The following is a 56,614-nucleotide window of genomic DNA, read 5'->3' on the forward strand; positions in this document are numbered from 1 at the left end:
TCGGCCCAAGAAATCCGGTTGCCGTATTTCTGCTTGATCGGCCACAGCAGGCGGCGCGCCTTATCGAGGTTGCCATTGTCCGGCCAGCTGTTCAGCGGCGCAAAGCGCTGGTTTCCGGTCGAGGCACCGCCGCGGCCATCCGCAGTCCGGTACGTCCCGGCGCTGTGCCACGCCATACGAATGAACAGGCCACCATAGTGACCGTAGTCGGCGGGCCACCAGTCCTGCGAGTCCGTCATCAGCGCATAGAGATCTTCTTTCAGCGCTTTATAGTCCAGCTTCTGGAACTCTTCTGCATAGTCAAAACCCGCATCCATCGGGTTCGACGCCGGCGCATGCTGGTGCAGAATCGACAGGTTCAACTGGTTTGGCCACCAGTCGCGGTTCGACCGCGTTCCGGCACCATGCATTACAGGGCAACCGCCCGTTTTGGGGTTATCACTTCCGTCCATGTCGATCTCCATTCCTGGCAAAATTCCGGCGTGGGTACGCCGCTGAAAACTCGGTCGATCAAGAACACATATAGATGACACTTTTACCCGACCAAGATGCGCCGTGTTTCAAGCACATCGCATGGGCGGATATCGGCGACTCTTCTGTCTTGTCACTGCAAGAAGTAGCAAATCACATTCATGCAAAAAAGTTTTGTTTAATGATGATTGTGATAGGTTAAAGTTATGATATTTTTAAACTCTGCCACGAACTCAGCCCCTCAGTGGTCACAACACCCAATAACCTTGGGTCACATCCAAGTTGCTCCGATTGTCTTTTACCGCTCCTCAGTCACAGTCTGTCACAGGGAGATGATGCGAGCCGCCCCATGCTCGCGTCCATGCGGGGAGAATCAGAATGGAATTCGACTATGTCATTGTCGGTGGCGGGTCTGCGGGCTCGGTCCTGGCCAATCGCCTGAGCGAAGATCCTGACACACACGTCTGCCTGCTTGAGGCAGGAGGGTGGGGCGACGGCATTCTGGTCCGCATGCCTTCTGCCGTGGTGGCCGCGCTGCCTGGGCGGCCAAAGATCAACAACTGGGCTCTTGAGACGGTGCCGCAACAGGGGTTGAACGGGCGCAAAGGCTATCAGCCGCGCGGCAAAGCGCTGGGTGGGTCCAGCGCCATAAACGCGATGCTCTACATACGCGGGCAGCGCCAAGACTACGACGGCTGGGCCGATCTGGGGTGCGAGGGTTGGGATTGGGACAGTGTTCTGCCCTATTTCAAGAAGTCCGAGAATAATGAAATGGGCGCAGACGACGACCACGGCGCCAGCGGTCCGTTGCAGGTATCCCACCAGAAAGAACCGCGCCCGATTACCCACGCCTTCGTCGAAGCGGCCGAACAGATGCAGCACCGCCGCACCGACAACTTCAATCGCGGCGACAATGAAGGCGTCGGCCTCTATCAGGTGACACAGTTCCACGACCCCGCCCGCAATGGCGAAAGATGCTCGGCCGCGGCGGCCTATGTATATCCTGTGATAGACCGCCCGAATCTGACGGTCATCACCCATGCCCACGCCAAAGAGCTGACCTTTGACGGCAAACGCGCGACGGGCGTCATATACAAGAGAAAAGCCAAAGGCCCCGACATCATGGTCAAAGCCCGGCGCGAGGTGCTGATCTGCGCCGGGGCCTTCATGTCCCCGCAACTGTTGCAAGTGTCTGGGATTGGTGACGGCGAGGATCTGAAGAAACACGGCATCAATGTGCGCCACAACCTACCGGGCGTGGGAAAGAACCTGCAAGACCATCTGGATTTCATTCTGTCCTACAAAACCAAGGACACCGACAATTTCGGGATCGGAGCCGCCGCAGGGGCCAATCTGATGCGTCACCTCTGGCGCTGGCGCAAAAACGGCGTGTCGATGGCCGCTACACCGTTCGCCGAAGGGGCGGCATTTCTGAAAACCTCTCCGGCACTGGATCGCCCGGACATACAGCTGCACTTTGTGATCTCACTGGTCGATGACCACGCCCGCAAGCTGCATTACGGCCACGGGTTCAGTTGCCACGTCTGCAAACTGCGTCCCGAAAGCCGCGGCACCGTCGGGCTGGCCAGCGCCGATCCCTTTGCCGCGCCCGCCATTGATCCGGCCTTTCTGTCCGACGACCGTGATCTTGAGACGCTGATCAAAGGCGCGCGCATGATGCGCGATATCCTTCAGGCTCCGGCGCTTGAGCCATACCGGCACAAAGAGATGTTCGGAACCGACACCGCCCAAACAGATGCAGATTGGGAGCGTCACATTCGCGCCCGCGCCGACACGATCTATCACCCGGTTGGCACCTGCAAGATGGGTGTAGATGAGATGGCGGTGGTCGACCCCCAACTGCGGGTCCATGGGGTCGAGGGGCTGCGGGTCATTGATGCGTCGGTCATGCCGACCCTGGTGTCAGGCAACACCAACGCGCCGACCATCATGATCGCTGAGAAAGCTGCCGATATGATCAAAGCCGCCGGATGAACCTCAGGCGTCTTTCATCAGGGCCTCCAGCCCGGCGCGATAGTCTGGGTACAAGAGCCGCACGCCCAGCTCATCCTTGATGCGATCATTCCTGACCCGCTTATTCTCGTTATAGAAACTGCGGGCCATTGGGGTCAGGTCAGCCTCGTCGAACGGAACCGCGGGGGGCAGAGGCAGGCCCTGCAACTCAGCGGCATAGGCGATCACGTCCTGAGGCGGCACCGGTTCGTCATCGCAGACATTGTAGATAGCACCGGGATTCGGGGCCGCCATTGAGGCCGCCAAAACCTGTGCGATATCAGCGACGTGAATGCGTGAAAACACCTGACCCGGCTTGATGATCCGGCGCATCCCCACGCGTTTGAGCTTGGAGAACGGGCCACGTCCGGGACCGTAAATACCTGCAAGCCGGAAAATGTGGATCGGCAGCCCGGGGACGCTCTGCCATTGCTGCTCGGCCTGCACGCGCCATTTGCCACGTTCAGCCGTCGGAGTCGCCGGGGTGGATTCGTCCACCCATTCACCCCGATGATCGCCATAGACTGCGGTTGTCGACAGATATCCGACCCATTCAAACTGTCCGGCCCGCGCGGCGATTTCATCCCTCAATCCCGCCAGCACCGGATCGCCATCAGCCTTAGGCGCCGTCGAGATCAGCAGATGCGTCACGCCCTCCAGATCGGGTGCCTGCCCCGGCCAGATCAAAGGCTCAGCGCCCGAGGCGCGAACAGTGGCGGATTGGGCCGGATCACGAGTGGTGCCGCGAATGCTCCAGCCCTGAGGTGTCAGCAGTCGGGACAAAGCCTGCGCCGAATACCCGTGACCAAATGAAAAGAGAGTACCTGTCATGCCGCCTTTGATGATCCGCAACGCAGCAGGATGCAAGCGCACAACCGGGAATACTTGATTCGAATCCCCCAATGCGCCTTTCTTTTAGGCATGAGTGAAAAGACACCCAATCTGCACGCCGCCTATGCGCTGGACTCTCCCGAGGATCACAAACGGCTTTATGCCGAATGGGCCGGAGATTACGACGACAGCTTTGCCGCGCTGGAAGATTATCAGCTGCATATCCACACCGCGCGCGCCTTTGTCGGCGCAGGCGGGCAAGGCCCGGTTCTGGATGTGGGCGCTGGCACCGGGTTGTGCGGTGCGGTTCTGGCCGGGCTGGGCGTCGGCCCAATCGACGCCACCGATATCAGCCCCGAGATGCTCGATGAGGCGATGCGCAAGGACATTTACCGGGACGCTATCGAAGCCGACCTGAACCAAGGCATTCCTGTACCGCGCGACAGTTATGCCGGGATTGTGTCCTCAGGCACTTTCACACACGGCCATCTTGGCCCCGAAGCCCTGCCCGCCCTGCTACGCATCGCCCGCCCCGGCGCGCAGTTCGCCCTGTCGATCAACGCGAAACACTATGAAAAACTGGGCTTTGCCGAGACCCTGCACAAACTGGCTCAAGGCCAAATTCAGAACCTGACCCTGCCCGAGGTGCGTATCTATGGCGATCTCGCCGCCGGTCCCAACAAGGACGACACGGCACTAATCGCGTTGTTCGAGCGGACCTGACCTTTACGTATACATCTGCTTCTTGAACGCGCGGGTCCGTGTGGTCGCCTCGGCTGATCCGTCGTGATAGGTGCCGAACCACTTGTCGAAAGGGATTTCCGAGGTGCCATAGTTGCACTCGAAATACCTGTGATGCAGCTGGTGGAAGAAGTCCCCAGCGCGGGCGGCATCCGTCTCACCGGCGCGCAGTTTCTCGAAACCAGAATGCGACAAAACCGGGCTGATTTGCTGGAAATAGGTGTGGAACAGCAGATGCAGCGGGTGCGACGGCACGATCAGGTGGATGAAGTAAGTGGTGAAATACATCAGGTTCTCATACCAATGGTTCGAAATTCCCGACCACGGCCCGATATTGACGTTGCGGTGATGCACGGCGTGGACGTGTTTATAGAGCTTCGGGTGATGCTCCAGCCGATGCACCCAATAGAAATGCAGGCCCGACCACATCGGGATGAAGGCCATCCACACAACACACCAGACCGGCGCGTTGGCCCAGGTGACGGTGGGGACGTAGCCATTCGCCATCGCCCAGTAGATGATCCACTGATACACCGTCGCGACCGTCATCGCGCTGCCCAGCGTCCACCAGATATTGTCCCAGACCTGATTGCGGAAGGTGAAGTTGCCGTTGTTCCGCGTTAGATCGCGGCGGTCGAACTTCTTGTACATGCCTTGCCCTTTGCGCATGTAGAGCCACCAGTGCAGCCCGCCCGCGACAAGGATCTGAGGTACCATGTTCAGCAACCAGATACGGAACATCCAGCCCGGCGCAAAGCTCTGCATCGTCTCTAACGCAGGGAAAAAGAAGGCATAGGCTGCCACCGCCAGTACCATGCACAATGTCAGCGCAGTGATTTGCAACCACGCGCCGCTATACCACTTCAGCACCGCTGCGGGGCGCGGCGGCCAGTTGAACAGCGGGTTCAAACTCACCGGCCCTTCGGGGTGATAGTGCCAGCGGGCGGATTCGGGGTCCTGAGTGGCGTCAGTCATGGCGGTACCCTTTATGTGGCATAGTCCGAGCCTTCGGCATCCAGCAGAGCTTTGATCTCACGCAGATGGGCCGCGGCCTGATCGGGATAGTCGTCGAGCTCTTGTGCAGTCTTTTCGGCAATCTCATCGGACAACACACGCAAAGGCTGGCCGGTTTGCAGAGCGCGGATATAGGTCTCAGCCGCGCGTTCGAAATAGTACAGTCGATTGAAGGTATCAGCCGGGTCGCTTCCGGTGACCAGCACGCCATGGTTGCCCATGATCATGACCTTCTTTTTCGGGTCCGACAGCATACCGGCACAGCGTTCGCCCTCACTCTCAAAAGCCAACCCGCCAAATTCGTTGTCAACGACATAGCGGTTGTAGAAGGTGGCCGTATTCTGGTCGATCGGCGGTAGAGTGCTATCCGCCAGAGACGCCAGAACGGTGGCAAAAATCGAATGCACATGCATCACGCAACGCGCATGAGGGCAGTGACGGTGAATCGAGCCATGCAGACCCCAAGCCGTCGGGTCAGGCGCACCGGGCTGAGACATGACCTCCGGGTCGTTGGCATCCAACAGCAACAGGTTTGACGCTTTGATCCGGGCAAAATGCATCTGGTTCGCGTTCATCAGAAACTGTGTGCCATCCTCATTCACGGCCAGGCTGAAGTGATTGGCAACGGCTTCATGCATATTCAGCCGCTCAGTCCAGCGGAAGGTGGCAGCAAGGTCGACGCGGTCCTCCCAGTGGTCGATATTGGGGCGCAGGTTTGTGACGGTCATGGCAAGCTCTCGGTTTGAGGGGCTGAGGTTTTTGAAAATCGTGCCTGTGCGGCAAATGTTTGACCAACGAAAAAAACGGACCTATTCCATTAGAAGAACTAATGGCAGAGTTATGCACATGCAGAAACCGCTTCCTCCGCTGGGCTGGCTGCGCACGTTCGAAGCCGCCGCCCGCCATCTGTCGTTTACCGGGGCGGCCCGCGATCTGAACATGACCCAAAGCGCGGTGAGCCAGCAGATCAAGTCGCTTGAGGGCTATCTGGGCCAACCCCTGTTCCTGCGCCGCCCGCGCGCTCTGGAGCTGACTGAGGCAGGCATCACCTATCTGCCCGTCGTGCGCGAGGCGTTTCGGACATTGGTGCGCGGCACGCAGGCGGTCACGGGGGCGCAGCAAAACGCGGTACAGGTGCAAAGCAACATCACATTTGCGGTCAACTGGCTGGCTCCGCGCCTGCCGCAGTTCCGGGCAGAGCATCCCAAAGTACAGTTGAATATCTTCACCGAGTTGTGGGAGCCGCGCGAAATGGCCGAGGGAGCCGCGGTTGAAATCCGCTATTCTCTACGGCCATCGGACACGGTGCGAACGGAATTGCTGCGAACCGATCATTACTACCCGGTCTGCGCTCCGGGATACGCAGTGACCTTGGACAATTTGCAACAACAGCCGCTTTTTGATTGCTCAAACCTTCTGTCGAATTGGGCAAATTGGGCGGAAGATCAGGCTCTAAATTGGGAAAATCCGCCGATCACCTATTCCACCACCTATTTGGTCAGTCTGTCCGTTGCGATGGCGGGAGGTGGCTTGTGCCTGACCCATGACACAATCGCGCGCGGGCTGATCGAGCAAGGACGGCTGGTTGCCCCGTTCGCCCATCGCGCCTCGATGCCCGAAGCTTATTACCTGTTGCTGTCCCCTCAGGCCGAAGAAACCCCTGGCGCGCTGGCATTTGCCTACTGGTTGCGCCGCGAGATGGAGGCTGATCGGCTGCGCTAATCCGGTGTTCTCCCGCCCATCGTCAATGCCGCTGACGCGGCATCTCCTCTGGTTGGGCCGGGCAGCGCTGGCGCGCTGCGTGACGGTTTGATGATAGCTGCTCGGCAGGGGTTGAACCTTTCCCCGCATTCGGGAAAGTTGAGCCATGGAATACACACCTTTCCCAAGCTGGCCCGATGTCGCCCCCCGTTTGATTGCTGTAGCCGCGGGACGGGAGGCCGCGGATATGGTCATCCGGGGTGGTATCTGGGTGAACGTCCACAGCCGTGAGACCTTGCCCGACCACGACATTGCCATCGCCTCTGGTCGTATTGCGTTTGTGGGGCAGGATGCATCGCATTGCATTGGCCCCGACACCCAAATCATCGAGGCGAAGGGCCGTTTTATGCTGCCCGGCCTGTGCGATGGGCATATGCACATCGAATCGGGAATGCTGACGCCGGCGGAATTTGCCCGGGCGGTGATCCCGCATGGTACCACCACAATGTTCACTGACCCGCATGAGATCGCCAATGTGCTTGGGCTGGACGGTGTGCGCATGATGCATGACGAGGCGCTGATGCAGCCGGTGAATATCTTCACCCAGATGCCGTCCTGCGCCCCATCCGCACCGGAGTTGGAGACTACGGGATATGAGATCACCCCGGAGGATGTAGCCGAAGCGATGAGTTGGCCCGGAATTATCGGGCTGGGTGAGATGATGAATTTCCCCGGCGTGATACATGGTGATCCGAAGATGCTGGCTGAGATTGCAGCGACGCAGCAGGCCGGGAAAACAGTTGGCGGGCATTACGCTTCACCTGATTTAGGGCCTGATTTCGCGGCTTATGTGGCCGGAGGCCCCGCAGATGACCACGAAGGCACCTGCGAGGCGGACGCCATAGCCCGCGTGCGGCAAGGGATGCGGTCGATGATGCGGCTGGGGTCGGCCTGGTATGATGTGGAAAGCCAGATCACGGCCATCACCGAAAAGGCTTTGGATTCGCGCAACTTCATCCTGTGTACGGATGATTGCCACTCGGGCACGCTGGTCAATGACGGGCATATGAACCGGGTGGTGCGGCATGCGATTGCCTGCGGGTGTGATCCGCTGGTCGCGCTACAAATGGCTACGATCAACACAGCGACGCATTTCGGGCTGGAACGTGAGATTGGGTCAATCACTCCGGGGCGGCGGGCGGATGTTATCCTGAGTTCGGACCTGAAGGAGCTGCCCATTGAGACGGTTATAGCGCGTGGTCAGATCGTGGCTGAGAACGGCGGAATTGCCGTGGATTGCCCGCATTTGAACTGGCCCGACACCGCCCGCAACACAGTGCATCTGGGCCATGCGTTAACCAGCACTGATTTTGAGGTCAAAGCCCCCGCCGGTGCGAACCGTGTGCAGGCAAACGTCATCGGCGTAGTCGAAAACCAAGCCCCGACAAAAGCGCTGAAATCTGAGCTGCCGATCATCGGCGGACTGGTCGAGGGCGAAGGCGAAGTCTGTCAGATCGCTCTGGTCGAACGTCACCGCGCGACCGGAGGGGTGACGAACGCCTTTGTCTCGGGCTTTGGCTATCAGGGCAGAATGGCGATGGCCTCGACCGTGGCCCATGACAGCCACCATATGATCGTTGTGGGGACCGACCGCGATCAGATGGCGCTGGCCGCGAACCGGCTGGCCGAAGTGGGCGGCGGTATCACCATCTTCCGCGACGGGCAGGAGCTGGCGCTGGTCGAGCTGCCGATTGCGGGACTTATGTCCGACAGCCCTGCAACCGATGTGGCCGCCAAGGCGGACCAAATGGTCGCCGCAATGCAGGCCTGCGGCTGCCGGCTGAACAACGCGTATATGCAGCACTCGCTTTTGGCCCTTGTGGTGATCCCGGAACTGCGGATCTCGGATCTTGGGTTGGTGGACGTGCGCACATTTGAAAAGATCGACCTTCTGGAGCCCCTTGCATGACGATTATCAGAACACCCGACGCTCCGACGCCCGAGAAGTTCACCGACCCTGCTGCAGCCGTTGCGCGCCTCGAATTGCTTTACCAACAGGCGACCGAATTCCTGTGCGACAGCTTTTCCAAAGCGATGCAGGGGGAGACTCCGACTGAACGATTCAGAGCCTATTACCCGGAAATTCGCATCAAAACCTCGTCCTATGCGCAGGTCGACAGCCGCCTGAGCTTTGGCCACGTGTCCGAACCCGGCACCCATGTTACCACTGTCACCCGGCCCGATCTGTTCCGTTCGTACCTGACCCAGCAGATCGCGCTGCTGATCAAGAACCACGATCAGCCGGTGACGATCGGTGCATCGAACACCCCGATCCCGGTGCATTTCGCGGTGGCCAACAACCCCGACCTGGTGGTGCCGCATCAGGGCGCCGCCGGGTTCACCCTGCGCGATGTGTTCGACGTGCCGGACCTGACCACCACCAATGATGACATCGTCAATGGCGTCCATGATACCGAAGATGAGGTCGGACCGCTGGCCCTGTTTACGGCACAGCGAGTAGATTACTCGCTGGCGCGGCTGTCACATTACACGGCGACCGACCCCAGCCATTTCCAGAACCACGTGTTGTTTACCAACTACCAGTTCTATGTCTCTGAGTTCGAGAATTACGCGCGCGAGCAACTGGCGGATCCTGACAGCGGCTATACCAGCTTTGTCTCCACCGGGAATGTCCAGATCACCACTCCGGACGGCGCGTTGGAGCAGCCCCTGAAGCTGCCGCAGATGCCGACCTATCACCTGAAGCGCGCGGACGGGTCCGGGATCACGCTGGTGAACATCGGTGTGGGGCCGTCAAACGCCAAAACCGCGACCGACCATATTGCGGTGTTGCGTCCTCATGCCTGGCTGATGGTGGGTCATTGCGCCGGACTGCGGAACACGCAGGCGCTGGGGGATTTCGTGCTGGCTCATGCCTATCTGCGTGAGGACAAGGTGCTGGACGATGACCTTCCAGTCTGGGTGCCGATCCCACCGCTGGCCGAGATTCAGGTGGCGCTCGAACGCGCCGTGGCTGAGGTCACCGAATTGGAAGGCTATGAGCTGAAACGGATCATGCGGACCGGCACTGTCGCCTCTGTCGACAACCGCAACTGGGAACTGCGGGATCAGTCCGGCCCGGTCCAGCGCCTCAGCCAATCCCGCGCGATTGCACTGGATATGGAAAGTGCCACCATAGCCGCAAATGGGTATCGGTTCAGGGTTCCGTACGGCACTTTGCTGTGTGTTTCGGATAAGCCGTTGCACGGCGAATTAAAGCTTCCTGGTATGGCTTCGGCGTTCTATACCACTCAGGTCAGCCGCCATCTGGCGATCGGAATACGCGCTATGGAACACCTGCGCGGCATGCCGTTAGAGCGTCTGCACAGCCGGAAATTGCGTTCGTTTGACGAAACGGCCTTCCTCTGAAGCAAAAAAGCAACGAAATCCCCCTATTTTTAGGGTTTTCCGCGCTACTATTCGTTGTGTTCGTCCACAATATCCCGTTACAGTTACGCGGTGAGGCCCTATTTATCGGGCACGTTAAGGAGACCAAGAAATGGCAAAGCCTATGACAAAGACTCAGCTGGTTGCTGCTCTCGCTGAGGAAATGGGAACTGACAAGAAAGCCGCAAACGCCGCGCTGGAGGCCGTGACCGGCCTGATCACCCGCGAAGTTTCCGCTGGCGGCGCTGTCACCCTGCCCGGCGTTGGCAAAATCTACTGCCGCGAGCGCCCCGAGCGCATGGTGCGCAACCCCGCCACCGGCGAGCAGTTCAAGAAAGAAGCCGACAAAGTGGTCAAGATGACCATCGCGAAGGCGCTGAAGGACAGCGTGAACGGCTAATCTCAGCTGTCACTGCGAAACGATTGAGGGCCGCCGGTTGGGGGCCCTTTTTCTTTGAGCCCATAGCGGCCGATGCTGCGGGTTGCACCAATGTCTGCAACGCAAAAAGATGCCTTTTCTAAGGCGTCGTGAAGGACACAGCGGCATGTCGTCATCTCATCTTAGTCGCTAACCCTGTCGTGCAGTTTTCCATGCGATCACCGCGGAACAGCCCTCAGTAGTGTTGGTGCGAAGCGGTAGGAAAGTCGCGCGCCGTGAAGCGTTGGTCGGGTTCTTCGCCAATGCGGGTGCGCTTGGAAGCGCGTCCATCACCGCAGGATACAGCAGGTTGTCTGCTTTTGGCGTATAATGCTTAGCCAAACAGACCGAATTGGGAGCGGAGTAACGATGGACGAAATCTACATCTTAAGGAAAGAGGACATTGAGGCGGTACAGGGTATGTCAAAAACCCACTTTCTCAACCCAAATGCCAAGCGCATCAACAAAAGCCTGGGAGATTTGACGGGCCTAACCGGGTTTGGCTTTCACCTTATCGAAGTAGAACCCGGATGTGACACGACAGAGCATCATCTTCACCATCATGAGGATGAGTGTGTTTTTGTGCTGGAAGGCGAGGCAACAGCCATGCTCGGAGACGAAGAGCACACCATCGGCCCTGGCGATTTCATCGGATATCGAAAAGGGGGGCTGGCTCACTCCATTCGAAATACCGGAAAACACACGCTAAGATGCATTGTTGTTGGAAACCGCAGCGCGCATGACGTCTGTGACTACCCTCAACTTGGCAAACGCATGTTCAGAAATGAGGGTATGCCTTGGGATATTGCTGATCTCGACGCTCTTGAAAATCCAAAAGAGGCCGGGAAGAAATAGGTTCCAGCTTCGTTAAAGCGGACCTCGGCACAGCCGCAGCAAAAGCTCACTTCGTCCCGCATTGCAGACACTGCCATGAATAGAAGCCATTAAAAAAGGGCGCCGAAGCGCCCCTATGTGTTTCTTTACCATGGTTGATCAGTGAACCGTCTCAACCTTGTGGAAGTCCAGATCGCGGTCTTCCGGCATCGAGTCGATGCTCAGCACCTCTTTGCGCTTGGTGATCAGGATGTAGACCACGCAGGCCAGATAGAGGCCGACGACCACGGCACCGATCCACTGGATCTGCAACCACTGGCTCTGGAACAGCAGGGTCAGGACAAACAGCAGTGCCACGTTGCCACCCACATAAATCGCCTTGCCGAAGCGTTCGACCGTCATGTTGAGGTTGTCGGTATAGAGCCTAATCAGCGAGTCCAGCGAGTTGATCACAAAGGTTACGCCTACGATCACCATCGCGATGTTGGTGATGCCTGCGGTGCTGATGTCGTTCAGGTGGTAGTAGTAGAGAACGGTAAACCAGATCGCCAGCGGGATCGACGGGAAGATCAGCAGTGCGGCCAGCAGTTGCCAGGTTTTCAGGCCACCGACAAAGCGCGAGGTGAACTGGCCGATCATGATCGACCATGCGAACCACCAGAACAGGTAGAAGGCGTGGTAGTCGGTCAGTGGCAGGACAAACTTGTGCAGATTGGTGAAGTACGCGCCGATATTGCTGCCGGTCTCTGCGAATCCGCCAAAGCCCATTCCAGCCGCGACCCACATACCGACGATCAATGTCAGGAACAGAAAGGTCGAGCCCACAGACAGGATGCGGACGTATTTAAGGTCGGTCGAGGAGTATGCCGCGGCCAAAATGACCACGAAAACGATGATATAGAAGGTTGTGACCACGGATTCGCCGTCTCCGACCTCGGGCAGGTAGCCCGGCAGGTAGATCAGGAACAGGCTTGCGGTGAAGGCGCAGGTTCCGATGATGACCACGTTGTTGATCAACTTGACCAGCGGGATTTCGAAGAACTTCACGCGCGGCTCAATCACACAGAAATAGAAGGCCGTCAGGAAGTAGAAGGCCCAGATCAGGAAACCCCAGAACCCGAACTCGATCGCCAGTGGGTTGGCGAAGGCATAGGCGGGGTCTTCGGCATATCCGCCAAACTCGGTCAGCGGGAACATGATCAGGCCGACATCCAGCCCGGATGTGAACAGGATCGCTATAAAGGTGAACAGGTGGACGGGCGTCACGCCGACGCAGCGCAGATTCCACCATTTCACGACAAAGAAAGCGACCAGGCCCAGGGCCAGCAAGACGCCGAATGACAGGATGTACTCCAACAACACTTAACACTCCTCCCTTTTTCTTATCGGTAAAGTGCCATCGCAGTTATCTTTAATTGGCCAGTCAATCAATAAAAACGTTAACGATTGTCCAGCTCCGCCGCAGATGTGTGTATTTTGGCAACCTAAGCTTGCAGCCAGATGGAAAATCGGGAACAGTCCGGGCCAAGTGACGGGAGGCCCAATGGATTTACGTGCGATCGCCATGGGGCTGATTTTTGCCTTCATCTGGTCATCGGCCTTTACGTCGGCACGGATCATCGTGGCCGATGCCTCACCTTTGTTTTCGCTGGCCTTACGGTTTCTGATCTCAGGCTGTCTGGGGGTCGCGATTGCCCGCGTCATGGGGCAAAGCTGGAACCTGACGCGCCCACAATGGCGCGCCACTATCCTGTTTGGAATCTGCCAGAATGCCCTGTATTTGGGTCTGAATTTCTATGCCATGCAGACGGTTGAGGCATCAGTGGCCGCAATCATCGCCTCGACCATGCCATTGCTGGTGGCATTGGCCGGATGGGTGTTTCTGGGGGAAAAACTGCGCCCCTTAGCGGTGATGGGCCTGTTCGCCGGGTTCGCTGGTGTCGCCCTGATCATGAGCACACGGATCGGCGGCGGCGTTGATCTGTTCGGCGTGACCCTGTGCTGTCTGGGGGCGCTGGCACTGACCTTCGCCACCCTGACCATTCGCGGGGCGACCTCGGGCGGGAATTTCATGATGGTGGTTGGGTTGCAGATGCTGGTGGGCTCGGCAGTTCTGTTCGTGGCCGCCCCTCTTTTCGAGACAATCTATATCCATCTGACCGTACCGCTCGCGCTAGCATTTACATACACGACCCTGTTCCCTGGCCTGCTGGCGACGCTGATCTGGGTTTTGCTACTGGACCGGATCGGGGCGACTCGTGCTGCGACCTTTCATTTCCTCAACCCGATCTTCGGCGTCACCATCGCTGCGATCCTGTTGGGCGAGAATCTTGGCCCGCTGGACCTGGTCGGTGTCGGCATCACGACTTTGGGTATTCTGGCAGTGCAGCTTTCGCGACAACCTGCTCAGGGCAGCAATCTTTCGACCTGACGCAACAGTTTGGGCGATTCCGGTTTGATATTGGCGCCAAAGGTGGCAACGACCTCGCCATCGGAATCTAGCAAAATCTTGTTGAAATTCCACCGAGGCACAAACCCCGTCTGCGTCGCAACCGCCAGATAGAAAGGATGGGCATCCGCGCCCTTGACCGGCGTGATGTCGGTCATTGGAAGGGTCAGATCATAGTTCAATTCACAGAACTCTTTGACCTCCGCCGCCGAGCCCAATTCCTGATTGAAGGAATCTGATGGCACTGCCAGCACCACCAAACCACGCTCGGAATAAATCTCATATACCTTTTGCAGAGCCGCATATTGTCCAGTGAATCCGCAATCCGAGGCGGTGTTTACCACCAACACAGGCTGACCTCTCCAATCCTCGATCGCGAAAGTGCCGCCGTCGATCGAGGCAAATTCACCGCTCAGCGGGGCCGCCTGTACGGCGCGGCCCAACAAAATCAATGCCGTTAGTACGAACAGTCTGATCATCGTCCAGCCTCCCTTTTTTCCTTTAACGCATGGAATACGTCAGCAGATCATTTTGCACGACTGCGCGAGTGCCTTGAAACAGGGGTTTGCTTTCCCTCTACTTACCCCCAGATTATGGCACAAAAGCAAAACGACCGGAGGAGCCATGACCCGATACACCAAATCCGCCGACGCCATCGCCGCCCTCTCGCCTGAAGAGTTCCATGTTACGCAGCGCAGCGGAACCGAGCGCCCCGGCACTGGCAAGTACCTGGGCAACAAAGAACCGGGCATCTATGTCGATATCGTTTCGGGCGAGCCGCTGTTTGCCTCGACCCACAAGTACGAGTCCGGCTGTGGCTGGCCCAGCTTTACTAAGCCGATCATCCATGAACATGTGGAAGAGTTCCGCGACACCACGCATGGTATGGTCCGCACCGAGGTCCGCTCGAAACATGGCGACAGCCATCTGGGGCATGTCTTCCCCGATGGTCCGCGTGAACACGGCGGGCTGCGCTACTGCATCAATTCAGCCGCCTTGCGGTTCATCCATCGCGATGAGATGGAGGCCGAAGGTTATGGCGAATACCTGATCCATGTGGAGGAAATCCAATGACTGAACAACGCGCTGTTCTGGCCGGTGGCTGTTTCTGGGGCATGCAGGACCTGATCCGCAAACTGCCGGGCGTGTCCCGCACCAGCGTCGGCTACACCGGGGGTGATGTCCCAAATGCCACCTATCGCAACCATGGCACCCATGCCGAAGGGATCGAGATCATTTTCGACTCCACCAAGATCACCTATCGCGAACTGCTGGAATTCTTCTTTCAGATCCACGATCCGACCACGCCAAACCGGCAGGGCAATGACCGCGGGATGAGCTACCGCTCGGCCATTTACTATCTGGATGACGACCAGAAACAGGTGGCAGAGGACACGATCGCCGATGTGAACGCCAGCGGCCTTTGGCCCGGCAAAGTGGTGACCGAGGTCGAACCCGTTGGTGATTTCTGGCAGGCCGAGCCCGAACATCAGGATTACCTTGAGCGTATCCCGAACGGCTATACCTGCCACTTCCCGCGCCCCAATTGGGTTCTGCCCAAACGCGACGCAGCTGAATAACCGGGCAGGGGCCCTTTTGGGGGCTACCCCGTCGCCACGCGGGGCCGTCCGCTGGCTTCGACGGTGATCATCGCCTCGACGAATACCTCCTGCGCCTCAACTCGGGCCGTGCGGATATCCCGGTCGACGACAACCCGGATGTCCGCAGCCCCGGCCTGACGTACGGCGCCCTCCGCCTCGGTTCGCAGAACGGATTCCAGTAGGTCCAACGCTTTGTCGGACTCGGTGAAATCCTGCGGGCCGTCTTCCAGATGCACTCGGAAGCGCCCCTCGGATGGTGACGTCACGGTGCCTGAGCGGCGCAGGGTCAACCGCCCGACAACCGCGCCGATGGCATTTGCGACCCCTGCATGTTCAGGCAGGATCATGCGTGCGTGCAGCTTTTCCCCAACCGCCGGATAATAGCTGGGGGCTGACGCGCCCAGTCCCACCACGTCTACGTTCAAGGCCGCATCCAGGGCCAGCAGCCCACGATGCCGTGCCAAGCCTTTTTGCGTCAGCACATGCCGGGCCAAATCAGTAGCGGAAACGCCGAAATCATCTGCTTCTTCGGCAAAAGCAGTCTCTAACAAGGTCAAAGCGGTCTGATCGGTTAGCTGGTCGACAATCATTTGCGCCAGCTCTTCCGGCCCCGAGGCCAGCCTGTCCCCGGTTCCGACCCGTTTGCGCGCCACCAGTTCCAGCGCCTTACGGGCAGCCTCGGCATCCCAGGCATCCAACCGGCCAAGCACATGGCTGGCATCCGACGGCGTCACCCCAGACACCTGAACGATCCCACGATCCACCAGCCGCGTGAGCGCGCCGTTTTCCATCCGGGTACGCAACAGGTCGCTCAGCGGCAGCACCTTGTCCCCCAGCCGTTGCAACAGCGCGTCTTCCCGCGCGCCCAACCCTTCGGCATGAATGCCGGGAACCCGGCGCGCGAACCGCGTGTCATGTTCCCCAACCGTTGTGGCCCGCAACTGCGTGTCGAGCACCGCATGCACAACTTCGGGCGCCTCGGATGCAATCAGGGACACGGGCAAAACTCGCCTCGGGCCAAGGAAAACGCCGCCGCCCAGCCCTTCGGTCACAACCTGCACCTGACTGTCACCGCCTAATCCATGCGTACGCATCGCTACGGCTTCGACCATGGTGCGGAACCCACCGACCTGCGCGCCCGAGGGATCAATGGCCGGTTTCCCATCGCGGATCAGCGCCACATCCGTGGTCGTTCCCCCAATATCCGACACCAATGCGTTTTGGGTCCCCGTCAGCCAGCTTGCCCCCACAATCGAAGCAGCCGGGCCGCTGAGGATCGTCTCAATCGGTCGTTCCCGCGCCTGCTCGGCGCTCATCAACGCGCCGTCGCCGCGCACCACCATCATCGGCGCCGTAATGCCCAGCTCCAGCAAGCGATCTTGTGCTCGCCCGATCAGCCGGTCGATCATCCCGATCAAGCGCGCATTCAACACCGCCGTCACCGCCCGCTTTGGACCGTTCAGCTTGGCCGACAAGTGGTGCGAGCATGTCACGGGCGCGCCGGTCTTTTCGGCGATCACCCGCGCCGCTTCAAGCTCATGCGCAGGGTTTCGCGTGGCAAACTGAGCGGCCACTGCGAAGCCAGATATGCATTTATGAGAGTCTAATAACGCCTCAATCGCCGCCGTATCCAACGGCGCGGCTTCACCTCCGGCATGGCTATGTCCACCTGCAACCACAAGCGCCGGATCGCCCTTCAACGCATCCCGCAACCCGTGCCTGTCCAGGTCTCCTTCCTTGAACCCGATATAGACCAACGCCACACGCCCGCCCTGTCCTTCGACCAGAGCATTTGTGGCCAGAGTGGTCGACAAAGATGCCATCGAGATCTGCTCCGGCTTGATCCGTGCCGCATCCAGAACCGCTTGAATCGCCTTGCCCACGCCAATCGCCAGATCGGCCCGCGTGGTCAGAGACTTGGCCGAGGCGATCACCTCTTTCTCATCCCGGATCAGCACCGCATCTGTATAGGTTCCGCCCGTATCCACACCCAAAGCCAGCGCCATCGGGTTCTCCTTCCTGTTCGCTGAAGAGGGGTGTAGCGGTTTGAACCGACACGTCCAGCCTGTTTGCGGCACTTACGACAGTTGTTCGACCGCCCAGCGCGCGGCATCGGCCACCGTTGGGTCTGGGTCATCGGTCAAACCCTGCGCCGACGGGCGCAGATCAACCTGCCCCGAGTTGCCGATGGCGTACAATACGTTCCGCACAAACCGGTCCCGACCGATCCGCTTGATCGGCGACCCGGAAAACTTCGCGCGAAACGCCATATCGTCCAACGCCGCGAGTTCCGCCAATGACGGGGCCTTCAGATCATCGCGCGCAGCGTACCGCATATCACTTGCAGCAACGGCAAATTTGTTCCAAGGACACGCCGCCAGACAATCGTCACACCCGTAAATCCTGTTGCCAAGCTTGGCGCGCAATTCCTCGTCAACCGGCCCCTTATGTTCAATCGTCAGATATGAAATGCACCGCCGGGCATCCAGTTGATACGGCGCAGGGAACGCGTCCGTCGGGCAAGCCTGCAAGCAGGACCGGCACGAGCCGCAATGATCCGCCTCTGCCATGTCCGAAGGCAGGTCCAGAGTGGTAAAAACAGACCCTATAAAGGCCCAATTCCCCCAATCCCGGCTCACCAGATTGGTGTGTTTTCCCTGCCATCCCAAACCTGCCGCCTGGCCCAACGCCTTTTCCGGCACCGGGGCCGTATCGACAAAAACCTTCACCTCGCCACCCGCCTCGGCAATCAGCCAGCGGGCCAGACGTTTCAGGCGCTTCTTGACCAGATCGTGGTAGTCCTTGTTCTGGGCATAGACGGATATCGCGCCCCGGTCCGGATGATCCAAAACCTCTGTCGGGTCATGATCAGGCGTATAGCTTTCGGCCAGCATTATCACCGACTGCGCCTCGGGCCACAGCGCCGCCGGGTCGCCCCGCCAATGGGTGCGCTCGGCCATCCAGCCCATCTGCCCATGATACCCGGCCTGCAAAAACGCCTCGAGCCGAGCGGGAACTTCTGGCACATCCCATGGCCGGCACACTCGGCAAGACACAAAGCCTTCGCTCAGCGCCTGCGCCACCAGCTTTTCTTTTATCCCTGATCCACTCTTCATCTGGCCAAAAATATCCTCGGGGGTCCGGGGCAGACAGCCCCCGGTCCGACCCTGAATATCAGAAATCCAGATCAGCGTAATGAGGCGGCGGCCGGAACCCCGGCACCTGATCCGCCAAGATCGACCGGAAAGCCGGGCGGGACTTGATCTTGGCATACCAGTCCTTCACCGCCTGCGACCGGTTCCAATCCACGTCTGAGATATAATCCAGTGCCGACAAATGCGCCGCGGCTGCAAAATCCGCCAGCGTCATCTGATCCCCGGCCAGCCAGCGGCGGTGATCCAGCAACCAGGCCATGTAGTCCAGATGATATTTGATCGCCCGCGCGCCTTCTTTGACGTTTTTGCTGTCCGGGTACCCCTCGCCCGTCACTTTCTTGTTCACGCGCTCATACAGCAGTTTCGCCGTCACCTCGTGATGGAACTTGTCATCAAACCATCCGACCAGACGCCGCACTTCGTACCGTGCTTCGGGTTTTTTTGGCATCAAAGGGGGCTCTGGGCGCGTATCCTCGATATATTCGCAAATGGCTGCACTTTCCGACATCATCTGCCCATCCAGCCGCAAAACCGGAACCTTTCCGGCAGGGTTGCGGCGCAGGAAATCCGGGTCTTTCTCCCAGTATTTCTCTTCTACCAGCTCAACCTCGATCTTCTTTTCCGCCAGTGACAGGCGGACCTTGCGGCAATAGGGGGAAAGGGGAACGTGAAACAGTCGCGCCATGGGCTTCCAATCGAACCAGTGTATACCCCTTAGCTTTAGCCCCGAGGGGTGATGAGTTTCAATCCTCGAAACAATCCGCGCGACCATCTGCGCGGATGGTGGCCGCCCCGTCCAGAATCGACGCCGCCCGTCTGCGCGTGCGTACAGACGGATCCGTCACCGACCGGTTGCGCGGTGAGGGCAGGATCGCCGCAATCCGGGCTGCCTGTACCGGGCTTAGCTGCGCCGCAGAGGTGTTGAAGTTGCGCCGGGCCGCTGCCTCGACCCCAAAGACGCCCTGCCCGGTTTCGGCCACGTTCAGATAAACTTCAAGTATGCGCTGTTTGCTCCAGATGATTTCGACCAGCGGCGTGATCGAGGTTTCCAGCGCCTTGCGCACCCAGCTTCTGCCCTGCCAGAGGAACACGTTCTTCACCACCTGCTGCGAGATGGTCGATGCCCCGCGCGCGCCGCCGTTTTCAAGCGCGTCGCGGATAGCCTCGACATCAAATCCCCAATGCAGGCAGAAATTGGCGTCCTCGGCAGCCACGACCGAACGCACCATGACCGGCGAGATTTCCTCAATCGGGACCCAATCACGCTCGACCTTGCCCAGCCTGCGCCATTCAGACCAGATTGTATGGGTGACGGGCGGGTTCACCACGGAAAACAGCGCCACCAGACCGACGACAAAAATCACCACGCCCAGCATGGCGCGCGTCAGCCAACGGCGAATTAGGAACGGGGTCTTTTTGGTCTTGGGCGCTTTGCTTTTTCGACTGCTCGACTTGCGCGCTGCTTTTTTTGCCATGCTGATGCTATACGATGCGGCGCGCGGGTTGGGAAAGCTTTATATCGCCAGCGCGCGCGCCTCACGCGGGCGAATAACGGGGCGGGCCGTTTCCGGCATCAACGCGCGTCGGCTGCGCAATTGCGGAAACAGGTGCAGCAGTTCGGCCTGTGTGTCCCGGTCAGCCTGTGTCACCGCATGGCCCGGATAATAGCTTTCGCTTCTGGCCCCGTTGGCAATGACGATCTCATGCCGGGCAAATAACAGATGGATATAGTCCACCGTGCCGCCTTCGACGCGGACAACCGAATCGCCATTGACCAGACAATGGGCTGCGATCAGCACTTCGGCATGACCGAACAGATAGGGCGCGCGCCAGTCTGACACCAGCATCCGGTGCTGCGGTGAGACGATCAGGTCACTGTCCAACCCCAACACACCAGCCGCAAAGCGAATAGGGGCCAGTTTACCCTGCGCTTGCACTGTTGTGCGCCCGACCCACATCAACGGCTGCGCTCCATTGTCGACGGTCGTCACCAGATCGCCGGGCTTCAACGCCTCGACCGGGCGCGGCCCCGTGGGGGTGTCGATCAGGGTGCCGGGGGTAAAGCAGGGCGGCCCAAGATCGTTGTTGTTGATATCAACAGATCCAAAAGACGCGCCCTGATCGCTGAAATCCGTCACCGATGCACTGACGAAGGTCCCGTCCTGCAAAACCTGGCCATCAGTGGGGGTAAACACCTCACGCCCATCGGCAAGGTAGAACGTGACGCCCGTATAAGTGACTTGCGTTCCGTCATCGAGCTGAATGGTCACCATATCGTCGAAGTAAGAGGCGGTGATATCCTGACCATCAACCGAGTCATTCGCCAGACGGTTGATCAGCGCATCGTCGTTCTGATCGACAATGTCGAATTTCTGCACTGAGAGGGTAGAACCCACCACCGTACCGTTGGCCCCGGGGTTCGCCGGATCCAGAACGAAGAACTGATCGGTATAGGTCGTGGGCATGTGCCTGCTCCTGCCTACTCAACTCAATTGGGATGCAGACTGGATGCAAATCCCAAAGAAACCGTAGATAAAGCAAAGCGTGATCCGCACAAAATCGCAATAAACGCGGAAAATTTGACCAAAAAAGACAAAACCCGCGTGTTTTATCGGACACGCGGGTTTTCAGGTTTTGGATGACAGTCCGGCTTATTCGGCGGGGACCGCTGCAACTTCGTTGGTCAACGGATGGCTGAGCTTGTTCAGCATCTCTTTCGGGCAGACCTGCACAAAGTTGGCCTTTTCCACATCCCAGTGTTGCAGGATGTCCGCTGCCTTGCGGCTGAAAGTTTCGGCCTGATGGGTTTCGATCAGCGTTTTCAGCTGCTCTTCCCAATGATCGACGGTTACCGGGCAAGTCACAAGCGTCTCTTTGTTCATCAGCGCTTCGGCTTTGCCGTCCGGGTCATACAGATAGGCCATACCGCCTGTCATACCCGCACCAAAGTTGGCCCCGATATCACCAAGGATCACCGCCAAGCCGCCGGTCATGTACTCACACCCGTTCGAGCCACAGCCCTCAATCACCACCTTCGCGCCCGAGTTCCGCACGGCAAAGCGCTCACCCGCGCGGCCTGCTGCAAACAGGTGACCATCGGTTGCGCCGTACAGCACGGTATTGCCGATGATGGTGTTCTCGTCTGCTTTTAGCGGGCTGACCTGCGGCGGACGTACAACGATGGTACCGCCGGACAGACCCTTACCGACATAGTCGTTGGCGTCGCCCGACACCTCCAGTTTCAGACCCGGAGCCGCAAAGGCCCCCAGCGACTGACCGGCCGAGCCTTGCAGTTTCACATGCAGATGGTCGGACTGGAACGTGTTCCGCATCCCGAAATTCTGCACGATATGGCTGGAGACGCGGGTACCAACAGTCCGATGGGTGTTCTGGATGGCGTAAGACAGCTGCATCTTCTCGCCATCTTTCAGGAACCGGGCCGCATCGCGCACGATCTCGGCGTCCAGCGTATCCGGAACGGCATTCCGCTCTTTGCGGCGATCATAGACGATGTCATGCGCGCCATCGACGGTGATCAGCAACGGGTTCAGGTCCAGATCGTCCAGATGCGCCGAACCTCGGCTGACCTGCGCCAGCAGATCGGCCCGTCCGATGATCTCATCAATCGAGCGCGCACCGAGGCTGGCCAGCAACTCGCGGACCTCCTGTGCGTAGAATGTGATCAGATTGACGACCTTATCCGCATTGCCGGTGAACTTGGCACGCAGGTCTTCGTCCTGCGTACAGACGCCTACCGGACAGGTGTTCGACTGGCACTGACGCACCATGATACAGCCCATCGCGATCAGCGCGGCGGTGCCGATGCCATACTCCTCGGCCCCCATCATCGCGGCCATGACGATGTCACGCCCGGTGCGCAAACCACCATCGGTCCGCAGGGTCACACGGTCGCGCAGGTTGTTCATCGCCAGAACCTGATGCGCCTCGGTCAGGCCCATCTCCCACGGCAGACCGGCATATTTGATCGAAGTCGCGGGCGAGGCGCCCGTGCCGCCATTGTGACCCGAAATCAGGATAATATCGGCTTTGGCCTTGGCCACACCCGCAGCAATCGTGCCAACGCCCGAAGACGCCACCAGTTTCACCGTCACTTTGCAGCGCGGGTTGATCTGTTTCAGGTCGTAGATCAGCTGCGCCAGATCCTCGATCGAGTAGATGTCGTGATGCGGCGGCGGCGAGATCAGCGTCACGCCCTTGGTCGAGTGTCGCAGACGCGCGATCAGGTCGGTCACTTTCATGCCCGGCAGCTGACCACCCTCACCCGGCTTGGCCCCCTGAGCAACCTTAATCTCAAGCTCTTCACACTGGTTCAGGTACTCGGCAGTCACGCCGAACCGGCCCGAGGCCACCTGTTTGATCTTGGCCGACGGGTTGTCGCCATTGGGTTCAGGCACGAAATGCGCCGGATCTTCTCCGCCCTCACCCGAGTCAGACTTCGCACCAATCCGGTTCATCGCCACATTCAGCGCCTTATGCGCCTCGGGGCTGAGGGCACCCAGCGACATGCCCGGTGTGACAAAGCGCTTGCGGATCGAGGTGATCGATTCGACCTCTTCAATCGGCACCGGCTTGCCCAGCGGTTTGAAATCCATCAGGTCACGCAGGTGGATCGGCGGGTTCGATTGCATCTTGGCCGAATACTGCTTCCACAGCTCATAGGAGGCACGGTTGCAGGCCATCTGCATCATGTGCATCGAAGTCGCTTCCCACGCATGGGTCTCACCCGATTTGCGCGCTTTGTAGAAACCACCGATGGGCAGCACGTCCAGACCGCTGTCCCAGCCCTTGGCGTGAATCTCTTCCAGCTTGGTCTGGATACCGGTCACACCGATACCCGAAATCCGGCTGGTCATGCCGGGGAAGTACTCGGCCACCATGGCGCGGCTGAGGCCCACGGCCTCAAAGTTCAGGCCGCCACGATAGGATGAGATCACCGAAATCCCCATCTTGGCCATGATCTTCAGCAGGCCTTGGTCGATGGCTTCGCGATAGCGCGCGACGTTTTCGGTCAGGGTGCCGTCCAGCAAGCCGCGATCAATACGGTCCGCCAGCGAATCCTCAGCCAGGTAGGCGTTCACAACGGTGGCCCCGCAGCCAATCAGAACCGCAAAGTAATGCGGATCAACACATTCGGCAGACCGCACGTTCAGCGAGCAGAAGGTACGCAGCCCCTGACGGGTCAGATGCGAATGCACCGCGCTGGTCGCAAGGATCATCGGCATCGCCACACGACCCTCGCCCGAGTTCATATCGGACAGCACCAGATGCCCTGCACCCGAGCGCACAGCTTCTTCTGCTTCGGCTCTAACACGGGCCAACGCGGCGCTTAGCGCCCCACGGCCCGGTTCAAAGCTACAGTCGATCTCGGCCAGCGGAGAGTTGAAAGTCTCAACCAACTTATCCCACTGCGTGTTGCCAACGAACGGGCTTTCCAGAACGATGATCTCGGTCTGGCTGCTGTCTTCGTCCAGCACGTTCTTCAGGTTCCCAAACCGCGTTTTCAGCGACATCACCCGGTATTCGCGCAAGCTGTCGATGGGCGGGTTGGTCACTTGGCTGAAGTTCTGACGGAAGAAGTGGCTCAGCGGGCGGTATTTCTTGGACAGAACTGCCGAGGGCGTGTCGTCACCCATCGAGGCCAGCGCCTCTTTGCCATCCTCGGCCATCGGGGCAAGGATCTGTTCCAGTTCCTCAACCGAGTACCCCGCCGCGATCTGGCGTTTGCGCAATTCTTCACCCGAGAACAACGGAGCCTCGGATACGCCCGCCAGCGTTGCGTCGAGATCGTTGATCTTGCCGACCCACTCGCCAAAGGGCAGCGCGCGGGCCAGTTTGTCCTTGATCTGTTTATCGCGGAACAACTTGCCCTTTTTCATGTCGACGGCCAGCATCTGACCCGGCCCAAGAGCGCCTTTTTCAGTCACAGAAGCTTCGTCAATCGGCACCATACCAGCCTCGGACCCCGCGATGACCAAGCCATCGCCGGTAACGACATAGCGCATTGGGCGCAGGCCGTTCCGGTCCAGACCGGCGCAAACCCAGCGGCCATCCGTCATGGCCAGTGCTGCGGGGCCGTCCCACGGCTCCATCACCGAGTTGCAGTAGGAATACATGTCGCGCCACGCCTGCGGCAGTTCCACCGCCTGCTTGGACCAGCTTTCCGGCACCAGCATGGTTTTCGCCATCGGAGCCGAGCGGCCCGCACGCACCAGAACCTCAAAAACCGAGTCTAATGCAGCCGAATCCGACGATCCGCCCGCGATGATCGGCTTGATATCCTCGGCATAGTCGCCAAAGGTCGCCGAGGCCATGCGGATCTCGTGGCTTTTCATCCAGTTGATGTTGCCCTTCAGCGTGTTGATCTCGCCGTTATGGGCCAACATGCGGAACGGCTGCGCCAGCCACCATTGTGGGAAGGTGTTGGTCGAATAACGCTGGTGGTAAATCGCAAAAGCCGATTCAAAGCGTTCATCCATCAGGTCGGGGTAGAACACCGCCACCTGCTCGGCCAGCATCATGCCCTTGTAGATGATCGAACGGCAGGACAGCGACGCAAGATACAGGCCGGAAATGCCCGCAGCAGCGGCGGCTTTTTCGATACGACGACGGATGACGTACAGTTCGCGCTCGAACGTCTCTTCATCCACGCCTTTCGAGTTCGAGATCAGAATCTGCTCAATCTCGGGGCGGGTCGCATTGGCTTTTTCACCCAGACAGGTCACATCAACCGGCACGTGACGCCAGCCGTAGATGTAATAGCCCATGCGCAGAACTTCGGTTTCCACGATGGTCCGGCAGCTTTCCTGCGCGCCAAAGTCGGTGCGGGGCAGGAAAACCTGACCAACAGCAATCAGCTCGTTCAGATTGGGCTCGTGGCCGGTGCGGCGGATTTGGTCATAGAAGAAAGGCACCGGAATTTGCACATGGATGCCCGCGCCGTCACCAGTTTTGCCATCTGCGTCCACAGCGCCGCGGTGCCAGATCGCCTTGAGCGCGTCGATACCCGCGTCGACAACCTTACGAGACGCTTTACCGTCCACAGAAACGACAAGGCCCACACCGCAGGACGAATGCTCTTCTTCCTCGGAATAGAGACCGTTTTCCGCCATCCATTTGCGCTTGGCTTCCTCGGCCCGCACCCAATCGGCATCATATTTGGTCATTGGCTGTCTCCTTCTTCCGGCTGGGCGTACATCGCTTCGACCTGCGATTTGGTCATCTGCTGGCGTTCACCTGCGAACGCGTACCCGTCGGGCTTTTTGTCGATATAAAGTTCCAGTTTCAGCGGGTTGCCTGTGTCTTCGAACAGGCCCGCTGCCATTTGTGTATGTCCGTGCATCTCGCCGGGCAGCGTGATCCGGTACCAAAGGGCCGATCCGCACTCCGAGCAAAACGCGCGCTCCGCCCAATCGGACGAAGTGAAGGTCTTGACCGGGCCAAGCGCGGCATAGCCTGGCTCGGCCTGAAACGTCACCAGCATCGAACTGGTCCAGCGGCGGCATTGGTCACAATGACAGGCGCCCAGCGAGTCTTTCGCCGGGGTCGCGGTGACTGTGACCGCGCCGCACATGCATTGGCCTTGCAATTCGGGCATCAAACCCTCCTGTCGCTGGGCGTTGGGTTATTCGGCGGCGATGGTCGCTTTGGCATTGAACCGGTCGAGGATCGCGTCAGCGCAGTCGCGGCCGTCGCGGATCGCCCACACGACCAGAGACGCACCGCGCACGATGTCCCCAATCGCGTAAACGCCGTCCATCTCGGTCTCACCGGTCTGGAATGCGGCCTTAACGGTGCCCCAGCGGGTGACGGGCAGGTCGGGCTGGCCGAACAGAGTGGGCAGGTCTTCGGGCTCGAAGCCCAACGCCTTGATCACCAGATCGGCATCTTCCACGTAATCCGCGCCTTCGATCACTTCGGGGGCCTGACGACCGGAGGCATCGGGCTGACCCAAACGCATCTTCTGCACCATCACGCCGGACACCGTGTCATCGCCGGTGAAACCTTTGGGCGCGCTAAGCCATTCGAAGATCACGCCTTCTTCCTCGGCGTTCTGCGTTTCCCGCTGCGAGCCCGGCATGTTTGCGCGGTCACGACGGTACAGGCATTTGACTGAGGTTGCCCCCTGACGGATCGAGGTGCGCACACAGTCCATTGCGGTATCACCACCGCCGATTACAACGACCTTCTTTCCTTGCGCATTCAAGCGCCCATTGTCGAAATCCGCGACCTCATCACCAAAGCTTTTGCGGTTCGAGGCAGTCAGGAAGTCGATAGCCTTCTCGATTCCATTTAACCCACTGCCGGGCATGGACAGGTCGCGCGACTTGTAAACGCCGGTCGCGATGATCACGGCGTCATGCTTGGCTCGAATTTCTTCGAATTTCGCGGCATCCACGTCGCAATTCAATTCAAACGAAACGCCGCCATCGGCCAGCAAATCATTGCGGCGCTGAACGATGTCCTTTTCCAGTTTGAAGCCCGGAATACCGTACATCAGCAGACCACCCGCGCGGTCATAGCGGTCATAGACAGTGACTTGAATCCCCGCACGACGCAGCATATCTGCCGCGGCCAGCCCACCGGGGCCACCGCCGATGATGCCAACGCTTTCGCTCCGTTCTGCGGTCGGAACGACGGGCTTCACCCAGCCGTTGTCCCACGCGGTGTCGGTGATGTATTTTTCAATCGTTCCGATGGTCACGGTTCCGTGGCCGGACTGTTCGATGACGCAGTTGCCTTCGCACAGACGGTCTTGCGGACAGATACGGCCGCATATCTCAGGGAAGGTGTTGGTGGCCTGGCTGGTCTGGTAGGCCTCTTCCAGACGGCCCGTCGCGGTCAGGTTTAACCAGTCGGGGATGTTATTGTGCAGCGGGCAATGCGACTGGCAATATGGCACACCACATTGGCTACAGCGGCTGGCCTGCTCTTGCGCCTTGGCCGACGCATATTCCGCGTAGATTTCGTTGAAGTCCTCTTTGCGCACCTCGGCGGCACGTTTTTCCGGCATGTCCCGGTCGATCTGTACAAATTTCAGCATCGGTTGCTTGGCCACGGGTCAGACTCCATGAATTGGCTTGGTGAAAACTCCTTACGGGATGGTATACAGGATTAAAAGTCAATTATACTGACCTACTTTAAAAATATTTACCCCTCAAAGCTCTCAGATTGAAAAATATGAGGAAATTTAAATCCGAATCGGACCTATTTGCGTGCTTTTCTTTCCGGTGCCGCCCTTATACCCCTAAAATCAAACAAAGCATGGCGACAGCGCGGCAGGGCAGATGAGTCTTTTCCAATTGATTCTCGTGGCGATCATTCAGGGGATCACAGAGTTCTTGCCAATCTCGTCATCAGGTCATCTGATCCTGTTGCCCAGCCTGACCGGGCTGGACGATCAGGGGATTGCCATCGACGTCGCCGTTCATGTCGGGACACTCGGGGCCGTGGTTCTGTATTTCTGGTCCGACGTCAAACAGGCAATCGCGGGCCTGCCCCACGCCCTGACCGGGCGGGTTGATACGCCGCAATCCCGGCTGGCTATGGGACTTATCGTTGCAACGATTCCCACGGTCATCGTTGGGGCCATCCTGTTCAAAACCGGGCTAAGCCAATCTCTGCGTTCAATGGCCGTGATCGGGTGGACCATGCTGGGGTTCGGCCTTCTGCTGTATTGGATGGATCAGAAAGGCCCGCAGACCAAACAGACCAACGACTGGAGCCTGCGGGACGCGGCCATTATGGGGCTGTGGCAGGTTTTGGCGCTTATTCCCGGCACTTCGCGCTCGGGCATCACCATCACAGGCGCGCGGCACCTTGGGTACAGCCGGGAAGACGGCGCGCGGATCGCAATGCTGATGTCGATCCCGACAATTCTGGCCTCGGGCGTGTTGCTATCAGTGAACGTGATCCACGAGGCGGACGCGCAGTTGGCCAAAGACGGGGCCATTGCAGCCGCCTTCGCCTTTGTTTCAGCCTTGTTGGCACTATCTCTGATGATGCGACTGCTGCGCAGCGTCAGCTTTACACCCTATGTCATCTATCGGGTAATCCTGGGCACAATCCTGCTGGTGATTGCCTATAGCTGATCAGGTTCGCAGGTTGTCGGCCGATTTCTGAATCTCGTCATATTGACCCGAGGGGCGGAATTTCCACAGGTAATCCGGCAAGACAGATTCCAGAGTGACCGCCTCGATACCCAGATCACCAAGACCCTTCGCTCCGTCAGACACCACATTATCGCGGCGCAGGTTCTTTAACTGGTCGCGGGTCAGGATAGGGTTCGGGAACAGCTGGAAACTGACGAATTTCACGATATCCAGCACGCCTGCCATGATCTTTGCGGCAAAGAACGGAATTCCGATGATGACACGGCGGCGGTAGATCACATCCAGCATTTGCTGCATCAACGCGCGGAAGCTTTTGACCTCAGGCCCGCCCAACTCATAGGTGCCTGCCTCGGCCTGCCCCAGAACGCCCTGAACAGCCGCCTTGGCCACGTCATCCACATAGACCGGCTGGAATTTTGTATCCGCACCGACCAAAGGCAGAAACGGCCCCATACGGGTCATCCCGGCGAAACGGTTAAAGAACTGATCCTCTGTCCCGAAGATGATCGACGGGCGCAAGATCACCGCATTCGGCATATGGGCCAGCACGCCCGCCTCACCCTGTGCCTTGGTTCGGGAATATTCGCTGTCCGACTCGGCATCTGCACCGATGGCTGAGATATGCACCATCCGCGCCACGCCCTGTTCCGCAGCAATACGTGCGATCCGTCCCGCCCCTTCGGCCTGTACCGCATTAAACTCGTTCTTGCCCAGTTCGTTCAGCACACCCACGCAATTCACCACCGCATCGGCTCCGTGCATGACCGCCGCAACCGAGGCGTCATCGCGGATATTGCACAGCATCGGCTCGACCTGTCCAACCACGCCATAAGGTTTGACGAACATCGCCTCATTGGGGCGGCGCACCGCAACACGCACACGCCATCCTTCGTTTGCCATGCGCCGGGCGATATACCGGCCGACAAATCCCGATCCGCCATAAATCGTGACCAGTTTGGACATGCGAGTGCTCCTACTGATGGGTCTTGACCCGATCTACCGCCCATAGCCCCGGCAAACAAGGCGCAATAACGCCGCGCGTACGGGAAAAACCTCCGATTTTCTGAAGGTTTCGGGAGCGGGTCAAAAAACTTTCAAAAATCTCGGCGAATCTGGTTGACGCCCCTCGCTGCTGGGCTTAAACGCCCCCTCACGACACCTGCCCAGGTGGCGGAATTGGTAGACGCGCTAGCTTCAGGTGCTAGTGTCCGTATGGACGTGGAGGTTCGAGTCCTCTCCTGGGCACCAAATCCCCAAATATAAACGACCTAGATGCCTAACTTCATTGAAGTTTTAGCCATTTCTGTCGGATTACCCACCTGTCATAGCCGCACCAAAACGAGCCGCACATTCGCGCGGCTCATCACAGGTGCTTTGATTCCGATTAAGGCGGCAAATCGGGCCGCTAGCTGAGATCAGGATACCGACTGCTCGGATACGATCTCACCGAAACGGGTGAAGAACTTTCCCGACAGCTTCTTGGCCGTACCCGCGATCAGGCGACTGCCCAGCTGGGCAATCTTGCCACCGACATCAACGCTCGCCGTGTAAGCCAGAACCGTCTCATCGCCATCTTCGGTCAGTGTCACCTCGGCTCCGCCTTTGGCAAAGCCCGCAGCACCGCCCTTGCCTTCACCGGTCAGGGAAAACCCGCCGGGCGCGTTGGAATTGTCGAGCGTGACCTCTCCGGCGAACTTGGCTTTGACCGGGCCGATTTTCAGAACGACCTTGGCCTCAAGCTCTTCGGGTGAATTCTGGATCAACTCTTCACAGCCCGGAATGCACTCCTGTAATATTTCGGGGTTGTTCAAGGCCTTGTAGACCACATCCCGCGGGGCAGAGATGCGGATTTCGTCACTCAGTTCCATTCATATGTCCTTTGTTCAACAACATCTTGGGTAAACCAAAAGCGCGGTCTCAGTCGCCTCTTCCGGCGTTTGTTCGGGGCGCGCAGGCCACAAAGCCCGCAAGCGGTTAAGCACGTTTCTCATCATCAGACGCCTCCCTCGTCTTGTCGGTGTTTCGCCAAAGCACGATTTCGGCCAGGATCGACAAGGCAATCTCGTGCGGATCGATCGCGTGGATATCCAGCCCCGCCGGCGATTTAAGCTGCCCCGCCCGCACCGGGTCCAACCCCTGAGCGATGAGTTTCGCCGTCAGCGTATCAGCCTTTTGGCGGCTGGCCACCATGGAAACGCGGGCCGCATCGGTTTGCAACGCCGCCCTGAGCGCATCGCCGTCCCCTCGGCCCTGAGATGCCACAACCACGAAATCCCGCGCCTCAATCCCAAGATCTTCAACGGTACCGGAGGTGAAGCGCTGGAAGGGGCCTTCAATCTCGGCAGTTTCGCTGATGCACACGCGAAACCCGGTCAACGCGCCATGAACGGCCAGAGCTTTGGCAATGGGCGACTCGCCAAAGATCACCAGTCTCGGCGCGTGCTGGTAGGGCTCGACCAACAGATCGACCGTGCCACCGGACGGGCAGCCGCTTTTGAAAGTTTGTACTCCATCGGGGTCGGTCATGCTCACCACCTTTTCCGAAGGTTTGACCCGGATCATCTGCGGCGCACCACTGGCCAACGCCGACTGCGCCAAAGTTCTTACCGCACGCTGCACGCAGGCCCCGCCAAGATGCCCCAGAATGCGCCCATCCCGCGTGATCGCCGCCTTGCCCCCAGCCTTGGCCGAAGTTGCATCTGCCGTGCGCAAAACCGTGGCGACACAGAACGCCTCTCCGGTCTGGCGCAGCTGTTCTATGGTGTCAAAAATATCGAAATTGCCCATATTAGACTCCTTCTACAGCTTCCGGAACTCAGGTTCGAGCGCGGCCAGAGCGTCCAATGTATTCGCAGGCAAATGTGCATCCAGATAAGGTTCAGCCGTCTGCATCGCGGCTGCAATGGGTTGGTATTCGTGCCAGCCTTTCAGCGGATTTAGCCATACGATCCGCCGCGCCTTGCGCCGGATACGCGCCAGCGCATCGCCCAGCGCCTGCGGGTCAGAACTGCAATAGCCATCCGACAGGATCAGCACGATGGTCCGACCGTTCAGCGCGCGCGCACCGTAACCGGACAGAAACGACTCAAGACTACCCGAGATATCGGTGCCACCGCCGAACCCCTCGGCCATCAGTGACAAGCGCCCGGCCGCGCGGATGCTGTCATGATCGCGCAGCGCATCTGTCACCCGCATCAGACGGGTGTGAAACAGGTAAGCATCCGCTTCGGTCCCGCTGCCAATCAACCCTTTGAGAAAGGCGAGAAACACGCGCGAATAGACGGTCATCGAACCGCTCACATCGCACAAAGCCACAATCCGCATCGGCCGCGGCGGGCGCGCCCGACGATACAGATCAATCGGCTCGCCCCCCCGTGCCAGACTGGCCCGCTGTATCCGCCGCATATCCAGCGCAGGCCCGCGCAACGCCTTCCTTTGGCGGCGTGACCGGCGATCCTGGATCGCTCGCGCCAAAGCCAATGCGGCCTTTTCTGCCTGAATTAGGCTCTGTTCATCCATCAATTCCCGCAAATCTCGACGCGACAGGTTGGCCGTACGGGTTGCAATCAGCTTCCCGTCTCTCCCCACGGCCTCCCCATCGCTCGGATCAGGTGGGATCTCCTGACCCGTATCCGCATCCATTTCGTGATGGCCCTGTTCTGCTGGCTGCTGCCAGATCATCGGCTTGGCGGACTGAACTCGGACATGCGAAGACTGAGCGCTGCCTTGGCGTTGCTTACCGGCATTAAACCAATAGGCATCGAACAGTTCGTCGAACCTCCGCCAATCCTCGGCATCGCCGGCCAGTACAGCGCACAACGCTTGCCGGACCTGCTCTGAGTCCGTCGCTTTGACCGCTGACAATGCGGCCAGAGCATCCCCGGTTTCCCGCGGGCCAACGCGCAGCCCATTCATTCGGAGATGCGCGATGAAACTGGACATCCGATCCGCCAATCCACCGGCGCGAGAAGGAAACCGAGTCACCTGCATCACGCCACCTTTCCGATCAGTCGATCCATCACTTGGGGCGGGGCGGCATCGTAGTCGGCGGCGGTTTTCAGCAGGCAAACGAGCGTCGCCTGAACTTCGTCGTGTGACTGCGCCAGATCGTTGACCCCAAGACCGGACAGTGCTGCCGCCCAGTCCAGCATCTCGGCGATACCTGGTGTTTTCTCCAGATCTTCTTTCCGCAGCGCCTGCACCACGCCAATGATCTGACGGGCCAAAAGCCCTTCGATCTGCGGCATCCGCGCACGAAGGATCGCCATTTCCGTCTCTTTCGTGGGGTAGTCGAGAAAGCTGTACATACAGCGACGGCGCAGCGCATCTGAAAGGTCCCGCGTGCCGTTCGCAGTCAGGATAACGATGGGCTTCGACCGCGCCGAAATCGTGCCAAGCTCGGGAATTGTGATCTGGAAATCCGACAGGACTTCCAGCAAATACGCCTCGAACTCTTCATCCGCACGGTCAATCTCATCAATCAACAAAATGGGGGGTGTTTCCGCAGAAATAGCCTCTAACAAAGGTCGTTTCAGCAAGTAGTCGTCCGTGAACAGCTGCGCCTCACTGGTCCCGCCCTGCGCTTCGCTGGCGCGAATGGCCAGCAACTGACGTTGATAATTCCACTCATAGATGGCGTGGCTTGCATCGAGGCCCTCATAGCATTGCAACCGGATCAGCCGCGTGTCCCGGTGGGCTGCCAGCGCCTTAGCGACCTCAGTCTTGCCCACGCCCGCAGGCCCCTCCAACAGCAAGGGCCGCCCCATCTGCTGTGCCAGATGCAGCGCCATCGCCAACCGGTCATCTGCAACATAGCCCTGCCCGGCCAATCCGTTCTGAACGTCACTCAAAGTCAAAACCAGGATCCAATCTTCATCTGGCCAAAATATCCCGGGGGAGGTGCGGAGGGGGCTGGCCCCCTCCGCCTCGGTCGGACCGGCATCAGCCGGTCCGAACCCGATTACCCATGCATCCCCAACCCGTTGGCGATCTTCCAGATCCGCCAATGGTCATGCGGCATGTGGCTTTGCACCAACCCAAAGGGTCGGAACGCATCATGCACCGCATTCGAGAAGCAAGGCACACCGCCTACATTCGGACTTTCCCCCACACCTTTCGCACCAATCGGATGGTGCGGAGACGGCGTCACCGTATAGTCAGTGATATAATTCGGCGTCTCCCACGCGGTCGGCAGGAAAAAGTCCATAAGCGTGCCGGTCTTTACGTTGCCCATCTCATCATAGGCAATTTCCTGACCCATCGCGATGGCCAACGCTTCGGTCACGCCGCCATGGACCTGCCCGTCGATGATCATCGGGTTGATCCGGGTGCCGCAATCGTCCAACGCATAGAACTTCCGAACCTCCCACTCGCCGGTATCGACGTCGATCTCCATGACGCAGATGTAGGCGCCGAACGGGTAGGTCATGTTTGGCGGGTCATAGTAGCTGACCGCTTCCAGACCGGGCTCCAGACCGGGGATCGCCTGATTGTAGGCGGCAAAAGCGATCTCTTTCATCGTCTTGAACCGCTCAGGCGCGCCTTTGACGGTAAAGCGATCCACGTCCCATTCGACATCGTCGTCATGGACCTCCAGCAGGTAAGCCGCAATCATCTGTGCCTTGGCGCGGATTTTACGTGCAGCCATGGCTGTCGCTGCACCCGCCACAGGCGTCGACCGAGACCCATAGGTGCCAAGACCGTAAGGCGCGGTATCTGTATCACCTTCCTCTAGCGTGATGTCATCGGCGGGTAAGCCGATCTCACTGGCGATGATCTGAGCAAAGGTCGTAGCGTGACCCTGCCCCTGCGAGATTGTCCCCAGTCGCGCGATTGCCGAGCCAGTTGGATGGATGCGGATTTCGCAGCTGTCAAACATACCCAACCCGAGGATATCACAGTTTTTCACCGGACCAGCGCCGACGATTTCTGTGAAATGCGTCAGACCGATGCCCAGCAGTTTACGGGTCTTGCCAGCCTTGAAGTCTTCGACCCGCTGCGCCTGTTCCGCGCGCAGACCGTCATAGTCCACCGCCTTCAGCGCCTTGTCCCAAGCGGTATGATAGTCGCCCGAGTCATATTCCCAGCCCAGCGCTGACTGATAAGGGAACTGATCAGCCTTGATGAAGTTGATCCGCCGCAACTCGGCCGCGTCCATGTTCAGCTTGATGGCCAGAACCTCGATCATCCGTTCGATGAAATAGGCCGCCTCGGTCACGCGGAACGAACAGCGATATGCCACACCGCCCGGAGCCTTGTTGGTATAGACCCCATCGACAGCCAGATAGGCGGTCGGGATGTCATAAGACCCGGTGCAGATATTCATGAACCCTGCAGGAAACTTGGTCGGGTCGGCGCAGGCGTCAAAGCCGCCATGATCCGCAGTGGTATGACACCAAAGCCCGGTGATCTTGCCATCCTTCGTGGCCGCGATCTTGCCTTGCATCCAGTAATCACGAGCAAAGGCGGTGGACATCAGGTTCTCCATCCGGTCTTCGACCCATTTCACCGGCTTGCCGGTGACGATGGAGGCAACCACCGAGCAGACGTAACCTGCATACGCCCCCACTTTATTGCCGAAGCCACCGCCGATATCGGGGCTGATCACCCGAATATTGTGCTCGGCCAGACCCGAGATCAGTGACACGACTGTCCGGATCGCATGAGGCGCCTGGAACGTCCCATAAAGCGTCAGCTTGCCGGTCACCTTGTCCATCGAGGCCACGCAGCCGCAGGTTTCCAGCGGGCAGGGATGGGTGCGGTGGTAATAGACCATCTCTTCAGCCACTACGTCGGCTTCGGCCAGAACGGCCTCGGTCGCGTCCTTGTCGCCTTGTTCCCAGGTAAAGATATGATTGTGATGCTTCCGAGGCCCGTGCGCGCCTTCGGTCTGACCTTCAAGGTCTTCGCGCAAGACGATGTCGGATTTCAGCGCCTCGAACGGGTCGGTCAGAACGGGTAATTCCTCGTATTCAACCTCAACCAATTCCACAGCATCTGCCGCGATGTAGCGGTCTTCGGCCACGACATACGCGACCTCTTGCCCTTGGAACAGAACCTTGCCATCGGCCAAAACCATCTGCTTGTCACCCGCCAAAGTCGGCATCCAATGCAGGCCCAACGGAGACAGATCTTCGGCAGTCAGAACGGCAACAACACCGGGCACGGCCAAAGCCGCCTCTTTGTTCACGCTGACAACGCGGGCATGGGCGTAGGGCGAGCGTACAAAGTCACCAAACAGCATCCCGTCCAGCTTGATGTCATCGACATAGTTGCCCTTGCCTTGGGTAAAGCGCACATCCTCGACGCGCTTACGAGCGCAGCCCATGCCTTTGAGGTTAGCGGCGCGTTCTTCGGGGGTCAGGGTCTGGTCGTTCATTCCGCAGCCTCCTTCTGTGCATTCAGCATGTCAGCCGAGGCCGAGATCGCTTTGACGATATTCTGGTATCCGGTGCAGCGGCAGAGGTTGCCTGCCATACCAAAGCGGATTTCCTCTTCAGTTGGGTTCGGGTTTTCCTGCAGCAAGCGATGCGCGCGGGTGATCACGCCCGGCGTGCAAAAACCGCATTGAAGCCCGTGATGTTCGCGGAACATCTCTTGCAACACACCAAGGCTGCCATCGTCATTGGTCAGCCCTTCGACGGTGGTGATATCGGCCCCGTTCACCTGTGCCACGAATGTGGTGCAGGATTTGACGGATTTGCCATCGATATCCACGGTACAGGCTCCACAATGGCTGGTTTCGCAGCCAATATGAGGGCCGGTGATCTTCAAATCTTCCCGCAGGAAGTGGATCAGCAGCGTGCGCGGCTCGGCCAGACCTTCGACCTCTTTGCCGTTCACGGTGAGTTTGACGTGCATTTTCGACATGGTTTCCCCTCCTCAACCCGCGCGGCTTTGCGCACGGTCGATGGCGCGGCGCAACATTACGGCGGCCACGTGTTTCTTGAATTCGACGGGGCCGCGATTGTCGGCCACCGGGTCAATCACGTCGAGCATTGCCGATACGCAGCCCTCAACATCTCCGCCCGCCAGAGCGGCGCTGGCAGCCTCGGACCAAACGGGCGTGTCCGACAAGTTGGTCATTGCAATCGAGGCCGTTCCGTTGCCGACCATCACCGCAGCGGCAGCAGTCGCGTAGTCGCCGATCTTTCGCTTTTGCTTTTCATAAGCCTGACCGACGCCAGCACCCGGCACGGGGATCAAAATACGTGTCAGGATTTCCTCATCCTCGCGCGCGGTGAAATACGCGGCCTCATAAAAATCGCGCGCGGCAACGCTGCGATTGCCATCGGGACCGGACAGTTCAAACGTCGCGTTCAGACATTACATCAGCCCCGGCATGTCATTGCCCGGATCGCCATTGGCCACGTTGCCGCCAACCGTCCCCATGTAACGCACCTGAGGGTCAGCGATTTGCAAAGCGGCCTCGCGGATCAGCGGAATAGCTTCAGCCAAACCGTCATGGGTGATCAGCTCATGCTGCGTGACCATGGCACCCAAGGTTACGGTATCGGAGCCGATCTCAATGCCCTTCAATTCATCAATGGCCTGAAGGTCGACCAGATGGCCCGTCTCTGCCATGCGCAGCTTCATCATTGGGATCAGGCTGTGCCCGCCCGCGATCACGCGCGCCTCGTCTCCGTGTTCCTGCAGAATGCCGATGGCCGAGGCGATGTCGCCTGGCCGGTGATACTCAAAACCGGCTGGTATCATGTTTTTCCTCCCTGGGTCCGAGCGGTATGCCTTGGGGGACCTTTGGATAGGAAAAAGCGGGATGGTCAGCCGTTCCAGTCAACGAGAACAGAGCGCGCGGCTTGTTTCACGAGTTGCGAATAGACTGCACGAATTGCGACTAAAGGCCCAGCGCGTCGCGAATGGCCGTCAGGCGGGATCGGCTGACCGGCACCTTGGCCAAGGCATCAACCCCGTCAAAATAACAGGTGCCGTTGTCCTTGTGACGCTCAAAGCTTGAAACATGTTTAGGGTTCACCAGATAACTGCGATGCGCCCGCAGAAAGCCATCTGGTGTCAGACGCGTTTCGGCTTCAGTGATAGACCAAGGGCAAAAAAGTTTCTCGGACCCCATGTAAAGCACCGTGTAATGCCCCTCGGCGCGAATGGCGGCGATGCGCCCGGGTTCGGTAAAAAAGGTCTGCCCTTCACGTTCAAAGGGCACTCCGGCGCGCAAGGCGGTCGGTTCGGGCGCGGGGGTCTGCGCGGGTGCTGCTTCGGGCTCGGGTCCGATAAAGCTGATCCCGGTCAGCAGGAAGGCCCCGCAAATCAGAAAGACCGAAACAGTGACCCCCATCGCCAGTACCTGATTGTTCAGCGCAGGGCCGGTACCGCCCGCATTGTCGCTGGCGATGAAATCGGTCAGGCCCGCAGCCACGAAGTGCATGGTAAAGACGGCCAGCCCGAAACAGACTGTCCCCAGCAGGATGTTGCGTTGCGTGCGATTATCATAGGCCACCCAGATGGCAAGAACCGACAAGAGCACCGAGGCCACAGTTGATATCGCCACGTCCCAGAAGGTGTAAACCGGGCGGCACAGCTCCATCCCGGCCATGCCAACATAGTGCATCACCACGATACCAAGGCCGACGATGACGCCTGCGGTTACCATGGTCTGCATCGTCCGAGGACGGAAATGCAGCAACAGCAGCGCAAGACCCACCATCAGGATTGCGACCAGAGCCGATATCAGGGTGATCAACGCATCGTAATAGAACAGGATCGGCAGTTGCAGGCCCAGCATAGCCACGAAGTGCATTGACCAGATACCACCGCCCAGAATGACCGCTGCCAATGCAACAACAAACTTGCGCTGCTGCGGCTTCAGGCCCGATGCCCCATGGGTCAGATAGAGGCCGGTAAAGCCTGCCATCAGCGCGACGGCCAGCGAGGCCGCCACAAGCCACGGGTTATGCGAATAGTCCAGCATTTGGGTTTACGCGCCCTCCCCGACGCGAGGGTGACGTTAGCAAACTGATTTGCCTCGGACAATTGGCTGCCGGGAACGATCTGATCAATGCGGAATGCGCACAAGACAGGAAGGCGCCGTTATTGAATCACTGCGTTTTCCCATGCGGACAGGAATTTTTTGCGCTTGAGATCGTCCAGAAAGGTCAACAAGGCGGGGTTCAGCCCAATCGTTTCGCGATCGGCTGAACCATCCGGTGAGGCAAGCGGCGGCAGCGACGACTGGCTTTCCTGAGGAGCAGGAGTCCCAGCCACCAGATAGCGGATAAAGGCCTCGGCCGCGTCCGGGGCTTGCGTTGCCTGCGATACCAAAGCCGTCCGCATCATGATCGTTTGAAAATCCGTCGGCAAAATCACCTCGAGGGCGTTCTTGCCCTCGGTCCGGACGGCGGCATAGCTGCCAAGCACGTTATAGGCGACCAGAATGGTTCCATCCGCCAGATCGTTGATCATTTCACCGGAACAGCAATACAGCCGCACATCCAGACTGCCCATGACCTCCATCAGACGCCAGTATGTCTCTGAGGCCCGCGCGTCCTGCGTTGCGAACAGATAACCAAGACCCGATTGGCGAACGTCATACGTGCCGACCCTGCCGCGAAACACGTCGGGGCGTTCGCGCAGGGTCTCGATCAAACCCTGACGCGTTACCGGCAGGTCCTGACCTTCGAAAGCCGCGCGGTTGATCACAATGGCTGCCGGTTCGGTCGTGAAGGAAAACAGGCTGTCATGCCACTGCGCCCAGCGCGGCGTCTCGATATCGTCAAGCGTGAGGGCATAGCCGTCATTGGCCAGCTTCAGCTGCAAGTCCATCGCGCTGGAGACAACAATGTCAAACGCATCCGGCGTTGCGCGAACGCGTTTGTCGATATCCGCCGTCCCCGAAACAAGGTATTCGACACTGACCGTTGGGTTCTGCGCGACAAAGCCCTCGATCAACGGGGCAAACAGCACCGTATCGGTGCTGGAGATGACACGCAGACGGTCACCCTCGGCCTCGGGGTTGAAGATCAGTTGATCCTCCCAATCCGCGGCCAATGCCAATTCCGGCAACACCAGCATGGCTAAAGCGATAAGATAACGCATGCGCCCCCCTTTGGCCTGTTTTCAAGAACGAGGGTTCCGCCATGGGCGGTCGCCACATCCTGCGCGATGGTCAGGCCCAGACCGGATCCGATCGTACCCGTAGCGTTTTTACCGCGCTCGAACCGCCGGGTCAGATGCGCGATCTCATCGGGCGGGAAACCCGGCCCGGCGTCGCTGACCCTGACCTCGGGCTTTGCTGTCACCTCAATCTCGACAACGCTGTCGGCTGGCGCATATTTCAGCGCATTGTCGATCATGTTGCGCAACGCGTTCTGGATCAGGATAGGATCGCCGGAATAGGGAACCGATGCCTCTCCGTTCAGGGCAAGAGACAGCTCTTTCATTTCCGCAATCGGCGTCAGGCGCTGAACCAGGTCGCTGGTCAATTCAACAAGGTCCACATCCTCGCGTTCCAAGCGGTCGGCCCGAGAGGTAATCATTGCGTGATCCAACAGTTGCCCCGCCGCGCGCGAGCTTTCGTCGATGGCCCGCACCATCGCACGCAGCGCTTCGCGGTTATCTTTGCGTTCAACCCGGTGAAGCGTTGCCTCGGCATAGGACCTGACCGTTGCCAGCGGTGTTCGGACGCGATGGGCGGCTTCGGCAATGAAATCCTCGGACTGGCTAAGCGATTGATCCAGACGTCCCATCAGCGAATTCAGCGACATGACAAGGGGCGCCATTTCCCGTGGCACCGGTTTCTTGAACGGGCTCAAATCCTGCGGACCGCGCCGCGTGACCGATGTCGTCAGTTTGTTCAACTGACCGATGGTGGATGACGTGACCCAAAAGGACAGTGCCGTTGTCAGCATAAAAAATCCCAGTCCCAGCAAGGCGGCATTGCGTGAAATCTGATCCAGCGTCTGTGACAGCGCGTCCTGCGTCTGGCCCAGTACGACCTCAAGCTCGGTCTGGCGCCCCAAACCAACAAGCGTTCGGCTGGCGCTGACCTGCCGGATGCGTTCGCCACGCAGATCCCGTGAGGTAAAAGACCAGTCGCTGGCCTCGGACCCGCCCGCCAGACGCAGATCTTCATACCCGGACAGGAACGCTCCGTCCTGAAAGATGGCATAAAACACCCGGTCATCCGACGGTGTGCTCAGCATCGAAAAGGCAGCGTAGGGGATGTCCACCTCAAGTACCCCATCCCTGAGCGCAGCGGCATCGAGGATCGAGGCAACAGATGCCTCAAGGATATTGTCCTGCCCCTGCTGAGCCACCTGCGCGGCATAGTTCCGAACCGCAAAGAAAAGAAGAACAGCCAATACTGCCGCACCTCCGATCAGGGTCAGTACAAGCCTGTTTCGCAAAGACCCTGATACGGTCGGGCTAGTGGTCATGATCCAACCTGTATCCCATGCCGCGCAGAGTGGTGATTTTCAGGCCCGAGTTCTCAAGATGCCTGCGCAGGCGGCCCACATAGACCTCGATGGCGTTGTCCGACACGTTATCGTCATAAGAGAACAACCGGTCAGACAGTTTCTGTTTGGAAAACACCTGACCCGGCGCATTGATAAAAAGCTCCATCATCCGCAATTCACGGTTCCGCAACGAGACGACTTGCCCGCCGACCGCCAGGTGACCGGCTACCGGGTCAAACACCACGCCGCCCATTTCGATCGTCGACTTCGCGCTGCCTGATTTTCGACGCAGAACCGCGCGGCAGCGGGCCTCAAGCTCGGCATGGTCGAAGGGTTTGGTGACATAATCATCGGCCCCCAGATCAAGCGAACCGATTCGATCCGAAACCTGACTGCGGGCGGTCAGAACGATCACCGGCGTGTCCAATCGGCTGGCCCGGTGGCGCTTCAGGAAGTCTCGGCCATCCCCGTCGGGCAGCATGATGTCCAAGAGAATAAGGTCATATTCTTCGGTTTCGACGAAAGCCGTCGCGTCCTCTAAATTTGCTGCATGATCAATGACATGACCATCCAGTCGCATGCGCGAACTGACCGCATTCGCGAGGTCCATATTGTCTTCGACAAGCAGAAATTTCATCGGGCCCAAACAGTATTTTGCCGCGTGACAGGTTGATGTCAGGTTGGTGTGTTTTTGTGTCCTTCAACTTGAGCCGCCCTGCGGCCGGTTGTCAAACGGGAGGAAAACATGACGACATTCAAACTGGGCCGTCGCGCCCTAATCGCAGCTGTGGCCGCTATTGGCCTGACAGGTCCGGCTTTGGCCGAAGATCAGGTTGTGGACAGCATCCACTTTCTGATCCCCGGCGGCGCTGGCGGCGGCTGGGACGGCACAGCCCGCGGCACTGGCGAGGCGCTGACCAAGGCGGGCCTTGTTGGCACGGCTTCTTACGAAAACATGTCGGGTGGCGGTGGCGGTAAGGCCATCGGGTTCCTGATCGAAAACGCGGACAGCAACCACGGTACGCTGATGGTGAACTCAACCCCCATCGTGATCCGTTCGCTGACCGGTGTGTTTCCGCACAACTTCCGCGACCTGACGCTGGTTTCGGGCACCATCGGTGACTACGCCGCGATTGTTGTGGGCAAAGACAGCCTGATCAACTCGATGGACGATCTGCTGGCCGCCTTTGACGCCGATCCGGGTGCTACGGCAATCGGTGGCGGCTCGGTTCCGGGCGGTATGGACCATCTGGTTGCGGCCATGGTGATGGAAGCGGCAGGCAAGGACGCGCTGGCCGTGAAATACATCCCCTATGACGCGGGCGGCAAAGCCATGGCGGCCCTGCTGTCAGGTGAGATCGCAGCCCTGTCGACCGGTTTCTCGGAAGCCGTCGATCTGGCGAATGCGGGTGAGGTCAAAATCATTGGTGTGACCGCCGATGACCGTGTCGCCGCAGCCCCTGACGCGATGACCATGAAAGAACAGGGCATCGACACATCCTTTGTGAACTGGCGCGGTTTCTTCGCAGCGCCCGGCTTGCCCGAAGACAAGCTGGCCGCCTATCAGGCCGCGATTGCCAAGATGTATGACACCCCTGAGTGGGAAGAGGTGCGCGCGCGCAACGGCTGGGTGAACATCCACAACTCGGGCGATGACTTCCAGTCGTTCCTTGAGCAGCAGGAACAGCAGATCGGCGATCTGATGAAAAAGCTGGGCTTCCTCTAATCGGATATTTGGCAGAGCGGCACACCGCTCTGCCATCCCCAACGAAAATGAAAAAAGGAGGGGGTGACATGGCGCTGGATCGCTGGATCGCGCTCGTTCTGCTGGGTGTGTGTTTAACATATGGCTACGCCGCCTGGTTCACGATGGATAGTAGCCTGCCCCCCTTCATGCAGCGAAACCCCATCTGGCCAAGCACCTTCCCGAAAGTGCTTTCCATTCTGGGGATCGTCACGACGACGATCATCCTGCTGGGCTTTGAAAAATCCGAACCAAAAGAGGCCGATATCGACTATCGGCGGTTGGGTGAATACCATCTGGACCAAGCCCTGATCTTGCTGGCGCTGATGGTCGTCTACGCCCTCTGCCTGCGCCCTGTGGGCTTCCTGATTTCGACCTCGGCGTTCCTGATCCTGGGATCTTTCATTCTGGGTGAGCGCAAGTGGCACATCATGCTGCCCGTTGCGTTCATCGCGACAGGTGCCGTCTGGTATCTGGTTCAGGAAGTTCTTGGGATCTACATGCGCCCCCTGCCGGGCATTTTCGGAGGCTGACATGCTTGAAGGACTTCTGATCGGCCTGCAAACGGCATTCTCAATCCAAAACCTTCTGATGGTCATCGCGGGCTGTCTGATCGGCACATTCATCGGCATGCTGCCCGGCCTCGGGCCGATGTCGATCATCGCCATCATGATCCCGGTCGCCATCTCGATGGGAGACCCGTCCGCCGCGCTGATCCTTTTGGCCGGGGTCTATTACGGCGCGATCTTTGGCGGCTCGACGTCGTCGATCCTGCTGAACGCGCCGGGGGTCGCGGGGACGGTCGCCTCAAGCTTCGACGGCTACCCAATGGCGCGACAAGGCAAGGCCGGGAAAGCGCTGACGGTCGCCGCAATTGCCAGTTTCGCTGGCGGCACACTGGGTGCTGTCCTGCTCATGGTATTCGCCCCTGCCCTGTCTTCGGTCGCGCTGCTGTTCCATTCGGCAGAGTATTTTGCACTGATGGTCGTGGGCCTTTCCGCCATTGCAGCCTTTGCCGGAAGCGGACAGGTCGCCAAGGCCGTGATCATGACGGTGCTCGGGCTGATCATGGCAACCGTGGGCGAAGGTGCGCTGTTCAATCTACCCCGTTTCACGATGGGGATCATGGATCTGCAATCAGGCTTTGGGTTCATCACGCTAGCCATGGCCATGTTTGCCCTGCCCGAAGCGTTGTTTCTGGTTCTGAAGCCAAAGGACCTGAAAGGCGACGATGGCAAAATCAAAGACCTGCGCATTACCAAGGCAGAGGCCAAAGCCATCGCACCCGTGGTGGGACGGCAATCTGTGCAGGGCTTTTTCATCGGGGTTCTGCCCGGTGCCGGCGCTACAATCGCCAGCTTTCTGGGCTACGCGGTTGAACGCAACATCGCCCCGAAGGAGGAACAGGAGGAATTCGGCAAAGGCTCGATCAAAGGTCTGGCGGCACCCGAAACGGCAAACAACGCGGCTTGTACCGGCTCCTTTGTTCCATTGCTCACGCTGGGCATTCCCGGATCAGGTACCACGGCGATCCTGTTGGGCGCTCTGATTGCCCTGAACGTAACACCCGGCCCGCGTCTGATGATTGATGAGCCTCAGATTTTCTGGGCCGTCATCATGTCGATGTTCATCGGCAATCTGGTTCTGCTGATCCTGAACCTGCCGCTGATCCCCTACATCGCCAAGGTGCTGGCGGTTCCGCGCAACTTCCTGATCCCGTTCATTTTGTTCTTCACCTTGATGGGAGCTTATATCGGGCAGAACAACGCGACCGAACTGCTGATCCTCGTTGGCTTCGGCGTCTGTGCTACGGCTTTGAAGTTTGCCGATTACCCACTTGCCCCGCTGTTGATCGGATTCATCCTTGGCGGGATGATGGAGGATAACTTTGCCCGGTCCATGCAGCTTTATGACGGTATAGCCTTCATTTGGGAGCGTCCCATGACGCTGGGCCTGCTGGTGATCGCCGCACTGCTGGTGCTGCTGCCCAGCTACCGCGCGCGTCGGGCACGGGCACGCGCAGCCGGGATTGCTGATGGCGACTGAGCCTCTGGCAGGGATACGGGTTCTTGACCTGACGAATGTTCTGGCAGGCCCGTATTGCTGCTATCAGCTGGCGCTGATGGGGGCCGAAGTGATCAAGGTCGAACGCCCTCAGGGCGGCGACCTTGCTCGCGTTTTGGGCGCTGACCCCAAGCGCAACAAGGCAGGGATGGGGATCAGCTTTCTCGCCCAGAACGCGGATAAGAAATCCATTACACTGGACATGAAATCCGCAAAGGGCAAAGCGCTGCTGAAGCGCTTGGTGCAGACCGCAGATGTTCTGATCGAAAACTTCCGGCCCGGCGTCATGGACCGTCTGGGTTTGGGGTATGAGGTGCTGCGCGCCGAGAACGCCAATCTGATCTACTGCGCGATCAGCGGCTTTGGTCAGGACGGACCGCGTCGCAAAGACCCGGCCTACGATCAGATCGTACAAGGCCTAAGCGGCGTTATGTCGATAACCGGCGCGGCTGATACGGCCCCCTACCGCGTTGGCTATCCACTGGCCGACACAGTCGGAGGCCTGACGGCGGCTTTCGCGATCAGCGCAGCGTTGAACGCCAAGCCGCGCGGCGCATTCTTGGATATCGCCATGTCCGAAGCGGTGATTTCCACGATGGGATGGGTGGTTTCGAACTATCTGGTTGGTGGCGTCACCCCCGGCGCGCATGGCAACGAAAACACCACCTCGGCCCCGTCAGGAACCTTTGCCACCGCAGATAACCCGATCAACATCGCTGCAAACCGTGACGAACAATGGCAGGCGTTGGCAAGACATCTGGGTCGAGAGGATTTGCTGCAAAACTCCGACTATGCGACGCGCGAGGACCGCAAACGGAACCGCCACGCGCTGCGGGCGGAATTGGAAACAACCCTACGCACACGGTCGGCCGGTGACTGGGTCGGCGAATTGAACGCTCTGGGCGTTCCAACCGGGCAGGTATTGACTGTGCCCGAGGCTCTGTCGGACGACCAACTCGTAGGTCGTGGTTTGATCGGCTCGCTTCCTGTAGGCGAAGAACAGGTGAAACTGGCAGGCAGCCCTGTCGTCATGGATGGGCAGCGCAGGATGCCGCAAACATCTCCCCCCGCTCTTGGCGCTGATAACACGGAGATCTGGTCGCAACTCGGCCTCTCACAAGCCGAGATCGACGCATTGAGACAGGAGGGCGTTCTATGAGCGATGTTGCCGACTGGTGGAGCACCGCCATCATCGACATGGAACCCGGGCGCATTCACCTGCGTGGCGAGCCCATTCAAGACCTCATCGGCACTCTAAGCTTTGCGGAAATGATCTGGTTCATAGTGCGCGGTGACCGGCCTTCGCCGGCGCAGGCGCATTTGTTCGAGGCCGCCCTAGTCGCTGCAGTGGACCACGGCCCGCAGGCTCCGTCCATCGCGACCGCCCGCATGGCGGTGACCTGCGGGTTGCCCTTGAACAACGCAATGGCCAGCGCAGTGAATATGTTGGGTGACATCCACGGCGGTGCCGGGGAACAGGCCGTGATGCTCTATCATTTCGTGGCCGCGCACCCCTCGGGGATTGGAGCGGCTATGGATGACTGGATCGCCACTCACGGAAAAATCCTGCCCGGTTTTGGTCACCGGTTCCACACACCAACCGACCCGCGTGCGCCGCGTTTGATGCTTTTGGTGGACGAAGCGATTGAACAAAACGCCTGTGATGGTCGCTTCAAAACTGTCGCATTGAACATCGAGGCGGAACTGGCCCGCCGCAAGGGCAAACCGGTTCCCATGAATATCGACGGCGCAACGGCAGTCATCTATGCCGAGCTCGGATTTGCCCCGCCCCTGGCGCGTGGCTTGTTCTGCCTGTCCCGGTCAGTTGGTATTCTGGCACATGCCTGGGAGCAAACCCAACAAGGTGGACGCAACAAAGGCCCAACGCCACCGAAGTACCGTTGGACTTATTTGGACGCTGCCGCGCAGGAAGAACCTGATCAATAAATCTAGCTGCTGAAGTCCGTCAGGCCTGTTTTTCAACCACGGGTTCGACATCGGGCCGAACGGGTTCAGCCTCCATCTCGATCACGTCGGGCTCAACCGTTTCCTCGACCTCTTCCATTTCCGGCTCGGGCTCCGGTTCGGCTTTATCCTCCAGCGCACCGACGATCAGCGGCAGCATGTGGACGCCTGTGGCGGTTGCAATCTCGGGCGTTTGCGGGGTTTGCCAACTGAGCGTATCGAAGCTGCCGCAGTTCTGACAGACAGGTCCCCATTCCGGCTGAATGTCATGGCAATTGTCACAGACCCATTGCGGCCCGCGCGGTGCATTCAGTGCCTTGGCCAGCCAGCCCTGCACAACCGCGTCCGAGGACCCTTCGCCGCGTTCAATCGCTGCCATCAGGGTATAGGCCCGCGCGTCGGCCTGTTTCTCAACCACATCGCCCAGCGCGCGGCGGGCTTCGGGGAAATCCTCGGCCACGATGTTCAGCTCGGCCAGAATCAGGCGGGTTTCGGGGTCTTCCGGGTGAATGCGAGTCAGCGCGGTAAAGCGTTTGATCCGTGCATCCGGCGTTTCATCCGGCGCAATTTCCGCAAAGGCATGGGCCAGATCGGGGTGCGGCTGCGCCTCCCACGCCTTTTTCAGAATCTTGGTCGCTGCGCGCGGCTTGCCCTTTTCGATATAGGCGCGCGCAGCCATTGCGGCGGCAGGCACCAGATCGGGCGAGAGGCGGTTGGCTTCGATCGCATGTTCCTGCTGTTCGACCGTGGCGCTGTCGTCCAGAATGTCCTTGGCCTCGGACAAAGCCAGCACCGCATCGCGGCGTTTGAATACATCGCGCGGCAAATGACCAGCCTTCAGCTTGGCGGTCAGGGTAGAACGCGCGCCGGTCCAGTCCTGCGATTTGGTCTGCAATCCCAGCAGGATATCCTGCGTTTCAGCGTGGCGCGGCTTGATCGCCAGCGCCTTCTCGGCCAGCTTGCGGGCGGTGTCGTCATCGCCCTCGGCCAGCTTCTGTTTCATAATCCCGCGTACACCGACAAAGCGGGTGGCGTTGTTCGTCACCAGTTTCTTGTAGGTCTCAGATGCTTTCTTGGTGTCGCCGTTCATCTCAGCCGCCTGTGCCACCAGCAGGTTGGTCAGTTCCGGCTTGTTCAGTAGCTTCTCGGCCTTTTGCGCCTTGGACATCGCCACGCGCCCCTCGCCCGAGGCCAGCGCCATCAGACCATCGGCCAGCGCCTGGTATCCGCGCTGCTGACGGCTGCGGTCGAAATAGCGCGACAGGGCGGTTTCATCGCCGTTCAGGAAATGAAGCGTCGCGATCAGCAGAGTTAGCAGCTTGAAGAACAGCCAGATCGCAAAGACCAGCGCGCCCAGTGCGATCACCGATTGCAACGGCCCCAGCGTGTATTCGACGCCCGCAACAGTGATCTGCACGCCGCCGCTGGTGTCCATCAGGAACAATCCGCCCATGGCCAGCAGGCCGACAATCGCTACAAAAACAAGGATCTTTAACAATGACCACAGCATGGCAGGTCCTTCAGTTCGAGTTGACGCTGGCTTGCAGCGCGTTTGCGGCATCCACGGCAGCCACCCGTGTCTGAGCCGCTTGTTCCCAATCGGCCAGAGCCGCCTTTGCCGCATCTGGCAGGGTATTGATCTCGGTCAGCGCGGCGGCAACATCTCCGCTCGACAGCGCGGCCTGAGCCCGCGACAGGACCGCATCGGGACTGTCACCCTCTTGCGGGGTAACTGACCGCGCGCCGGTCTGACGTTGCAGGAACGCGACCAGACCGGTGCCCTTATCCGCATCCCGCGCATCTGCCAGCGCCGTACGGGCAGCCGGGGTAAAGGACGACCGCAGTGCTGCCAACGTCGCTACGCCTTCGCCGGATGGCGCTGACAGAGCATCAGGTACAGTCACACCGCCCGCCGTCAGTTCAGAGATCAAACCATCATAGGGCTGACCCGAATCCAACTGACCAAACACCTGCGACAGGACCGCAGCATTGGCCGCAGCCTGCGCTTTTGCGGCAGCCTGCGATTCAAGTGCTTGCGCATCCGTCACCATTTTCTCAACTTCGGCCCGTTGCGCGGCCAGCGAGTCCTGAAGCTTTTTCAGTTCCGCTTCGAACGCGGCAGACGTTTCGGCCGACGCGCCTTGTGTCAGCGCTCCGTTTTCCAACTCACTCAGCCGGCTCGCCAGAGGATCAATCTTGCCCGCCAGACCTTCGAGGTTGGATTTCAGCGCATCCAGATCGGAACTGAGCGGTGTGATCTGATCCGTCAGTGCCGCAATCTTGCTGTCCACGTCCGAGTTTGAGGTGTCGGCCAAAGAGGCTGACAACGCCTCAATCTGCTTGGTCTGATCGTTGAGCTTTGCTTCAAGCGCAGCAATCGCGTCCGTATCACCGCCCGAGTTGAACAGTCCCGCGCTGCCAGCAGCAAAACCTATTGCGGCAGCAATTGCGCCACCCAGAAGGGCCGGCATAAAGCCGCCCTTTTTCTGTTCCTCAGGCGCGACTGTCTGTTCATGAACGGCAGCTTCGGCTTCGGCTTCGGCTTCGGCTTCGGCTTCGGCTTCGGCTTCGGCTTCGGCTTCGGCTTCGGCTTCGGAAAGGACCTCTTCTACAGGTTCATCCGCGTCAAGCGACCCGTCTTCCGGCTTGGTCGCGTCATCGGGTGCGGGTTCGTCCTTTGGTTCAGGAAGGTTGACAGACCCGTCATCAGATGTGGAAACGGGTTCGAGCGCATCTTCCGCAACGGGGTCTTCCACCGGCTTTTGATCGGACTTCTTCTTACCAGCCACCGCAATCTTCCCCTTATCGAATCCAAAAACACATCAAGAACAGGTCAGACTAAGTTAGTCGGTGGCCTCGCCGCCCTCAACCCGCATCACATGTTTCACAAGCTTTTTAACGGCTTTCCGCATTTTCTTCGGAGTCGGCTGTTTGGAAATCTTCAGATGCAAATGGTCCAGTGAATAAAGGGGATCAGCCGTCGCGGCGCTGATGGCAACCAGCCAGAGCGGCGCTGAACCGGGCCAAATGTCGGCAAAATGTCGCGCTGTCCGCGGCGAGAACAGAGGCGCAATCACCGGAATTTCTCCACGCGCGATGGTAGTGGCCTGCGGTGTCAGCGGTAACAAATGCTGCTGATAGACCGGCTGTTCCCGCACCGTGAGCCCTGATTCCGTCAACCGTTCAGCGATATTGCCGCGGCTGTGTACCCCTCGAAGATGCAGCAGAGGGCTGTCGGGCCGGTGTTTGAGCAAATATCCCACCAGTTCCTCGGCGCTTGCACCGACCATATGTGCCTCCCACCCCGCAGCATTGGCAGTGGCGGTGGTCGCGGGACCGACGCAAAAAGCAGGGATATCGCGGGCCACACCCAGCGACACAGCAGCGTTCACCGCATTGGCCGAGGTGAAAATCAGTCCCCGCATTCCAGTGACATCGACAGTGACCGGCAACGGTTTGATTTCCAGGATCGGGGAATAGATGACCTCGACCCGAGATCTGGTGCGGGTCGGCAGCTGCGCGACGAACCTTTCCGAGGCCGTGCGCGGGCGTGTCATCAACAAATACAACGGTTGGCGGCCTCGGCCTTGGGATTGTTTGCGCCCGCGCGGGGTGATACCCCGCTTGGCAATTATGGTGTAACGGATCAGGCCAATGGTGCAAACACTTACCGTTCTCGGATTGGAAAGCAGCTGTGACGACACAGCCGCCGCCGTGGTGCGCCAAACCGACGGCTCCGGTGCCGAAGTGCTGTCTTCGGTGGTGCATGGCCAGACCGAATTACACAGCGCTTATGGCGGCGTTGTCCCCGAAATCGCCGCCCGCGCTCATGCCGAAAAACTGGATATCTGTGTCGTTCAGGCGTTACAGGATGCGGCTCTAACTTTAAGGGATATGGACGCAATCGCTGTCACCGCCGGGCCGGGTCTGATCGGAGGCGTCATGTCCGGCGTGATGTGCGCCAAAGGGCTGAGCGCGGCAACCGGACTACCCTTGATCGGGGTGAACCATCTGGCAGGCCACGCTTTGACTCCGCGTCTGACGGATGGGATCGCTTTCCCCTATCTGATGCTGCTGGTCTCGGGCGGGCATTGCCAATACCTGATCGCTCACGGACCCGAGCAGTTCACGCGTCTGGGTGGCACGATCGACGATGCTCCGGGTGAGGCGTTTGACAAAACCGCCCGCCTGCTGGGCCTGCCGCAACCGGGCGGCCCCTCGGTCGAGGCTGAGGCGCGATCCGGTGATCCCAAACGGTTCCGGTTTCCGCGGCCGCTGCTGGACCGGCCGGGATGTGATCTGTCCTTTTCGGGGTTAAAGACGGCGCTGATGCGAATGCGCGACCAGATCGTCGCCGAAAAGGGTGGTCTGACCCGTCAAGACCGCGCCGATCTGTGTGCCGGGTTTCAGCAAGCCATCGTGGATACGCTGGCCGAAAAAACCCGACGCGCGATGGATCGCTATCTGGATGAAATCCCGTTCGACCCGGTGATTGCCGTGGCCGGTGGAGTCGCGGCCAATTCAGCCATTCGCGCCGTGTTAGAGACTGTTTGCACCGAAAAAGGCGCGCGTTTCACTGCGCCTCCGTTAGCCCTGTGTACCGACAACGCAGCGATGATCGCTTATGCGGGTCTGGAGCGGTTCCGCACCGGCGCCCGCGACGGACTGGACCTGACCGCCCGCCCCCGCTGGCCGTTGGATCAGACCAGCCCCGCCATGCTGGGCAGCGGTAAGAAAGGGGCCAAAGCATGAGCGTGGCGGTTCTCGGCTCGGGTGCATTTGGCACGGCGCTTGCAATCTCGCTGGCCGGAAACGGGCCAGTCACGCTGTGGTCGCGCAACCCAGAACACGCCGCACGGATACAAAACAACCGCGAAAATACCGCGCGGCTGCCGAATGTACCCCTGCCGGCCGCGATATCGGTGACATCGGACATTCGGGACGCCGTTGCCGCCGACGTGCTGTTGCTGGCCGTACCGATGCAGAAATTACGCGCGGCGTTGACAGAACATGCGCCCGCTCTGGCCGGGAAAACGCTGGTGGCATGCTGCAAAGGGATTGAGCTGTCCTCGGGGCTTGGACCCATTTCCGTTATCCAACAGACCATACCTGACGCGCGCCCAGCCTTGCTGACCGGCCCCAGCTTTGCCGATGACATCGCGCGCGGTCTGCCGACAGCGCTGACATTGGCCTGCGCAGATGCGGATCTGAGCGAAACGCTGCAATCCGAACTGACCACCGCCAATCTGCGCCTTTACCGCACCACCGATGTCATTGGCGCAGAGCTGGGCGGTGCCCTGAAGAACGTCATGGCCATCGGCTGCGGCGCGGCCATCGGTGCCGGTCTCGGCGACAGCGCCCGTGCTGCTTTGATGACCCGCGGATTTGCCGAGATGCAAAGGTTCGCGCTGATGCGTGGGGCGCGGCCTGACACGTTGATGGGGCTGTCCGGCTTGGGAGACCTGGTGCTGACCTGCTCCTCTGAACTGTCCAGAAATTACCGTTTTGGCCTGTGTTTGGGTCGAAATCAGCCATTCGACAGCCAAACCACCGTCGAAGGCGTCGCCACCGCCCGCGCCATGGCTGAAATCGCCAAGGCCGAGGGGCTGGACATGCCCATCAGCGCCACTGTGGCCGACCTGAGCCACGGGACCTATAGTGTTACTCAGGCCATTCAAACCCTGCTCAACCGACCCCTCAAGGAGGAATAATATGCTCATCGCCCTGATCGCCAAGGACAAGGATGGCGCCCTGCAAACCCGGCTGGACAACCGCGCCGACCACTTGGCCTATATCGAGGAAACCGGCGTAGTCGCGCAGGCAGGTCCCTTGCTGAACGGTGACGCCATGATCGGTTCGATGATCGTTCTTGAGGTCGAGGATATGGCGGCTGCGCAAAACTGGGCCGACAACGACCCTTATGCCAAGGCGGGTCTGTTTCAGTCGGTCGAGCTGATCCAGTGGAAGAAGGTCGTGGGCTAATGGCATATTGGCTGTTCAAATCCGAGCCTTCGACCTGGAGCTGGGATCAGCAGGTCGCCAAAGGCGAAACAGGCGAGGAATGGGACGGCGTGCGCAACTATCAGGCGCGTAATTTCATGCGCCAGATGGCCATCGGGGATCGCGGGTTCTTTTACCATTCGCAGAAAGACAAGGCGATCGTGGGCGTTGTCGAGGTCTGCGCCGAGGCCCATCCCGACAGCACCACTGACGATGAGCGTTGGGAGTGCGTGGATATCAAGGCGGTGCGACCTTTCACGACTCCGGTGACGCTGGATCAGATCAAAGCAGATGAACGTCTGGCCGAGATGGTGCTGGTCAAAAACTCGCGCCTGTCGGTGCAACCGGTCAGCGATGCAGAGTGGCAGGTGATCTGCGATCTGGGTGGCACACAGGCGGATTGAGCCTGTCGACTTCTCAAATACCCGAAAAAGTGCTATAAATTTAGGGTTCGCGCCTGTCTGGGGGCTTGGTAGCGGCTTTCACCCAAACCGGGTTCCCTTGGCGTATTGCGTAATTGGTACGTTCATTTTTGAAAGTTTTGACCCATGTCTGACGCCAAGGACAGTGATGGGACATTCGAGGACCTTCTTTCAGCGCATGACTCAGTAAACTGGGAAAAGCGCTTGGAACTTGCGCGCCAACAACGGGCTAAAGTGCTGGCACAGGCAAATGGTTCAGACCCGCCTCAACCGGATCAGAATTCAAAACCTGAGCAGCCCTTTGATCGGCCAGAACCCAGAACGACGGTCGAACAAGCCTTTATCGAACCACAGCCGGAACCTGAAAATCCCCGCAGGATGTTTGGAAACCGGCTTATCGTTCCAGTTGCGCTGATATGTGGCGCATTGGTGGGCTGGGGGTTATCGCAGTTCGCCAATGAATGGCAAGAGGCTCAGGCCATGCCTGCACCGCCGGTAGTTGCGCTTTCAGCGACCACTGAACAGCCCGACGCCTCAAAACCGGCCAATATCGGCCCCGAACCGGCCGAGCTTGGCTATGGCCCGATGGCGCAAACCACGCATCCCAGCCATTTTCTCGCCTTCATGCCGCCGGGTCAGGTTGTTCTCACCAACCCGCCCAGCCCGCTGCCAGTACCGGAAATGAACCCGGATTATGTCACCGTTGATAATCCGCCCCAGCCAAAAGTCGTTTCATTACCTGAAGTCACAGAGGAAGTCCCCGTTACGCCAGAGCCCGCGAATGTCACGCTCGACGAAGATGTGACCGACGCGGCAGTATCTGCCGAAGACACCGATCAACCGTCGGCGCTAAATGCTGTTCCGGCGCCCATTGAGGTCGCGCTATTTGTGCCTTCGACCGTGTCCACGGATACAAGCAACAGGGCGTTGGCGGCGTTGAAGAACGAGCGGAGCAACGTGGTCGCGACCGCGCGGGTTGGGTATTCGGTACGTGAAACTCATGTGCGGTATTACCACCCGAATGACGAAGCGCATGCGATCCTGGCCGCTGACGCGCTGGGTGGGATTTCCCGCGATTTTACCGGATCTGGAACCAAGACGCCCCCGGGGCGGATTGAAGTGTACATCCAAGGGACAGCACAACGAACCCAACCACGGAACGAGCAGACTGAGTTTGAAAGATTCCTGGCTCGCCTGATTGCAGAAATTCAGTAGCACGTTTGGAAGATTATGCGGGAAGGCCCTGACAGATGCAGAACCTTCCCGACCCCCGCGTGCTCCCTACTCACCACACGCGTATAGAAATCCTTGGTTCTGACCGTCCTGGTCACAGGATGACACTAGCCGAAAGACGCGGCTGCGCACAAATGCCAAATGCCTAAAATTGAAAACGCCCGCCAGAGTTCTGACGGGCGCTGCAAAGAAAAAGGCGGGATCAGCCGTAGACAGATTCTTTGCCGAAATGCTTGGTCAGCATGTAATAGACGACGGCGCGGTATTTGTTGCGCTCGGACATGCCATAGGTTTCCAGCGCTTTGTTGATCGCTTCCATCAGCTCGGGACCATCCGACAGGCCCAGCTTTTTGATCAGAAAGTTGTTTTTGACCGTCTCCAGTTCACCTTCCTGCGTGGCCGCCACAGTCGAGGCATCGGCGTCATAAATCGCCGGGCCACAGCCGATGGTGACTTTGGTCAGCAGATCCATATCGGCATCCATGCCACATTTGGATTTCAGGTCTTCTGCGTATTTGGCGATCAACTCGTCGCGTTTTCCCATGAAACACTCTCCCTTAAAGCCGTTTGTCCGTGATTTTTCACGGCTGAGAAACAAGTGCAGGCAGCTTAGTCAGAACGCTTAGGTGGACAAAGGGAAATTTTCCGGACTTTCCCCCTAAACAGTATCATTATGATAACTGGCGGTTCTGAAAAGATTTTTCAGCCAATTCGGAAAAGGCCCGAACCTTGCGGCCCGGCGTAGCGGTGCTTGCATGAACAAAAGAGATTGGCGCATCCGGCGACCGCAACAGCCCCGGTGTTATTTCCCGCAGAACACCGCTTTCCAACTCGCGTTGAACGGCCAGTCGGGACTTCACCGCAAGGCCCAGACCCTGAACCGCCGCTTCGGTCAGCATGTCCGAGTTTGACACCGCAATCTGCCGCGAGATGGCCAGCACCCCGTCGTGGGTGTCAAACCGGGTTTGCCACGGCAGACACGCCCAGCGCATCAACCGAAGGTCTTCGATGGTTTCGGGCGTCCCGTGGCGATCACAAAAGGCAGGCGCAGCGCAGATGATCCGGTCGTTGTCACTGAGCTTGCGCGCCTTCAGATTACTGTCAGCCAGCTGCCCCACCCGTATGGCGCAATCGATGCCCTCGTCCACCAATGAGACATAGCGGTCTACGGCCAGAAACTCGACGGTCAGGTCTGGATGCCGGGATTGGAACGCGTCCATCAGCGGCATGATGAAACGTGACAGAATCCAAGGGGACAGTGTCACCCGCAAATGTCCGCGCACTGCGCCGGTGCCGCTGCCAGCGTCCAATTCGGCCTCACGCAGGTCGGCCAGAATCGGTTCGATCCGGTCCAGAAAGATCAGCCCTTCGTTGGTCAACTGCACCTTGCGGCTGTTGCGATGGAAGAGTTTGAGGTTCAGCACCTCCTCAAGTTTGGTGATGCGATGACTGACCGTGGCGGCGGACAGACCCTGCGCCTTGGCCGCAGACCCCACCCCGCCGGTTTTCGCAACCGAGACAAAGGTCAGCAGATCATTCAGGTGGTACATTCGAAAAATCCTAACACTGGTTTCACAATTGAGGCAGTTATCGTGAATTATTTCAAATGATATTTGCGGCAGCAGCATCAGAGGAGGAACCCATGAAACCAATATACGCTGCTGCATGCGCCCTTGCGCTAACTGCCCCAGCATTAGCTGGCCAGTTAGAGACGTATCTGGAATTCGATAAATCCATTCCACCGGGCAATCTGGCCATCGGCCCCGATGGGCGCATGTTCATGTCGGTTCATGAGTTCTACGGGCCCGAGCTGCGCATTGTCGAAGTGATGCCCGATGGTTCGACCAAGCCTTACCCGACCGAAGACTGGGCGCGCGCACCACAAGACGACGCAGATGGGCTGAACGGCGTTCTGGGCCTGCGCGCAGATCGGGATGGCATCCTGTGGATGCT

52 protein-coding genes, 1 tRNA gene and 1 pseudogene (2 of these 54 only partly in view) are annotated in these 56,614 nt (G+C 59.1%); 23 read left to right on the top strand and 31 right to left on the bottom strand.

Going from position 1 to position 56,614, the window contains the following annotated elements; translation table 11 throughout:
• Positions 1–452 carry the start of a catalase/peroxidase HPI gene (gene katG / locus ACOQOY_RS10940; protein WP_420585452.1) on the bottom strand. Its footprint begins 1,747 nt before the window's first position, so only the first 452 of its 2,199 coding nucleotides appear in the window; the start codon lies at positions 450–452; its stop codon lies off the left edge, out of view.
• 397 nt (positions 453–849) lie between these two features.
• Here katG and ACOQOY_RS10945 point away from each other — a divergent pair, with 397 nt between their 5' ends.
• Positions 850–2,466, top strand: a complete 1,617-nt coding sequence (locus ACOQOY_RS10945; RefSeq protein WP_420585453.1) for a GMC family oxidoreductase — start codon at positions 850–852, stop codon at positions 2,464–2,466.
• A gap of 3 nt (positions 2,467–2,469) precedes the next feature.
• Here the strand turns inward: ACOQOY_RS10945 and ACOQOY_RS10950 are convergent, their stop codons facing one another.
• The gene (locus ACOQOY_RS10950; RefSeq protein ID WP_420585454.1) at positions 2,470–3,315 is read right to left on the bottom strand and encodes an SDR family oxidoreductase; all 846 of its coding nucleotides are present in this window, start codon (positions 3,313–3,315) and stop codon (positions 2,470–2,472) included.
• A gap of 90 nt (positions 3,316–3,405) precedes the next feature.
• On the opposite strand from ACOQOY_RS10950, the gene ACOQOY_RS10955 reads away from it, so the two are divergent.
• A complete protein-coding gene (locus ACOQOY_RS10955; protein ID WP_420585455.1) occupies positions 3,406–4,038 on the top strand; it encodes a class I SAM-dependent DNA methyltransferase in 633 nt (210 codons plus the stop codon).
• Positions 4,039–4,041: 3 nt separating this feature from the next.
• Here ACOQOY_RS10955 and ACOQOY_RS10960 read toward each other — a convergent pair whose 3' ends face one another.
• A complete protein-coding gene (locus ACOQOY_RS10960) occupies positions 4,042–5,031 on the bottom strand; it encodes a sterol desaturase family protein (protein ID WP_420585456.1) in 990 nt (329 codons plus the stop codon).
• Between the two features lie 11 nt (positions 5,032–5,042).
• A complete protein-coding gene (locus ACOQOY_RS10965) occupies positions 5,043–5,798 on the bottom strand; it encodes a class II aldolase and adducin N-terminal domain-containing protein (protein WP_420585457.1) in 756 nt (251 codons plus the stop codon).
• A 118-nt stretch (positions 5,799–5,916) separates the two neighbouring features.
• On the opposite strand from ACOQOY_RS10965, the gene ACOQOY_RS10970 reads away from it, so the two are divergent.
• The 5 genes from ACOQOY_RS10970 (at position 5,917) to ACOQOY_RS10990 (ending at position 11,491) form a co-directional block, all read left to right on the top strand.
• Positions 5,917–6,792, top strand: a complete 876-nt coding sequence (locus ACOQOY_RS10970; RefSeq protein WP_420585458.1) for a LysR family transcriptional regulator — start codon at positions 5,917–5,919, stop codon at positions 6,790–6,792.
• Positions 6,793–6,937: 145 nt separating this feature from the next.
• The gene (gene ade, locus ACOQOY_RS10975; RefSeq protein WP_420585459.1) at positions 6,938–8,740 is read left to right on the top strand and encodes an adenine deaminase; all 1,803 of its coding nucleotides are present in this window, start codon (positions 6,938–6,940) and stop codon (positions 8,738–8,740) included.
• Complete coding sequence (locus tag ACOQOY_RS10980) at positions 8,737–10,200, top strand: AMP nucleosidase (protein ID WP_420585460.1); 1,464 nt, start codon at positions 8,737–8,739, stop codon at positions 10,198–10,200. The genes ade and ACOQOY_RS10980 overlap by 4 nt, the downstream gene beginning before the upstream one ends.
• Positions 10,201–10,330: 130 nt before the next feature.
• The gene (locus ACOQOY_RS10985; RefSeq protein WP_170349467.1) at positions 10,331–10,618 is read left to right on the top strand and encodes an HU family DNA-binding protein; all 288 of its coding nucleotides are present in this window, start codon (positions 10,331–10,333) and stop codon (positions 10,616–10,618) included.
• Positions 10,619–11,005: 387 nt separating this feature from the next.
• Positions 11,006–11,491, top strand: coding sequence for a cupin domain-containing protein (locus tag ACOQOY_RS10990; protein ID WP_420585461.1), 486 nt, complete (start codon positions 11,006–11,008; stop codon positions 11,489–11,491).
• A gap of 138 nt (positions 11,492–11,629) precedes the next feature.
• On the opposite strand, the gene ACOQOY_RS10995 is transcribed toward ACOQOY_RS10990, so the two are convergent.
• Complete coding sequence (locus ACOQOY_RS10995; RefSeq protein ID WP_420587236.1) at positions 11,630–12,826, bottom strand: BCCT family transporter; 1,197 nt, start codon at positions 12,824–12,826, stop codon at positions 11,630–11,632.
• Between the two features lie 187 nt (positions 12,827–13,013).
• Here ACOQOY_RS10995 and ACOQOY_RS11000 point away from each other — a divergent pair, with 187 nt between their 5' ends.
• Positions 13,014–13,901 (top strand): DMT family transporter, encoded by an 888-nt coding sequence (locus tag ACOQOY_RS11000; RefSeq protein ID WP_420585462.1) that lies wholly within the window; start codon positions 13,014–13,016, stop codon positions 13,899–13,901.
• Here the strand turns inward: ACOQOY_RS11000 and ACOQOY_RS11005 are convergent.
• A complete protein-coding gene (locus ACOQOY_RS11005) occupies positions 13,877–14,398 on the bottom strand; it encodes a glutathione peroxidase (RefSeq protein ID WP_420585463.1) in 522 nt (173 codons plus the stop codon). The two genes, ACOQOY_RS11000 and ACOQOY_RS11005, sit on opposite strands and share 25 nt — an antisense overlap.
• Before the next feature lie 145 nt (positions 14,399–14,543).
• Here ACOQOY_RS11005 and msrB point away from each other — a divergent pair, with 145 nt between their 5' ends.
• A complete protein-coding gene (gene msrB, locus ACOQOY_RS11010) occupies positions 14,544–14,993 on the top strand; it encodes a peptide-methionine (R)-S-oxide reductase MsrB (RefSeq protein WP_420585464.1) in 450 nt (149 codons plus the stop codon).
• Positions 14,990–15,499 (top strand): peptide-methionine (S)-S-oxide reductase MsrA, encoded by a 510-nt coding sequence (gene msrA / locus ACOQOY_RS11015; protein ID WP_420585465.1) that lies wholly within the window; start codon positions 14,990–14,992, stop codon positions 15,497–15,499. The genes msrB and msrA overlap by 4 nt, the downstream gene beginning before the upstream one ends.
• A gap of 23 nt (positions 15,500–15,522) precedes the next feature.
• Here the strand turns inward: msrA and ACOQOY_RS11020 are convergent, their stop codons facing one another.
• The 8 genes from ACOQOY_RS11020 to ACOQOY_RS11055 all read right to left on the bottom strand — a co-directional run bounded on the left by ACOQOY_RS11020 (position 15,523) and on the right by ACOQOY_RS11055 (position 27,751).
• Entirely contained in the window at positions 15,523–17,526 is a 2,004-nt protein-coding gene (locus ACOQOY_RS11020; protein ID WP_420585466.1) for a hydantoinase/oxoprolinase family protein, read from the bottom strand.
• A gap of 72 nt (positions 17,527–17,598) precedes the next feature.
• On the bottom strand, positions 17,599–18,636 hold the full coding sequence (gene queG, locus ACOQOY_RS11025; RefSeq protein ID WP_420585467.1) for a tRNA epoxyqueuosine(34) reductase QueG: 1,038 nt from the start codon (positions 18,634–18,636) through the stop codon (positions 17,599–17,601).
• A gap of 58 nt (positions 18,637–18,694) precedes the next feature.
• Positions 18,695–19,360, bottom strand: coding sequence for a glutathione S-transferase family protein (locus ACOQOY_RS11030; RefSeq protein ID WP_420585468.1), 666 nt, complete (start codon positions 19,358–19,360; stop codon positions 18,695–18,697).
• Positions 19,361–19,418: 58 nt separating this feature from the next.
• Positions 19,419–20,150, bottom strand: coding sequence for a monofunctional biosynthetic peptidoglycan transglycosylase (gene mtgA, locus ACOQOY_RS11035; protein ID WP_420585469.1), 732 nt, complete (start codon positions 20,148–20,150; stop codon positions 19,419–19,421).
• 39 nt (positions 20,151–20,189) lie between these two features.
• Positions 20,190–21,140, bottom strand: coding sequence for a Hint domain-containing protein (locus ACOQOY_RS11040; protein ID WP_420585470.1), 951 nt, complete (start codon positions 21,138–21,140; stop codon positions 20,190–20,192).
• A gap of 186 nt (positions 21,141–21,326) precedes the next feature.
• The gene (gltB, locus tag ACOQOY_RS11045) at positions 21,327–25,859 is read right to left on the bottom strand and encodes a glutamate synthase large subunit (protein ID WP_420585471.1); all 4,533 of its coding nucleotides are present in this window, start codon (positions 25,857–25,859) and stop codon (positions 21,327–21,329) included.
• A complete protein-coding gene (locus tag ACOQOY_RS11050) occupies positions 25,856–26,290 on the bottom strand; it encodes a GFA family protein (RefSeq protein WP_420585472.1) in 435 nt (144 codons plus the stop codon). Before ACOQOY_RS11050 ends, gltB begins: the two co-directional genes overlap by 4 nt.
• A 27-nt stretch (positions 26,291–26,317) precedes the next feature.
• The gene (locus ACOQOY_RS11055) at positions 26,318–27,751 is read right to left on the bottom strand and encodes an NAD(P)-dependent oxidoreductase (protein ID WP_420585473.1); all 1,434 of its coding nucleotides are present in this window, start codon (positions 27,749–27,751) and stop codon (positions 26,318–26,320) included.
• Positions 27,752–27,980: 229 nt separating this feature from the next.
• Here ACOQOY_RS11055 and ACOQOY_RS11060 point away from each other — a divergent pair, with 229 nt between their 5' ends.
• Entirely contained in the window at positions 27,981–28,784 is an 804-nt protein-coding gene (locus ACOQOY_RS11060) for an undecaprenyl-diphosphate phosphatase (RefSeq protein ID WP_420585474.1), read from the top strand.
• Here ACOQOY_RS11060 and ACOQOY_RS11065 read toward each other — a convergent pair whose 3' ends face one another.
• On the bottom strand, positions 28,785–29,768 hold the full coding sequence (locus tag ACOQOY_RS11065; protein WP_420585475.1) for a complex I NDUFA9 subunit family protein: 984 nt from the start codon (positions 29,766–29,768) through the stop codon (positions 28,785–28,787).
• Positions 29,769–29,966: 198 nt separating this feature from the next.
• Between ACOQOY_RS11065 and ACOQOY_RS11070 the strand changes: the two genes are divergently transcribed.
• Positions 29,967–30,053 (top strand) — tRNA-Leu (locus tag ACOQOY_RS11070).
• A gap of 167 nt (positions 30,054–30,220) precedes the next feature.
• On the opposite strand, the gene ACOQOY_RS11075 is transcribed toward ACOQOY_RS11070, so the two are convergent.
• The 11 genes and pseudogenes from ACOQOY_RS11075 to ACOQOY_RS11125 all read right to left on the bottom strand — a co-directional run bounded on the left by ACOQOY_RS11075 (position 30,221) and on the right by ACOQOY_RS11125 (position 41,870).
• A complete protein-coding gene (locus tag ACOQOY_RS11075; protein ID WP_420585476.1) occupies positions 30,221–30,673 on the bottom strand; it encodes a CoxG family protein in 453 nt (150 codons plus the stop codon).
• A 106-nt stretch (positions 30,674–30,779) separates the two neighbouring features.
• The gene (locus ACOQOY_RS11080) at positions 30,780–31,592 is read right to left on the bottom strand and encodes an XdhC family protein (RefSeq protein WP_420585477.1); all 813 of its coding nucleotides are present in this window, start codon (positions 31,590–31,592) and stop codon (positions 30,780–30,782) included.
• Positions 31,593–31,604: 12 nt separating this feature from the next.
• Positions 31,605–32,795 (bottom strand): vWA domain-containing protein, encoded by a 1,191-nt coding sequence (locus ACOQOY_RS11085; protein ID WP_420587237.1) that lies wholly within the window; start codon positions 32,793–32,795, stop codon positions 31,605–31,607.
• Entirely contained in the window at positions 32,795–33,661 is an 867-nt protein-coding gene (locus ACOQOY_RS11090) for an AAA family ATPase (protein ID WP_420585478.1), read from the bottom strand. The genes ACOQOY_RS11085 and ACOQOY_RS11090 overlap by 1 nt, the downstream gene beginning before the upstream one ends.
• A 104-nt stretch (positions 33,662–33,765) precedes the next feature.
• Entirely contained in the window at positions 33,766–36,183 is a 2,418-nt protein-coding gene (locus ACOQOY_RS11095) for an aerobic carbon-monoxide dehydrogenase large subunit (protein WP_420585479.1), read from the bottom strand.
• Positions 36,180–36,674, bottom strand: coding sequence for a (2Fe-2S)-binding protein (locus ACOQOY_RS11100; RefSeq protein ID WP_420585480.1), 495 nt, complete (start codon positions 36,672–36,674; stop codon positions 36,180–36,182). The genes ACOQOY_RS11095 and ACOQOY_RS11100 overlap by 4 nt, the downstream gene beginning before the upstream one ends.
• 12 nt (positions 36,675–36,686) lie before the next feature.
• A pseudogene (locus ACOQOY_RS11105) lies at positions 36,687–37,520 on the bottom strand (FAD binding domain-containing protein).
• Positions 37,521–37,659: 139 nt separating this feature from the next.
• Positions 37,660–38,748 carry an MHYT domain-containing protein gene (locus tag ACOQOY_RS11110; protein ID WP_420585481.1) on the bottom strand — a complete coding sequence of 363 codons (1,089 nt, stop codon included), beginning with the start codon at positions 38,746–38,748 and terminating at the stop codon, positions 37,660–37,662.
• Positions 38,749–38,867: 119 nt separating this feature from the next.
• Positions 38,868–39,872 (bottom strand): ABC transporter substrate-binding protein, encoded by a 1,005-nt coding sequence (locus tag ACOQOY_RS11115; RefSeq protein WP_420585482.1) that lies wholly within the window; start codon positions 39,870–39,872, stop codon positions 38,868–38,870.
• Positions 39,851–41,212 carry a sensor histidine kinase N-terminal domain-containing protein gene (locus ACOQOY_RS11120; RefSeq protein WP_420585483.1) on the bottom strand — a complete coding sequence of 454 codons (1,362 nt, stop codon included), beginning with the start codon at positions 41,210–41,212 and terminating at the stop codon, positions 39,851–39,853. Before ACOQOY_RS11120 ends, ACOQOY_RS11115 begins: the two co-directional genes overlap by 22 nt.
• Positions 41,202–41,870 (bottom strand): response regulator transcription factor, encoded by a 669-nt coding sequence (locus ACOQOY_RS11125; protein WP_420585484.1) that lies wholly within the window; start codon positions 41,868–41,870, stop codon positions 41,202–41,204. The genes ACOQOY_RS11120 and ACOQOY_RS11125 overlap by 11 nt, the downstream gene beginning before the upstream one ends.
• A 108-nt stretch (positions 41,871–41,978) precedes the next feature.
• On the opposite strand from ACOQOY_RS11125, the gene ACOQOY_RS11130 reads away from it, so the two are divergent.
• The 5 genes from ACOQOY_RS11130 to ACOQOY_RS11150 all read left to right on the top strand — a co-directional run bounded on the left by ACOQOY_RS11130 (position 41,979) and on the right by ACOQOY_RS11150 (position 46,988).
• On the top strand, positions 41,979–42,959 hold the full coding sequence (locus ACOQOY_RS11130; RefSeq protein ID WP_420585485.1) for a Bug family tripartite tricarboxylate transporter substrate binding protein: 981 nt from the start codon (positions 41,979–41,981) through the stop codon (positions 42,957–42,959).
• Between the two features lie 68 nt (positions 42,960–43,027).
• Positions 43,028–43,510, top strand: a complete 483-nt coding sequence (locus ACOQOY_RS11135) for a tripartite tricarboxylate transporter TctB family protein (RefSeq protein WP_420585486.1) — start codon at positions 43,028–43,030, stop codon at positions 43,508–43,510.
• A 1-nt stretch (position 43,511) separates the two neighbouring features.
• Complete coding sequence (locus ACOQOY_RS11140) at positions 43,512–45,023, top strand: tripartite tricarboxylate transporter permease (protein ID WP_420585487.1); 1,512 nt, start codon at positions 43,512–43,514, stop codon at positions 45,021–45,023.
• Positions 45,013–46,200, top strand: coding sequence for a CaiB/BaiF CoA transferase family protein (locus ACOQOY_RS11145; protein WP_420585488.1), 1,188 nt, complete (start codon positions 45,013–45,015; stop codon positions 46,198–46,200). The genes ACOQOY_RS11140 and ACOQOY_RS11145 overlap by 11 nt, the downstream gene beginning before the upstream one ends.
• The gene (locus ACOQOY_RS11150) at positions 46,197–46,988 is read left to right on the top strand and encodes a citryl-CoA lyase (RefSeq protein ID WP_420585489.1); all 792 of its coding nucleotides are present in this window, start codon (positions 46,197–46,199) and stop codon (positions 46,986–46,988) included. Before ACOQOY_RS11145 ends, ACOQOY_RS11150 begins: the two co-directional genes overlap by 4 nt.
• Positions 46,989–47,007: 19 nt before the next feature.
• Here the strand turns inward: ACOQOY_RS11150 and ACOQOY_RS11155 are convergent, their stop codons facing one another.
• The 3 genes from ACOQOY_RS11155 to ACOQOY_RS11165 are packed head-to-tail and all read right to left on the bottom strand — an operon-like array spanning position 47,008 to position 50,563.
• Entirely contained in the window at positions 47,008–48,516 is a 1,509-nt protein-coding gene (locus tag ACOQOY_RS11155; protein WP_420585490.1) for a heme biosynthesis protein HemY, read from the bottom strand.
• Positions 48,517–48,526: 10 nt separating this feature from the next.
• Positions 48,527–49,795: a COG4223 family protein gene (locus ACOQOY_RS11160; protein WP_420585491.1), complete on the bottom strand. Its 1,269-nt coding sequence runs from the start codon at positions 49,793–49,795 to the stop codon at positions 48,527–48,529.
• 54 nt (positions 49,796–49,849) lie between these two features.
• Entirely contained in the window at positions 49,850–50,563 is a 714-nt protein-coding gene (locus ACOQOY_RS11165) for a uroporphyrinogen-III synthase (RefSeq protein ID WP_420585492.1), read from the bottom strand.
• 97 nt (positions 50,564–50,660) lie between these two features.
• Between ACOQOY_RS11165 and tsaD the strand changes: the two genes are divergently transcribed.
• The 5 genes from tsaD (at position 50,661) to ACOQOY_RS11190 (ending at position 54,643) form a co-directional block, all read left to right on the top strand.
• On the top strand, positions 50,661–51,758 hold the full coding sequence (tsaD, locus tag ACOQOY_RS11170) for a tRNA (adenosine(37)-N6)-threonylcarbamoyltransferase complex transferase subunit TsaD (protein ID WP_420585493.1): 1,098 nt from the start codon (positions 50,661–50,663) through the stop codon (positions 51,756–51,758).
• Positions 51,755–52,717: an NAD(P)H-dependent glycerol-3-phosphate dehydrogenase gene (locus ACOQOY_RS11175; protein ID WP_420585494.1), complete on the top strand. Its 963-nt coding sequence runs from the start codon at positions 51,755–51,757 to the stop codon at positions 52,715–52,717. The genes tsaD and ACOQOY_RS11175 overlap by 4 nt, the downstream gene beginning before the upstream one ends.
• Before the next feature lies 1 nt (position 52,718).
• Complete coding sequence (locus tag ACOQOY_RS11180) at positions 52,719–52,988, top strand: YciI family protein (RefSeq protein ID WP_420585495.1); 270 nt, start codon at positions 52,719–52,721, stop codon at positions 52,986–52,988.
• Positions 52,988–53,410, top strand: coding sequence for an EVE domain-containing protein (locus ACOQOY_RS11185; protein ID WP_420585496.1), 423 nt, complete (start codon positions 52,988–52,990; stop codon positions 53,408–53,410). Before ACOQOY_RS11180 ends, ACOQOY_RS11185 begins: the two co-directional genes overlap by 1 nt.
• 144 nt (positions 53,411–53,554) lie before the next feature.
• On the top strand, positions 53,555–54,643 hold the full coding sequence (locus ACOQOY_RS11190) for a hypothetical protein (RefSeq protein WP_420585497.1): 1,089 nt from the start codon (positions 53,555–53,557) through the stop codon (positions 54,641–54,643).
• A gap of 220 nt (positions 54,644–54,863) precedes the next feature.
• On the opposite strand, the gene ACOQOY_RS11195 is transcribed toward ACOQOY_RS11190, so the two are convergent.
• Positions 54,864–55,205: a DUF2853 family protein gene (locus tag ACOQOY_RS11195; RefSeq protein ID WP_420585498.1), complete on the bottom strand. Its 342-nt coding sequence runs from the start codon at positions 55,203–55,205 to the stop codon at positions 54,864–54,866.
• Between the two features lie 127 nt (positions 55,206–55,332).
• Entirely contained in the window at positions 55,333–56,211 is an 879-nt protein-coding gene (locus ACOQOY_RS11200; protein WP_420585499.1) for a LysR family transcriptional regulator, read from the bottom strand.
• Positions 56,212–56,303: 92 nt separating this feature from the next.
• Here ACOQOY_RS11200 and ACOQOY_RS11205 point away from each other — a divergent pair, with 92 nt between their 5' ends.
• Positions 56,304–56,614, top strand: the 5' portion of a protein-coding gene (locus ACOQOY_RS11205) for an L-dopachrome tautomerase-related protein (RefSeq protein WP_420585500.1). 766 nt of this gene lie beyond the right edge of the window; 311 of the gene's 1,077 nt are visible here — the first part of the coding sequence; it begins with the start codon at positions 56,304–56,306; its stop codon lies off the right edge, out of view.

The organism is Ruegeria sp. (assembly GCF_965221235.1).
Lineage (GTDB): Bacteria > Pseudomonadota > Alphaproteobacteria > Rhodobacterales > Rhodobacteraceae > Ruegeria.

What these genes read in the sequence shown, in the direction of transcription:
- ACOQOY_RS11145 (WP_420585488.1), top strand. Translation starts at nt 45,013, where the DNA reads ATGGCGACTGAGCCTCTGGCAGGGATACGGGTTCTTGACCTGACGAAT.
- ACOQOY_RS10950 (WP_420585454.1), bottom strand. Translation starts at nt 3,315, where the DNA reads ATGACAGGTACTCTCTTTTCATTTGGTCACGGGTATTCGGCGCAGGCT.
- ACOQOY_RS11195 (WP_420585498.1), bottom strand. Translation starts at nt 55,205, where the DNA reads ATGGGAAAACGCGACGAGTTGATCGCCAAATACGCAGAAGACCTGAAA.
- ACOQOY_RS11050 (WP_420585472.1), bottom strand. Translation starts at nt 26,290, where the DNA reads ATGCCCGAATTGCAAGGCCAATGCATGTGCGGCGCGGTCACAGTCACC.
- ACOQOY_RS11135 (WP_420585486.1), top strand. Translation starts at nt 43,028, where the DNA reads ATGGCGCTGGATCGCTGGATCGCGCTCGTTCTGCTGGGTGTGTGTTTA.
- ACOQOY_RS11040 (WP_420585470.1), bottom strand. Translation starts at nt 21,140, where the DNA reads ATGCCCACGACCTATACCGATCAGTTCTTCGTTCTGGATCCGGCGAAC.
- queG (WP_420585467.1), bottom strand. Translation starts at nt 18,636, where the DNA reads ATGAAGAGTGGATCAGGGATAAAAGAAAAGCTGGTGGCGCAGGCGCTG.
- ACOQOY_RS11130 (WP_420585485.1), top strand. Translation starts at nt 41,979, where the DNA reads ATGACGACATTCAAACTGGGCCGTCGCGCCCTAATCGCAGCTGTGGCC.
- ACOQOY_RS10960 (WP_420585456.1), bottom strand. Translation starts at nt 5,031, where the DNA reads ATGACTGACGCCACTCAGGACCCCGAATCCGCCCGCTGGCACTATCAC.
- ACOQOY_RS10965 (WP_420585457.1), bottom strand. Translation starts at nt 5,798, where the DNA reads ATGACCGTCACAAACCTGCGCCCCAATATCGACCACTGGGAGGACCGC.
- ACOQOY_RS11165 (WP_420585492.1), bottom strand. Translation starts at nt 50,563, where the DNA reads ATGACACGCCCGCGCACGGCCTCGGAAAGGTTCGTCGCGCAGCTGCCG.
- ACOQOY_RS10970 (WP_420585458.1), top strand. Translation starts at nt 5,917, where the DNA reads ATGCAGAAACCGCTTCCTCCGCTGGGCTGGCTGCGCACGTTCGAAGCC.
- ACOQOY_RS10955 (WP_420585455.1), top strand. Translation starts at nt 3,406, where the DNA reads ATGAGTGAAAAGACACCCAATCTGCACGCCGCCTATGCGCTGGACTCT.
- ACOQOY_RS11095 (WP_420585479.1), bottom strand. Translation starts at nt 36,183, where the DNA reads ATGAACGACCAGACCCTGACCCCCGAAGAACGCGCCGCTAACCTCAAA.
- ACOQOY_RS10945 (WP_420585453.1), top strand. Translation starts at nt 850, where the DNA reads ATGGAATTCGACTATGTCATTGTCGGTGGCGGGTCTGCGGGCTCGGTC.
- ACOQOY_RS11005 (WP_420585463.1), bottom strand. Translation starts at nt 14,398, where the DNA reads ATGATCAGACTGTTCGTACTAACGGCATTGATTTTGTTGGGCCGCGCC.
- ACOQOY_RS11080 (WP_420585477.1), bottom strand. Translation starts at nt 31,592, where the DNA reads ATGGGCAATTTCGATATTTTTGACACCATAGAACAGCTGCGCCAGACC.
- ACOQOY_RS11120 (WP_420585483.1), bottom strand. Translation starts at nt 41,212, where the DNA reads ATGACCACTAGCCCGACCGTATCAGGGTCTTTGCGAAACAGGCTTGTA.
- gltB (WP_420585471.1), bottom strand. Translation starts at nt 25,859, where the DNA reads ATGACCAAATATGATGCCGATTGGGTGCGGGCCGAGGAAGCCAAGCGC.
- ACOQOY_RS11075 (WP_420585476.1), bottom strand. Translation starts at nt 30,673, where the DNA reads ATGGAACTGAGTGACGAAATCCGCATCTCTGCCCCGCGGGATGTGGTC.
- ACOQOY_RS11085 (WP_420587237.1), bottom strand. Translation starts at nt 32,795, where the DNA reads ATGCAGGTGACTCGGTTTCCTTCTCGCGCCGGTGGATTGGCGGATCGG.
- ACOQOY_RS10980 (WP_420585460.1), top strand. Translation starts at nt 8,737, where the DNA reads ATGACGATTATCAGAACACCCGACGCTCCGACGCCCGAGAAGTTCACC.
- ACOQOY_RS10985 (WP_170349467.1), top strand. Translation starts at nt 10,331, where the DNA reads ATGGCAAAGCCTATGACAAAGACTCAGCTGGTTGCTGCTCTCGCTGAG.
- ACOQOY_RS11200 (WP_420585499.1), bottom strand. Translation starts at nt 56,211, where the DNA reads ATGTACCACCTGAATGATCTGCTGACCTTTGTCTCGGTTGCGAAAACC.
- ACOQOY_RS11185 (WP_420585496.1), top strand. Translation starts at nt 52,988, where the DNA reads ATGGCATATTGGCTGTTCAAATCCGAGCCTTCGACCTGGAGCTGGGAT.
- ACOQOY_RS11100 (WP_420585480.1), bottom strand. Translation starts at nt 36,674, where the DNA reads ATGTCGAAAATGCACGTCAAACTCACCGTGAACGGCAAAGAGGTCGAA.
- ACOQOY_RS11000 (WP_420585462.1), top strand. Translation starts at nt 13,014, where the DNA reads ATGGATTTACGTGCGATCGCCATGGGGCTGATTTTTGCCTTCATCTGG.
- ACOQOY_RS11190 (WP_420585497.1), top strand. Translation starts at nt 53,555, where the DNA reads ATGTCTGACGCCAAGGACAGTGATGGGACATTCGAGGACCTTCTTTCA.
- ACOQOY_RS11180 (WP_420585495.1), top strand. Translation starts at nt 52,719, where the DNA reads ATGCTCATCGCCCTGATCGCCAAGGACAAGGATGGCGCCCTGCAAACC.
- ACOQOY_RS11140 (WP_420585487.1), top strand. Translation starts at nt 43,512, where the DNA reads ATGCTTGAAGGACTTCTGATCGGCCTGCAAACGGCATTCTCAATCCAA.
- ACOQOY_RS11175 (WP_420585494.1), top strand. Translation starts at nt 51,755, where the DNA reads ATGAGCGTGGCGGTTCTCGGCTCGGGTGCATTTGGCACGGCGCTTGCA.
- ACOQOY_RS11110 (WP_420585481.1), bottom strand. Translation starts at nt 38,748, where the DNA reads ATGCTGGACTATTCGCATAACCCGTGGCTTGTGGCGGCCTCGCTGGCC.
- ACOQOY_RS11155 (WP_420585490.1), bottom strand. Translation starts at nt 48,516, where the DNA reads ATGCTGTGGTCATTGTTAAAGATCCTTGTTTTTGTAGCGATTGTCGGC.
- ade (WP_420585459.1), top strand. Translation starts at nt 6,938, where the DNA reads ATGGAATACACACCTTTCCCAAGCTGGCCCGATGTCGCCCCCCGTTTG.
- msrA (WP_420585465.1), top strand. Translation starts at nt 14,990, where the DNA reads ATGACTGAACAACGCGCTGTTCTGGCCGGTGGCTGTTTCTGGGGCATG.
- ACOQOY_RS11060 (WP_420585474.1), top strand. Translation starts at nt 27,981, where the DNA reads ATGAGTCTTTTCCAATTGATTCTCGTGGCGATCATTCAGGGGATCACA.
- msrB (WP_420585464.1), top strand. Translation starts at nt 14,544, where the DNA reads ATGACCCGATACACCAAATCCGCCGACGCCATCGCCGCCCTCTCGCCT.
- ACOQOY_RS11065 (WP_420585475.1), bottom strand. Translation starts at nt 29,768, where the DNA reads ATGTCCAAACTGGTCACGATTTATGGCGGATCGGGATTTGTCGGCCGG.
- ACOQOY_RS11020 (WP_420585466.1), bottom strand. Translation starts at nt 17,526, where the DNA reads ATGGCGCTGGCTTTGGGTGTGGATACGGGCGGAACCTATACAGATGCG.
- ACOQOY_RS11150 (WP_420585489.1), top strand. Translation starts at nt 46,197, where the DNA reads ATGAGCGATGTTGCCGACTGGTGGAGCACCGCCATCATCGACATGGAA.
- mtgA (WP_420585469.1), bottom strand. Translation starts at nt 20,150, where the DNA reads ATGGCAAAAAAAGCAGCGCGCAAGTCGAGCAGTCGAAAAAGCAAAGCG.
- ACOQOY_RS10990 (WP_420585461.1), top strand. Translation starts at nt 11,006, where the DNA reads ATGGACGAAATCTACATCTTAAGGAAAGAGGACATTGAGGCGGTACAG.
- ACOQOY_RS11030 (WP_420585468.1), bottom strand. Translation starts at nt 19,360, where the DNA reads ATGGCGCGACTGTTTCACGTTCCCCTTTCCCCCTATTGCCGCAAGGTC.
- ACOQOY_RS11115 (WP_420585482.1), bottom strand. Translation starts at nt 39,872, where the DNA reads ATGCGTTATCTTATCGCTTTAGCCATGCTGGTGTTGCCGGAATTGGCA.
- ACOQOY_RS11125 (WP_420585484.1), bottom strand. Translation starts at nt 41,870, where the DNA reads ATGAAATTTCTGCTTGTCGAAGACAATATGGACCTCGCGAATGCGGTC.
- tsaD (WP_420585493.1), top strand. Translation starts at nt 50,661, where the DNA reads ATGGTGCAAACACTTACCGTTCTCGGATTGGAAAGCAGCTGTGACGAC.